Below are 57,497 nucleotides of genomic sequence, written 5' to 3'. Positions count from 1 at the left end.
GCCTCTATACTTGGTAGCTATAACTTAGCCTATAGAATCATGCTTTTTCCCCTTCAGAGCCTGACATTTGTAGCTACTCGATCGTTATATCCAATTTTGAGTAAAAAGCAAGATAATGAAAAAGAAATAGCGGAAATATACTTGAACTGTGTTTTTGTTATATTGCTTATTACAGCTCCGCTTATGTCAGGTCTTGCATTCTACAGTGAGCCATTTATTCGGCTATTATTCGGAAAAGAGTGGTATGTTACTGGTGAAGTTCTTAAGTGGCTTGCCCCTACAGCAATTATTCAAGCAGTGCTAAGTACGTCTGGTGCAGTATTTATGGCCAAAGGACGGACCGATGTTTTGTTAAAACTCGGTATTATTGGTATGATTCTACAAGTAGGGTCTTTCTTGATTGGTGTTCAGTATTCAATAAAAGTTTTTGCCATCTGCTATTTGTTAGCGAATGTGTTGAATTTTTTTCCGGTTATGTTTACGCTAATGAGGTTACTTGGTCAGAATCTATTCATTCTTTTCAAAAAAATAACTGCAATTTTTGTGGCAACTTTTTTGATGCTATCATATTTATATTTCATAAATTTATTTTATTCAATGGAACATATTCGAAGTTTTTTTTCATTACTAATTGTATCGTCATCAGGTTCATTTATATACTTCCTTGCTATGTTGTTGGTATCAAAAAACTTTAGAACAGTCGTGCTTTCGAAGTTATGGAAACACTAAATTGTTTACTAATTAACATATAATTAGTTCGATATTGATTATAGTGTGCTACACAAATAGCTTTGTATGAAAGTATCTACATGTCTTTCACTTCTTTACATGACGAATTCCATTATTACTGGTGTGGCTTTTAAAGTATGATATATAGCGATATTCATTTTTTAATCTAAATCAGTTATACACATTGTCAATTTATTCCGTTAAGATAAAGCCCTAAGGCTTTTAGCAGCATTCGGCCTAGTAGAACATGTTTTATTTGCCAACAGGAGTATGTAATGTCCAAGCAACAGATCGGCGTTGTCGGTATGGCAGTTATGGGGCGCAATCTTGCACTCAACATAGAAAGCCGTGGTTATACCGTCTCTGTTTTCAACCGCTCCCGCGAAAAGACCGAAGAAGTGATTGCAGAGAACCCTGGCAAAAAGCTGGTCCCGCATTATACCGTTAAAGAATTTGTCGAATCCCTTGAAACTCCACGCCGTATCCTGTTAATGGTGAAGGCGGGCGCAGGCACAGACAGCGCTATCGATTCCCTTAAACCATATCTGGATAAAGGTGACATCATCATTGATGGCGGTAACACCTTCTTCCAGGACACTATTCGTCGTAATCGTGAACTCTCTGCCGATGGCTTTAACTTTATTGGTACCGGTGTGTCTGGGGGAGAAGAGGGCGCACTGAAGGGCCCGTCTATCATGCCTGGCGGTCAGAAAGAGGCTTATGAGCTCGTAGCCCCAATCCTTGAGCAGATCGCTGCTCGCGCTGAAGACGGTGAACCATGTGTTGCCTATATCGGTGCCGATGGTGCTGGCCATTATGTCAAAATGGTTCACAACGGTATCGAATACGGCGACATGCAGCTGATTGCAGAAGCCTATGCGCTACTGAAAGGCGGCCTTGCGCTTTCTAATGAAGAACTGGCGACAACCTTTACCGAATGGAACAAAGGTGAGCTCAGCAGCTACCTGATCGACATCACCAAAGACATCTTCACCAAAAAAGATGAAGAAGGTAAATACCTTGTCGATGTAATTCTTGATGAAGCAGCCAACAAAGGTACCGGTAAATGGACTAGCCAGAGCTCTCTGGACTTGGGCGAACCGCTGTCCTTGATTACCGAGTCCGTATTCGCTCGTTATATCTCCTCTCTTAAAGATCAGCGAGTTGCCGCCGCTAAAGTGCTGACTGGTCCGCAGGCTCAACCAGCTGGCGACAAAACTCAGTTTATTGAGAAAGTACGCCGTGCACTCTATCTGGGTAAACTGGTATCTTACGCGCAGGGCTTCTCCCAGCTTCAGGCTGCCTCTGACGAATACAACTGGGAGCTGAACTACGGTGAGATTGCCAAAATCTTCCGCGCCGGTTGCATCATTCGTGCTCAGTTCCTGCAGAAGATCACTGATGCTTACGAGCAGAATGCTGGCATTGCTAACCTGCTGCTTGCACCGTACTTCAAACAGATTGCTGATGAGTATCAGCAGGCGCTGCGTGATGTCGTTGCATACGCTGTGCAGAACGGTATCCCTGTACCCACTTTCTCTGCTGCTATTGCATACTACGATAGCTATCGCTCTGCAGTTCTGCCAGCCAACCTGATTCAGGCTCAGCGTGATTATTTCGGTGCTCATACTTATAAGCGTACCGATAAAGAAGGCGTATTCCACACCGAGTGGATGGAATAATTTCGTCCTGGTTCAATCCTGGGGTATTATTCCCAGGATTTTTAATTCTTATTCTATGAAAATCACTCCCCCTTGGATTTTTCAAGGGTTCAGTAATTGTACTACTCGGTTATCCTCTTTCATAAATGTATTTCTTAATGTAGCATCCTGAATAAAGATAGCGTATTGAATTTAATATGCTGGGTTTTTATAACTATTAATTTGAAGTCTATATTTAACACTAAAGGTAGATTAAATATGAAGATCCTTGTCACTGGCGGCGCGGGTTTTATTGGTTCTGCAGTTGTGCGTCATATTATTGAAAATACCCAGAACGAAGTACGCGTGATGGATTGCCTGACTTATGCGGGGAATCTTGAATCTCTGTCGACGGTTGCCGATAGCGAACGTTACTCCTTTACTCAAACTGATATCACTGATGCTAAATCCGTCTCAGAGCAGTTCAGCGATTTCCGCCCAGATATCGTGATGCACCTGGCGGCAGAAAGCCATGTCGACCGCTCAATTGACGGTCCGGCAGCATTTATTCAGACCAACCTGATCGGCACCTTTACTCTGCTGGAGGCGGCGCGTCAGTATTACCAGTCGCTAAATGACACACAGAAGCAAAACTTCCGCTTCCACCATATCTCTACTGATGAAGTTTATGGTGACCTGCACGGCACTGATGACCTGTTTACGGAAGAAACGCCTTACGCACCAAGCAGTCCGTACTCGGCCTCCAAAGCCGGTAGCGATCATCTGGTCCGGGCCTGGAACCGCACCTACGGTCTGCCGGTGGTTGTCACTAACTGCTCGAATAACTATGGCCCGTATCACTTCCCGGAAAAACTGATCCCGCTGACCATTCTCAATGCGCTGGCGGGCAAACCGCTGCCGGTGTATGGCAACGGAGAACAGATCCGTGACTGGCTCTATGTGGAAGATCATGCCCGCGCACTCTATAAAGTCGCAACGGAGGGTGAGAGCGGTGAGACTTATAATATTGGCGGCCATAACGAACGTAAGAATATTGATGTGGTACGTACCATCTGTGCCATCCTCGATAAAGTGGTGGAGCAGAAGCCGGGCAATATCAGCCACTTTGCCGATCTCATTACCTTTGTGAAAGATCGTCCGGGCCATGACCTGCGTTACGCTATCGATGCGGCAAAAATTCAGCGCGATCTCGGCTGGGTGCCGGAAGAAACGTTCGAAAGCGGTATTGAGAAAACGGTCAACTGGTATCTGAACAATCAGACCTGGTGGCAGCGCGTGCTGGACGGCTCCTATGCCGGTGAACGTCTTGGTCTGAATAACTAATTAAGGAAGCTGACAAATGAAAGGTATTGTTCTGGCCGGTGGTTCCGGTACGCGTTTGTATCCCATTACTCAGGGCGTGTCTAAGCAGCTGCTGCCGATTTACGACAAGCCGATGATTTATTATCCGGTCTCGGTGCTGATGCTGGCCGGTATCAGGGACATCCTGATTATCACCACACCGGAAGATATGCCGGCCTTTCAGCGTCTTCTGGGGGATGGTTCGCAGTTTGGCGTCAATTTCTCTTATGCCATCCAGCCGTCGCCGGACGGCCTGGCGCAGGCCTTTATCATCGGTGAAGAGTTCATCGGGAATGATGCCTGTGCGCTGGTGCTGGGCGACAATATTTATTTCGGTCAGAGCTTTGGTAAGAAATTGGATACGGCGGCCAGCAAAACGTCGGGTGCCACCGTCTTTGGCTACCAGGTTCTGGATCCGGAGCGTTTTGGTGTGGTTGAGTTTGATGAAAACTTCAGGGCATTGTCGATTGAAGAGAAGCCGCTGAAGCCAAAATCAGACTGGGCGGTGACCGGTTTGTACTTCTATGACAATGATGTGGTAGAGATGGCGAAAGCGGTAAAACCGTCAGAGCGCGGTGAGCTGGAAATCACCACCCTGAACCAGATGTATCTGGATCGCGGCGATCTGCAGGTTGAACTGCTGGGCCGCGGTTTTGCCTGGCTGGACACCGGTACGCACGACAGCCTGATTGAGGCCTCGCAGTTCATTCACACCATTGAAAAGCGTCAGGGGATGAAGGTCGCCTGCCTGGAAGAGATTGCTTATCGTAATGACTGGCTGAGCGCGGAAGGGGTAGCTGCACAGGCCGAGCGGCTGAAGAAAACGGAATACGGCGCTTATCTGAAACGCCTGCTCAACGAGCGTTAATCGCCTGCCGATAAAATACAGGGTATTCAATAATGAAAATTTTACTTATTGGCAAAAATGGTCAGGTGGGCTGGGAGCTGCAGCGTTCGCTTTCGACACTGGGTGAAGTGGTTGCCGTGGACTATTTTGATAAAGAGTTGTGCGGTGATTTGACCAACCTTGCGGGTATTGCACAAACTGTCCGTCAGGTAAAACCGGATGTGGTTGTCAATGCCGCAGCGCACACGGCGGTGGATAAAGCAGAAAGCGAACGTGAACTGTCCGACCTGCTGAATGACCGGGGCGTGGCGGTGCTGGCAGAAGAGTCGGCGAAGCTGGGCGCCCTGATGGTGCACTACTCCACCGACTACGTCTTCGATGGAGAAGGCGAGCATTATCGTTCCGAGGACGAGGCCACCGGGCCGCTGAACGTTTATGGCGAAACCAAGCGCGCCGGGGAAATCGCACTGGAGCAGGGTAACCCGCGCCATCTGATTTTCCGTACCAGCTGGGTGTACGCGACGCGCGGGGCAAACTTTGCCAAAACCATGCTGCGCCTGGCGGGTGAAAAAGAGACGCTGTCGATCATTAACGACCAGCACGGCGCGCCAACCGGCGCCGAGCTTCTGGCCGACTGTACCGCCATTGCCATCCGTGAAGAGTTACGCAATAAAGCGGTTGCCGGAACCTACCATCTGGTGGCCAGCGGTGAAACCAGCTGGTGTGACTATGCGCGCTTTGTGTTTGATGTGGCACGAGCTAACGGCGTGCAGCTGGCTATCAAAGAGGTTAACGGGATCCCGACAACGGCTTATCCAACGCCGGCAAAACGTCCGCTGAATTCCCGCCTGTCGAATGAAAAATTCCAGCGCGTATTTGGTGTCACACTCCCGGACTGGCGTCAGGGTGTTGAGCGCGTGGTTGTTGAAGTTTCGGGCAAGTAAGGGCATACAAAATGAATATTATTAAAACTGACATTCCTGAAGTACTGATTTTTGAACCTCGCGTGTTCGGTGATGCGCGCGGGTTCTTCTTTGAAAGCTTCAGCAGTAAAGTATTTGATGAGGCGTTGGGTCGCAAGGTTGAGTTTGTACAGGATAACCACTCGCAGTCGCAGAAAGGCGTGCTGCGCGGGCTGCACTATCAGCTGGCACCGCATGCGCAGGGCAAGCTGGTGCGCTGCATTGAGGGCGAAGTATTCGATGTTGCCGTCGACGTGCGCCGCTCATCACCCACTTTTGGTCAGTGGGTGGGCGTGGTGCTGAGCGCGGAAAACAAGCGTCAGCTGTGGATCCCGGAAGGCTTTGCGCACGGATTTATGGCGCTGAGCGAGACGGTGCAGTTTGTCTATAAAGCGACCAACTACTACGCGCCGCAGTCCGAGCGCAGTATTCTTTGGAATGATCCGGAAATTGGCATTGAGTGGCCCGATCTACAGGGTTGTGCTCTTTCATTATCAGAAAAGGATCTGCAGGCGCATACTTTGGCTACGGCTGAAGTGTATAACTAATTATTTCTCATGCAATAATTAATGTTCTCTTTTAAATGGCCCTGACCAGGGCCATTTTTAAAGATAATACTCTGGTCGTCTTCGTTCTTCTCATTGCTGCACCTTTCTTGACACGTAACTCGTCAGAGAGTAAAACCGCGAGCAGTGTCTATGAATTGTGGCCATTCGCTGCAGTCCCGTTAACTGATTAAAGTGTGATCGAATGAAAATTACTATTTCTGGTACCGGTTATGTTGGTTTATCGAACGGCATCCTGATTGCGCAAAACCACGAAGTGGTGGCGCTTGATATCGTTCAGTCCAAAGTAGATATGATTAACCAGAAGATTTCTCCGATTGTCGACAAAGAGATCCAGGAATATCTGGCCGAAAAACCGTTGAATTTTCGTGCGACAACTGACAAGCAGGACGCTTATCGTAATGCTGACTACGTCATTATCGCTACGCCGACTGACTATGACCCAAAAACGAACTATTTCAATACTTCTACTGTTGAAGCCGTCATTCGCGATGTTACAGAGATCAACCCTGGCGCGGTAATGATTGTGAAATCGACGGTTCCTGTTGGTTTTATCCGTGATATCAAAGAGCGTCTGGGCATCGACAATGTCATCTTCTCTCCGGAGTTTCTGCGCGAAGGCCGTGCGCTGTATGACAACCTTCATCCTTCTCGTATCGTCATCGGTGAACGTTCGGAGCGGGCAGAGCGTTTTGCCAATCTGCTGAAAGAAGGGGCGATTAAACAGGACATCCCAACGCTGTTTACTGATTCGACCGAAGCAGAAGCGATTAAACTGTTTGCTAACACCTATCTTGCTCTTCGCGTTGCCTATTTCAATGAACTGGACAGCTATGCTGAGAGCCAGGGCCTTAACAGCAAGCAGATCATTGAAGGTGTGTGCCTGGATCCGCGCATTGGGAACCACTACAACAATCCGTCGTTTGGCTATGGCGGCTACTGCTTGCCTAAAGACACTAAGCAGTTGCTGGCAAACTACGAGTCGGTACCGAACAACATCATTGGCGCTATTGTTGATGCTAACCGTACCCGCAAAGACTTTATTGCAGACTCTATTCTTGCCCGTAAGCCGAAGGTGGTTGGCGTTTATCGTCTGATAATGAAGAGTGGGTCAGACAACTTCCGCGCGTCCTCTATCCAGGGCATTATGAAGCGTATTAAAGCCAAAGGTATTCCGGTTATTATTTACGAACCGGTCATGCAGGAAGATGAGTTCTTTAACTCTCGAGTAGTTCGCGATCTTGAAGCTTTCAAGCAGGAAGCTGACGTCATTGTATCTAACCGCATGGCGGAAGAACTTGCTGACGTCGCTGATAAGGTATATACCCGCGACTTGTTTGGCAACGACTAGCGTTTTGCTGACCATGACTGGCGGTACCAGCCGCCGGTCTGTTTTAACCATCTTCTTTTAGACCCTTCTTATCTCTCCCTGTACTGTCCCTACCACCAATAAAATTGTGATGTAGCCCGTAATCTAGCATTCCATCCATTGCACCGTCAGAACAGGTCGGATATGTTGTATCTACCTTGTGAAGAGCTACCGTCACTGTGATGTAGATGCTGGAGATAAGCGCCGGAAGGTAAAACAAAGCCTGCAATGCAGGCTTTTGTTATTTTTATGGCCAGGGAAACTGATATACTCTTGGCTGGATTTCCGATTTGTTATAAAAAGAGTCCGTACTGAAAATATAATAGTGCAGTTACCTTTCTTAAATTTTTCCTCTTCTGTCAGTATACTAATCCTGCAATTACCATTTGCGTTTATTGAACGACAACTTAGTTCTTTTTCTATCCTTTAAATAAGAAATTAAAAAATAAACAGAAACAGCGAGCAGTATGGCAGCAGTAACTAAGAAAAATAGGTTTTCCATAAGATCTACCAAGGCGAAAGTAACGGTAATAAATGATTAGGTTGAAATTAAAAGACTGATGGAAACCATCTTTATCGTAATAACATAGCTTCTTTCCAGGAAAATTCCTATACGGTAATTATGTTTTTTTATGAAGAATAAAAAACTACGCATATAAAAAAGCTTAGCGTTAGCTTCTGATTTTTGGCAAAGACTACGCTTTTAGCTTGTTAGAGGCATTTTCAGACAGTTATAAATGGGGAAATCTCGATCCCTTTCATCAAGAGTCTAAGAGCTCGGAAGTGAAAAAGTCACTAAAATTAGCCACAGAGAATAGCTGCTAAGCGGAAGAGAGAGAACGATACCCGGAAGGGAGAACCGCAGCCACGCAGCTGCGGTTCAGAAAATGATTGTGCGATTATGCCTTGTAGTATTCTTTATACCAGTCGACGAAATTCTTCACGCCTTCATTGACGGTCGTCTGCGGTTTGAAGCCAACAAGATCGTACAGCGGTTTGGTATCCGCGCTGGTTTCAAGTACGTCGCCCGGCTGGATAGGCATCATGTTTTTCTCGGCCTCCATTCCCAGCGCCTCTTCCAGGGCGGTGATGTAATCCATCAGTTCAACCGGAGAGCTGTTGCCGATATTGTACACGCGGTACGGAGCGGAGCTGTTTGCCGGCGAGCCATTCTCGACGGTCCACTCCGGGTTCGGCTGCGGGATCACATCCTGGACGCGCACAATAGCTTCCACAATATCGTCAACGTAGGTGAAATCACGTTTCATCTTGCCATAGTTGTACACATCAATACTTTTACCTTCCAGCATGGCTTTAGTGAATTTGAACAACGCCATATCCGGGCGACCCCATGGACCGTATACGGTGAAGAACCGCAGCCCGGTAGTCGGTATGCCGTAAAGGTGGGAATAGGTATGCGCCATCAGCTCATTCGCTTTCTTAGTGGCAGCATAGAGTGAAACCGGATGGTCAACCGAGTCGTCGGTTGAGAACGGCATTTTACGATTCAAACCGTAGACGGAACTGGACGATGCATATAGCAGGTGTTCGACCTTATGGTGTCGGCAACCTTCCAGAATGTTCAGATAGCCGATCAGGTTAGAGTCGGCATAGGCATGAGGGTTCTCCAGCGAGTAGCGAACGCCGGCCTGAGCGGCCAGGTGGATCACGCGGTTAAACTTCTCTTCTGCGAACAGTCGTGCAATGCCTTCCCGATCGGCAAGGTCGACTTTGTGAAAACTGAAAAGGGAGGATTGCAGTAAATCCAGACGCGCCTGCTTAAGATTGACGTCGTAGTAATCATTCATGTTGTCGATACCAACAACCTGATGACCCGCCTCAAGAAGGCGCTTGCAGGTATGGAAACCGATAAATCCTGCGGCTCCAGTGACTAAAAACTTCATGTTCATCCTCCGGGTTTGTTGTTTCCCGCTATATATAATCGCCGATTTTACACCGGGTTGCCTTGGGGGTCATCTGCTTTCCCGTTTCCGGATCTTCATGAAGCAGTCAGAGAAGGGGAGTGCTTAAGAAGCGGCAGATCGCATCTGCGCTATATTCCCTATATTATTTTTTGCAAATAAAAATCATTATCATTTAAATGTAAGTTAGCATCATAATAATACCTATAGTTTCTTATACCAATAATTGATGTTCTGCCGATAAAGTACTCAATGCGAGATCGAGCGTGTCCTATGGACTATATTGTTACTGATTATATGTTTTCCGAGTATTTCGCCGCTGAATGCTCGTTATTTCTATGTTAATTGAACGGTTTTTATTTTTTTTAGTTACATATCAGTTGGTTATGGTTTTTCTTTGAAATTATGTAAATAATGTATCCTTGTTGTTTGCTTTTTACATGAATTGATTCGCCATGCTTTTTGATTTTTATTCTTAGTTACCAGCGTTATAATGCGCGGATAATCTATGCATCACAGCATTGTTGTTTTGCAGGGTAATGCTTCCTCAGAACATTTGGTGACCTGTGTTACAAACCCTGAAATGGATATTCTTTCTCGGGGGGCAGAATATGAGGAATGGGGTGGATCGTTGCGCCAGTTTAGCTACCCTTGATGCTTTAGCGACGCATACAGCAGCTTTACTGACGCGTTGAGCCAGCGTTCAGCGAACGTACCTTTGATGTCGGTGATCCCGGGTTCTTGCTAAATGAGAAAGTCCTGATGGATAGCCGGTAGCAAAAGGGAGAAAGTGGCGCCTGCGCATCTGCCGCCTGATGCGCGACTTACGGCCTGAAAACAGAGATATGGCTACCGAGGTATATCTCTGTTTTTGGTTATTCATCGCGGGTCTCTCGGGGCTGTTTGCCTGTGGCGGTAAGACTCAGCGGAAAGGTCAGTTCCTGGGAAATGGCAATTGTTTGCTGTTACCTGCTGTCCGAGAGTCCCGAAATGATGATGACAGTGTACAGAAGTGTTACGCGTTTTGGTTGCGATAGCCAATGGCGGTAGCGTGCCTAAAATTTATGATACATGCTTAATTAGCATATAACTATTTGAAAAACGAGATAAAGTATGAAGATCCTTGTTACCGGTGGCGCGGGTTTTATCGGTTCCGCCGTTGTTCGTCATATTATTGAAAATACCCAGGATGACGTTCGCGTCGTGGACTGCCTGACGTACGCAGGTAATCTCGAGTCTCTGGCATCCGTTGCCCAAAATGAACGCTATTCGTTTTCACGCACGGATATTACCGACGCACAGGGGATCGCCGGGCAGTTCAGTGAGTTTCAGCCCGATATCGTGATGCATCTGGCGGCTGAAAGCCATGTTGACCGCTCTATCGACGGTCCGGCCGCCTTTATCCAGACGAACCTGATCGGCACGTTCACGCTGCTTGAAGCGGCACGTCACTACTATCAGTCGCTGAACGATGCGCAGAAACAAGGCTTCCGCTTCCATCATATCTCCACTGATGAAGTCTACGGCGACCTCGATGGCACCGATGACCTGTTCACTGAAGAAACGCCGTATGCGCCAAGCAGCCCATATTCGGCCTCCAAAGCCGGGAGCGATCATTTAGTCCGCGCCTGGAACCGCACCTACGGTCTGCCGGTGGTGGTGACTAACTGCTCGAACAATTACGGCCCGTATCACTTCCCGGAAAAACTGATCCCGCTGACCATTCTCAACGCGCTGGCGGGCAAACCGCTTCCGGTTTACGGCAACGGCGAACAGATCCGCGACTGGCTGTACGTCGAAGACCACGCGAGGGCGCTGTATAAAGTGGCCACCGAAGGCCATAGCGGCGAAACCTACAACATCGGCGGTCATAACGAACGTAAAAATATCGACGTGGTGAGAACCATCTGCGCCATTCTCGATAAAGTGGTGGAGCAGAAGCCGGGCAACATCAGCCACTTTGCCGACCTGATCACCTTTGTTAAAGACCGTCCGGGCCATGATCTCCGTTACGCCATTGATGCGGCTAAAATTCAGCGCGACCTCGGCTGGGTGCCGGAAGAAACGTTCGAAAGCGGGATTGAGAAAACGGTGCACTGGTACCTGAACAATCAGACCTGGTGGCAGCGCGTGCTGGACGGCTCCTATGCCGGTGAACGTCTTGGTCTGAATAACTAATTAAGGTGGATTGCAGGATGAAAGGTATTGTTCTCGCTGGCGGCTCCGGCACCCGTTTGTATCCGATTACCCAGGGCGTATCTAAACAGCTGCTGCCGATTTACGACAAGCCGATGATTTACTATCCGATCTCGGTGCTGATGCTGGCCGGTATCAGGGACATCCTGATTATCACCACGCCGGAAGATATGCCGGCCTTTCAGCGTCTTCTGGGGGATGGTTCGCAGTTTGGGGTGAATTTCAGCTACGCCATTCAGCCGTCGCCGGATGGCCTGGCGCAGGCCTTTATCATTGGTGAAGAGTTCATCGGGAATGATGCCTGTGCGCTGGTGCTGGGCGACAATATCTACTTCGGGCAAAGCTTCGGTAAAAAACTGGATGCGGCGGCCAGCAAAACGTCGGGCGCCACCGTTTTTGGCTATCAGGTGCTCGATCCGGAGCGTTTTGGCGTGGTGGAGTTTGATGAAAACTTCAGGGCGCTGTCGATTGAAGAGAAGCCGCTGAAGCCGAAATCAGACTGGGCGGTGACCGGTTTGTACTTCTATGACAATGACGTGGTAGAGATGGCGAAAGCGGTAAAACCGTCAGAGCGCGGTGAGCTGGAAATCACCACCCTGAACCAGATGTATCTGGATCGCGGCGATCTGCAGGTTGAACTGCTTGGGCGCGGTTTTGCGTGGCTGGACACCGGTACCCACGACAGCCTGATTGAGGCCTCGCAGTTCATTCATACCATTGAGAAGCGTCAGGGGATGAAAGTGGCCTGTCTGGAAGAGATCGCCTTCCGTAACAAATGGTTGTCTGCCGAAGGGGTTGCGGCGCAGGCCGAGCGGCTGAAGAAAACGGAATACGGCGCGTATCTGAAACGCCTGCTCAACGAGCGTTAATCGCCTGCCGATAAAATACAGGGTATTCAATAATGAAAATTTTACTTATTGGCAAAAATGGTCAGGTGGGCTGGGAGCTGCAGCGTTCGCTGTCGACGCTGGGTGAAGTGGTTGCCGTGGACTATTTTGATAAAGAGTTGTGCGGTGATTTGACCAACCTTGCGGGTATTGCACAAACTGTCCGTCAGGTAAAACCGGATGTGGTTGTCAATGCCGCAGCGCACACGGCGGTGGATAAAGCAGAAAGCGAACGTGAACTGTCCGACCTGCTGAATGACCGGGGCGTGGCGGTGCTGGCAGAAGAGTCGGCGAAGCTGGGCGCCCTGATGGTGCACTACTCCACCGACTACGTCTTCGATGGAGAAGGCGAGCATTATCGTTCCGAGGACGAGGCCACCGGGCCGCTGAACGTTTATGGCGAAACCAAGCGCGCCGGGGAAATCGCACTGGAGCAGGGTAACCCGCGCCATCTGATTTTCCGTACCAGCTGGGTGTACGCGACGCGCGGGGCAAACTTTGCCAAAACCATGCTGCGCCTGGCGGGTGAAAAAGAGACGCTGTCGATCATTAACGACCAGCACGGCGCGCCAACCGGCGCCGAGCTTCTGGCCGACTGTACCGCCATTGCCATCCGTGAAGAGTTACGCAATAAAGCGGTTGCCGGAACCTACCATCTGGTGGCCAGCGGTGAAACCAGCTGGTGTGACTATGCGCGCTTTGTGTTTGATGTGGCTCGCGAAAACGGAGTTCAGCTGGCTATCAAAGAGGTTAACGGTATTCCGACGACCGCCTGGCCTACGCCGGCTAAACGCCCGCTGAACTCCCGCCTGTCCAATGAGAAATTCCAGCGCGTATTTGGCGTAACGCTCCCGGACTGGCGCCAGGGTGTCGAGCGCGTGGTTGTTGAAGTATCAGGTAAGTAAAGCAAGCGAGCATACAAAATGAATATTATTAAAACTGACATTCCTGAAGTACTGATTTTTGAACCTCGCGTGTTCGGTGATGCGCGCGGGTTCTTCTTTGAAAGCTTCAGCAGTAAAGTATTTGATGAAGCGGTGGGTCGCAAGGTTGAGTTTGTACAGGATAACCACTCGCAGTCGCAGAAAGGCGTGCTGCGCGGGCTGCACTATCAGTTGGCGCCGCATGCACAGGGCAAGCTGGTGCGCTGCGTTGAAGGCGAAGTGTTCGATGTTGCCGTTGACATACGCCGTTCATCGCCGACGTTTGGTCAGTGGGTGGGCGTGGTGCTGAGCGCGGAAAACAAGCGTCAGCTGTGGATCCCGGAAGGCTTTGCGCACGGATTTATGGCGCTGAGCGAGAGAGTGCAGTTTGTCTATAAAGCGACCAATTACTACACGCCTCAGTCTGAACGCAGTATTCTCTGGAATGACCCAACGATAAACATTCAATGGCCAAACCAGGATGTATTGATTTCCGATAAAGATAAAGTCGGTGCATTGTTCCTTGATGCTGAGGTCTATGAATGAGTTTTGTCGTTAATCAAACCCGGGAGCTATTTAAGTCACTCATTTCTAATCGACGGTTAATTTACACATTAACTCGTCGTGAAGTGATTAGCCGGTACCGCGGTTCAGTATTAGGGTTGCTGTGGTCATTTTTCACACCTGTCCTTATGCTTGTGGTATACACATTTGTATTTAGTGTCGTATTCCAGGCAAAATGGAGTGAGGGGAGCACGTCGCGTACGGCATTTGCATTGGTTCTGTTTTCAGGGTTAATTATATTCAACTTGTTTTCTGAATGTATTAATCGGGCGCCGACTATAATACTTGCAAATGCGAATTATGTGAAAAAGGTAATATTTCCATTGGAGATATTATCTTGGGTGAATTTATTTGCTGCATTATTCCATTTTTCAATTAGTTGTCTGGTATGGCTTATCTTCTATATTGTAGAAGTAGGCATGCCTCATATCACCATCCTTTTGCTACCGGTTATCCTCCTGCCATTAGTTTTGATGATTATGGGGCTGAGCTGGTTTTTAGGTTCTTTAGGTGTATATTTACGTGATGTTAGCCAGATAGTTGGTATAGTCACAATGGTGCTAATGTTCTTATCGCCAATCTTTTTCCCGACATCTGCACTTCCCGAATCAGTAAGGCCACTGTTATTACTTAATCCACTGGCTCAATTTATTGAACAAGCCAGAGATGTAATGTATTGGGGGCGGGTTCCAGAAATTAGACCGTATTTAGTTGGGTTAATTGTTAATGCAGCGATTGCATGGGCTGGATTCCTTTGGTTCCAGAAAACACGGAAAGGGTTTGCAGATGTCATCTGATAATATTATTGAGATAACAGGTTTAAGTAAGTGTTATCAAATTTATGACTCACCAAAAGATCGTTTGATGCAGATGTTCTTTCGATCTCGTAAACAGCTTTACCGTGAATTTTGGGCTTTAAAAAATGTTAGTTTTTCCCTTAAAAAAGGCGAAACGGTTGGCATTATCGGCCGAAATGGCTCGGGCAAATCTACTTTGCTGCAAATGATTTGCGGAACACTAACACCCACAGATGGTACGGTGAAGGTTAATGGCCGTATTGCTGCATTGTTAGAGCTTGGTGCGGGGTTTAACCCTGAGTTTACTGGTCATGAAAATATTTTTATGGCTGCGTCTCTATATGGCTTGACAAATGAACAAATCAGACAAAGGTACGAGAAGATTCTGGCTTTTGCTGACATCGGCGATTATATCGATCAGCCAGTAAAAACCTATTCAAGTGGGATGTATGTCCGTCTGGCTTTTGCGGTTATCGCCCATGTTGATGCTGATATACTGGTTATTGATGAAGCCCTTGCTGTTGGTGATGCGGTTTTCACCCAGAAATGCATGCGATTCATCAGAAAGTTTAAAGAGAATGGCACTTTACTGTTTGTCAGTCATGATACCCAATCAGTAATAAATTTATGCGATAAAGCAATCTGGATCCATAAAGGTGAAATGATTGCTTCGGGCAAAGCTAAGACTATTACAGAAAAGTATCTACAGTATACCTTACAAGAGGTGTACGGTGATGAAACCAAACTTGATGATATTAAAAATAATAAACAAGATGATGTTTCTACTGAACAATCACAACTTGCCATTGCTGAAAATGCGACTGCTAATGATACTTTCGACTATAACTCTCAATACGGTATTGATAACAATCTATCAGATGCTAATGGTTGGAAAACCGGTGCAGGTGAAATTATCGATGTGTCATTCAGTGATGTGGCTACCGGGAGCACCCACCACCTGTACAAAGGTGGTGAAAAAGTCAAACTATGCATTACTGCGATTATAAATGAGCAATTCGACTCACCGATATTAGGTTTTCTGGTTAAAGATCGTTTGGGCCAGGTGTTATTCGGAGAGAACACATTGCCATTCACCAATAAAAATGCATTTTCTGTAGGTGCGGGTGAGAAAATGACCGCTGAATATGTGTTTACATTGCCGATGCTGCCCAATGGGGAATATTCGATGATGGTCTCATTGGCTAATGGTGATATAAACAGCCATGTTCAGCACCACTGGCTACATGATGCTTTGATAATCAATGTCTCTTCAAGTGATGTGCGTTGGGGACTGGTCGGTATTAAGTTTGATGATGTGAAACTGGAAAAAGAATGAAAAATTTAATTGAGCTCTATGATGAGCATAACGGAAAATCATCAGATAAGTGGGATATTTATCTCCATACTTACCACCAGTACCTTTTCAGTTCCAGAATGTCTGTCAAGAATTTTCTAGAAATTGGTGTACAAAATGGTGGTTCACTAGAAATATGGCGCAAGTATTTCCCAGTCGCCGAGAATATTATTGGTTGTGATATTAATCCTGATTGTGAAAAATTAAAATATAATGACGATGCGATTAAGATTGTTATTGGGAACTCGTCAACTGAAGATGTAAAAAAACGGATTCAGCATATTGCACAATCATTTGATTTGATTATCGACGATGGTTCTCATGATTCATCCGACATTATTAAATCATTCTTGCTTTACTTCCCTCTGGTTAATGAAGAGGGCATTTATATTGTTGAAGATTTACATTGTAGCTACTGGGAAAGCTTTGAAGGGGGACTCTATGACCCATTTTCTTCAATGGCATTTCTTAAAAAATTAGCCGATGTGCAAAACCATGAGCATTGGGGGATTGAGTTAAGTGCTAACGAATTCTTACAACCTTTCTATGAACACTATGAATGTGAACATTTAGGCCCCATTGACTATAGCGAAATTCATTCAGTTACTTTTATAAACTCCCTATGCATCATTCAAAAGGGTAAAGCAAAGTCAAATCTTCTCGGTGTTCGACATATTGTTGGTGACGAAGAGATAGTTGTCCAAGGTAATAAGGCCCACAATGGTACTTATATGCCTGCAATGCTGCAGACTCATAATTTTTGGAGTTCATTACAGCTCCATCCAGAAATGGAATGGCAGAAATTAGTTGTTGCAGAACAGAATATGACTAAAGAGATTCTTGCTCAACAGAAAAGACTGAAAGAACTTCAAAGCCATATAGGTAAACAAGAACAGCATATTCAAGAAGTTAATACCGCGCTTGAAGAAAAAGAACATCTCATCCAACGCCTGAGTTTTGATAATCAGGCGTTGCGGGAATCGACCAGCTGGCGTATAACCAAACCAATACGCTTAGCCATGCTTAACCTCCGCCGGGCCAAAAAAGCGGCCAAAACCATAACGCATGTGACGAAAACTCACGGTGTTGCTTATACCTACAAAAAAGGGATGGCGGTATTTAAGCGTGAAGGTATTTCTGGCGCAATACAGCGAATCAGGCATGTCGCGGCATTCCAGAGTATGCAAGCAGTACGCGTTCAGAAGGAATTACCTGCAATTAGTCTCGATGCCACTAAGATATTGAGCCTGCGAGTATTGATCATCGCGGAGCTATCAATACCTCAGTGTCGTAAGTATCGTGTGGACCAGAAAGTTGAATTATTTAAAAATCTCAATATACCTGTAACAGTGCTTAACTGGCATGACTGGCAGGCATGCATTGATGCGCTACAAAGCCATTCCTTAATTATTTTTTATCGCGTACCAGCATTTGATAGCGTTCATAGTATTTTTGATGAGTGCGATAGACTTAATCTCCCGACGTATTGGGAAGTCGATGACCTTATCTTTGATGCTGAAGTGATGAGGAATAGTCGTACCTTAAATGAGCTGGATAAAGATGTCTTCCAGGGTTTACTGGATGGTGCCCATTTATACAAATCGGCATTGTCACGTTGTAAATTTGCTATCGCATCAACGCCTCATCTTGCAGAAGAAATGGTCGCTGCCGGTGTAAAACATGCGTTTGTTGTTGAAAATGCGCTTGATCCAGAAACCGTGGTGACAGCTTCTTTGTTACCAGAAACACGAAAAAGTAGTGAAGACAATATCATCCGAATTGTCTATGGTTCTGGAACCAGCACGCATAACGTTGATTTCCTTGAAGCTTCTGACGCGATCCTGGCGATTCTTAAAAAGCATAAAAATGTTCATTTCCGCTTGATTGGAACTTTAGAGTTACCAAAAGAATACAATGTTGTGCAGGCGCAGATAGAAAGAATAGAATTTTGTCCGTATACGGATTACCTGAAAATTCTTAATGAATGTGATATCAGTATCGCACCGTTGGAAAACTATGTATTTAATGATTCAAAAAGTAATATTAAATATATTGAAGCCTCAATTTTAGGTGTTCCATGTATTTGTTCACCGCGACCTAATTTTTCAAATGTGATTAATCATGGCGAAAATGGGTTCTTGTGTGATAGTACGGAACAATGGGTTTCAGTGATTGAGGAATTAGTGGATTCTGCCGAGTTACGTCATGCTGTTGGTCTGCAGGGTAAGCAGACTGTACTGGCACGCTACTCCCAGGAATTTATCGCCAAAAATCAGGTTATGCCGCTGGTTGATGATTTTAATCATCCTGTGGAAACTGCTAAAAAGCAGATTTTATCCGTAAACTGTTATTACGGGCCACGTTCTTTTGGCGGCGCCACTGTTGTTGCTGAAGCACTAAATAAGCGCTTAAATACAACTGAACAGTTTGATATTCATGTGTTCACGGCGTTAAATCAAGATTATGGTCAGCTAAATAAACTGCGCCGCTATGAGTTTGATGGGCAAGACTGCTACGGTATGGTTATTCCGGACGTACTGCCATCGAAAAAGCAGATCGTGAACAATGACATCGATGCGGAATTTACACATGTTCTCGATCTGGTTAAGCCGGACTTAGTACATTTTCACTCGATTCAGGGACTCGGCGTTACTATGCTTGACATTTGTCATCAGCGTAATATCCCTATTGTTGTTACCGCCCATGATTACTGGTGGCTATATGAACATCAATTCATTCTGAGTTTTGATGAAAAACATAAGTTCAGAGGCTTGAGTAAAAAATTAGACAGCGGTCATCATCTTGATAATAACGATGACTATTATCAAATGAAGAAAAGAAGTTCATTGAAACTTGCCGATGTAATACTTGCTCCAAGTCTTTTCACCTCAGAGGTGTATAAAAGCGAAGGCTATGACAATGTTCGTCTGAATAAGAATGGCGTCGCTGCTCCTTCATCAGAACGAGTTCGTTATCCACATCAACCGTTGAAGTTTGGTTACGTGGGTGGAAACACGAATATTAAAGGTTTCCATCTGATCAGGAAGGTATTTTCTAGCATTCCGGCGAGTCAGGCATGCTTAGTCATAGTTGATAATACTCTCAATCTTGGTTTCCCATCGTTTAGTCCGGACGATCTTGATGGTATCAATTCTGTCGAGGTAGTGCCGGCATTTACTCAAGCTGAAATTGATGATTTTTATGCCGGTATTGATGTTTTACTTTATCCAACACAATCCAAGGAGAGTTTTGGTTTGACCGTTCGCGAGGCCCTTATCCGTGATGTATGGGTCATTACCAGTGATGCTGGTGGGGCGGCAGAGGATATCATTGTTGGCGAGAATGGGTTAGTGATTCCATTCAATAATGAAAGTAAAGATTTATCTAAGGCTGTGTCAGAAACGATTGAGTATTTTGCGAAGAGAGATTCTTCGAGCCCCCTTACTCTCCCTCATTCTCACATTCGAAATTTTGATGAGCAATATGAAGAGTTGTCTTCAATTTATTTGGATGTTTTAAAGTAAAGGGCCTTTGGCCCTTTTATGGATATTACTTGTGAGTAATGAAATTCTTGCAATTACGATAACATTTAATCCTGAAATTGAACGTTTAGAGACACAGATTAGACAATTAGATAGCAGCGGTGTTGATATTTTGATTGTTGATAATGGGTCAGACAATAGCGCTGAGATTTCAGCGCTATTACAGCAAGAAACAGCAACTGTGAACCTCCGTTTAATTGGTAGCAATGTTGGGATTGCGACTGCTCAGAACCATGGGATTCAGTATGCCAGGGCACAAGGCTACAGGTATGTTCTCTTGATGGATCAAGATAGTATACCTTCCGATAATATGGTCGATATACTTTATCAGGCACTTCGGCTGCACGATGATGCTGCTGCTGTTGGTCCTGTATTTATTGATAGCAATGGCGCCAAACACTCTCGCTTTATTCGCGTAGAGGGACTTCGGGTGAATAAAAACCTTGAGGCCGATAGCTCCGGATGTGTCGATGTTGACCATTTAATTGCTTCCGGGTCATTAATACCAGTCGAAGTTTTTGAAAAAATTGGTGGCATGGATGACTCGCTGTTTATTGACTATGTTGATGTTGAGTGGTCACTACGTGCACGCCATCAGGGGTTACGCTGCTACGGCGTATTAAATGCTGGTATGACGCACTCATTAGGAGAGCGCCGGGTTGCAGTCTTCAATCGCAGTGTGGCTATCCATGCTCCTGTGCGTCATTACTATCAGGTGCGTAATGCAATATTGTTGTATAAAAGAAATTATATCCCGGTTAACTGGAAGTTTCTGGATGCCTATAAGTTAGTTGCTAAGTTAGCTGTTTTTATTCTCTCAGCTGAAAATAAAAGCTTGGAGATAAAAATGATTTCAAAGGGGTTTCTTGATGCTTTCAGGAATATCAGCGGGAAATATAAGTGATAACTGCAGTGGGTATAATGTTGTGGACAAAGAAGTATCTGTTAAAATCTCGATTGTTACTTATTATATCGATGGTGATATATTCTCGTTAGTAGATTCCTTTCTCATCGCAGCACAAAAAACACCCTATTTGAACTATAAATTTGCGATTATTGAAAACGGTTATAAAGAGAAAACAGAAATACATCGACAGGTTGAAAAGCAATATCCATTCTGTACTGTCACTATTACTGGTGAGAATTTAGGGTATGGTCGCGCTCATAATTTAACTATCGATTCAGACTTTGATTACCATCTGGTGTTAAATCCTGATATTGAGTTTGCACCTGATTCTTTACGTGTTGCATTCGAATTTATGGAGCAAAACACACATTGCGGATTGCTATCACCACAGTGTCATTGGAGAAATGGCGACCGTCAGTATCTGTGTAAAAGATATCCTGATGTATCTGTTCTGTTGATTCGCGCTTTTGCACCAAAATTTATTCAGGACATGTTCAGAAAGAAGCTAGAATATTATTGCATGAAGGATGAAATGCAGGCTGAAACCATTCTATGGAATCCGCCAATTGTCACTGGTTGTTTTATGCTTTTTAGAACTTCAGTGCTGACTGCTTTAGGGGGCTTTGATAAAGACTTCTTTTTATATTTTGAAGACACTGATTTAAGTCTAAGAGCCAGTAAAATGACGGATGTGGCCTATGTGCCTGAAGTTAGGATGCTGCATCATGGCGGAAACGTATCGAGAAAAGGAATTAAACATATTCTCTTCTTTACGTCATCAATGGTGAAGTTTTTCAGAAAACATGGGTGGAAGATTTTATAATTTTATTTCCCATGTATATTGCCAGTTTAATTTTCTGGTTAAATTAAAAAATATATTTAGATATATATAATTTTATTAATAATTAAGTAGAAATGTTATATTTATTTTAAAGGAAAATATAATGCTTTACCGTGGGTTAAGTGTTGCTTTAATTGTTCCATGTTATAACGAAGAAAAAACTATCTACCAGGTGGTCAGCGACTTTAAACAGCAAATGCCTGAAATTGACGCTTACGTTTTTGATAATTGCTCAACGGATAATACACAAAGTGAAGCGCTGCGGTCTGGAGCTCAGGTAATTAGTGTAAAGCAAAAAGGTAAGGGGAATGTTGTAAGACGAATGTTCGCTGATGTTGATGCGGATGTTTATGTCATGGTGGATGGTGATGCCACTTATGACGCGACTTCTGTCAATGAGTTAGTTGATGAATTAATTGATTCACGACTAGATATGGTTGTTGGTTGCAGAAAAGTTATTGCGGAAGAAAATATTAATGCCTATCGATTAGGACATGAGTTCGGCAATAAACTCTTAACCCAAAGCGTTACGCAGATCTTTGGCGGTCAATTCACTGATATGCTTTCAGGTTATCGGGCATTTACCCGCAGATATGTAAAATCTTTCCCTGCTTTATCAAAAGGTTTTGAAATTGAAACTGAACTGACAGTTCATGCACTTGAATTACGCATGCCGTATGGTGAAATCATCACTGCGTATGGTGAAAGGCCAGAAGGTTCGACCAGTAAACTTTCAACTTATAAAGATGGCTTTCGGATCTTAAAAACTATTTTCAGACTTTTTATGAGGGAAAAACCTCTCTTCTTCTTTAGCATTATTGCGGTGGTGCTGTTTATCACATCAATGACGCTTTCTTTCCCTGTGTTTGCCGAATATTTGGAGACCGGTTTAGTACCACGTCTGCCAACGGCTATACTCTCAGCATTGTTGATGCTGGCAATGTTCTTATCAATCGCCTGTGGCCTAATTCTGGACAATGTTAACATCGGCCGGCATGAAAGCAGGAGATTAGCATATCTGATGATCGCTAACATTGACAGGAAGTAAAATGACCTCGATTCAAAAGGAGTTCATTAAATTTGGCTTGGTGGGGATAGCTGGTTTTGTTGTTGATGCTGGCTTCTTATATATATTGAAGTCATCTTTGGGTCCTTATCTTGCACGGCTATGTTCCTTTTTCTGTGCTGTTTGTGCCACATGGATCTTAAATCGGACATTTACCTTTAATATTTCTGCCAGGCCGAAGAGTATTTTTAAAGAATTTATCAGCTATGTGATGAGTATGCTGGTTGGGGGAGGGGTAAACCTCGCTGTTTATTCTTTGGTTGTCGTAACTCTAGGTAAATCAGCAGGGTATCTGTTAATTGCTCTTGCATTAGGGAGTATTGCAGGAATGATCTTTAACTTTGCAATTACGAAATTATTAATATTTAAGGCAAGATAAGATGGGTTTGCGACAGAAGCTGTGTTTATCCGGTATATTTGCGCTATTGATGATTTGTTTATCATGGGTTTTAATCGTAAAACCTCCGTTTGGTTCTCCTGATGAGCTAAATCATACGGCGAGAGCTTATGGAATTTTGAACGGATACATGTTATTGAAGCCTGTTGGTGATGATGGCACTTCAGGTACTTATGTTGATCAATCCTTGTTTGATGCTGCAAAAATATATCGTGATGAAATCGCCGATTCTGGTGATGCAAGATCGTTTAAATCCGGTATCGATAAGATGAAGGAACTAAAATGGTCTGGGCATGATTCTGCTATTCAAATTCCTAATGTTACGTTTTATGCCCCTCTTGTTTATTTTCCACAATCGCTGGCCTATGCTATCGGCAAAGCCCTTGACATTAATTTCTATGATACATATATAATCAGCAATTACTTAACATTTGCTGTTTGTATAGCGTTGTTATTTATTGCATATTTTATCTATCCTATACCACCACTGGCTATGTTCTTTATTACTATGCCGATGATGGCCTATCAATTAATGTCACCAACGATCGACGGAATAAGTGTAGCATTAACGACTCTGGCACTTTCAATCCTCTTTAAGCTTGAGAAAAATCCTCAGACTGAAAAATATCTACCATTGTTGGTTTTGATGTCAGTGTGTATTTTTGCTTCGGCAGGTAGTCGTGCAAACTTGCTCCTGATGTCGTTCATTCCACTGTGGCTATATTACTCTAATAAAAAGAAATCAAATCTAGTATTATTTATATTACTGATAACTTCTACATTCGGTTGGACGATTTTTAATATCATCAGTGTCCATGATTCAGCTATGGGACGCCATCCGGGGTATTCTAATTTTGAGCTAATTATTTATTATATTAGCCATCCAGTTGAGCTTGTCTCAGTTATTTTTAACACGCTGACCAACTCTGGGTTGGTAACCGGTTATTATCACTCATTTATAGGCGTTCTTGGCTCTCTGGATGTTCCGATAAAAGATAATCAACGTAACATATTTACGATATCGATGTTGTTTATTTTTTTATCGTCTTTGATTCTTCGCGAGAACAATCGGGCGGGGAAATTTGAAGTTTTTATTATCCTGTTAGCGTTGTCTGGTGCACTACTCATCTTCCCGGCATTACTTGTGCAATGGACGTCATTCCCTGCGACGTATATTGATGGTGTTCAGGGCCGCTATTTTATTATTCCGGCAATTATCTTTGGCTATACGTTTTCTGTTAACGCAAAACATCAAAGTAAATACGTATTTTTAATTTTATTGCTGACAGTTTTTTCAACCTATACGATTCACTCTAGTATGACTCACCGTTACCTTAGCTCACAGGTTAAGTTGCCGCATACCCGTGAAATATCCAGCGTTGCTGAAATTAAAAATATTAAAGCAGATGAGGTTGTCCAGTATCATCTGGATGTGCCTGAAGGTTCGGTCAAGTCAATCTCGTTTTACATGGCAAATTATAATAACGCGAGTAAAGGTAATGCTTCGCTGAATGCATGCAGTGGTAACCAATGTGTTGAGACCAGCTTGAACATTAACAATATGGTGGATAACTCCTTTGTTGAATTTAAGTTTAATAAACCACTTAATATTGCAAACCATGATTTGCAATTACATTTTAAATTCGTGCCTGAAAACGGTAGCCAACCGTTAGTGATCTGGGAATTTAAGCGTAATTTAGATAGTGTGAAAGTGCCTAAGATGGTAATCGATTATTATTGACACGCTCTTAGAATGTTTAACTAAGATATGTAATTTACGCGTTTTTAAAATACGGTTGCTGCTTTTTTATTAAAGGATGTTGGGGTTGCCCCAACATCCTTTTTCCTTATTTATGCCGACTGCGCAAATTCTCTATCACCGCCGTCAAATCCAGCCCCTGATCCTGCAGCAGCACCAGCAGGTGATACATCAGATCCGACGCTTCGTTCTTCAGCTCAAACTGGTCATGCACCGTCGCGGCCAGCGCCGTTTCCACGCCTTCTTCCCCGACCTTCTGCGCAATGCGCTTGGTGCCGCTGGCATACAGCTTCGCGGTATAGGAGCTCTCCGGGTCGGCGTGCTTCCGCTCGGCCAGCAGCTGCTCCAGCTGATACAGAAACAGCCACTGATGTCCCGCTTCGCCGAAGCAGCTGGACGTGCCCTTATGGCAGGTTGGGCCAATCGGATTAACCAGCACCAGCAGGGTATCGTTGTCGCAATCCGGGGTAATGCTCACCACGTTGAGAAAATTGCCGGAGGTTTCGCCCTTGGTCCACAGACGCTGTTTGGTGCGCGACCAGAAGGTCACTTTCCCGCTCTCTTCGGTCTTCGCCAGCGCTTCCTGATTCATGTAGCCAAGCATCAGTACTTCGCCGGAAATAGCGTGCTGTACGATGACCGGCATCATGCCGTCGGTTTTTTGCCAGTCCAGCTGTTCAGTTAACATACCCTAATCTCCACGCCCTGTGCTGCCAGGTACGCTTTCAGTTCGCCAATATTAATAATCTGTTTGTGGAACACCGATGCGGCCAATGCGCCGTCGACGTTGGCGTCGCGGAAGGCTTCAAGGAAGTGTTCCATGGTGCCGGCGCCGCCGGAGGCGATCAGCGGCACGTGGCACACGGCGCGGACTTTACTCAGCTGCTCAAGATCGTAGCCGTTACGCACGCCGTCCTGGTTCATCATGTTCAGCACGATCTCTCCGGCCCCGCGCTTCTGCACTTCCTCTACCCAGTCGAGGGTTTCCCACTGGGTAACCCGGGTGCGGGCTTCGTCGCCGGTGTACTGATTAACGTGGTACTTGCCGCTATCGACGTCGAACCAGGTATCGATACCCACCACGATGCACTGCACGCCAAAGCGATCGGCGAGGCGGGTAATCAGCGTCGGATCGGCCAGGGCAGGGGAGTTAATCGAAATCTTGTCTGCGCCAAAAGAGAGGATCTGCGCCGCGTCTTCCAGCGATTTAATCCCGCCGGCGACGCAGAACGGAATATCGATAACTTCCGCCACCCGGGAAACCCAGCTTTTATCGACCACCCGACCGTCGCTGGAGGCGGTGATATCGTAGAAGACCAGCTCATCCGCGCCTTCGTCGGCGTAGCGCTTCGCCAGCGGGACGATATCGCCGATGATTTCATGATTACGGAACTGCACGCCTTTCACTACCTGGCCGTCGCGAACGTCGAGGCAGGGGATTATCCGTTTTGCCAGCATTGAATGGCCTCCGTTACGTTGAATTTATCTTCCAGCAGGGCGCGCCCGACAATGACGCCGCGAACGCCGGTTCCGCGCAGCGCGGCGATATCGTTAAGATCGCCGATGCCGCCGGAAGACTGGAACGCGACCTGCGGATAGCGAGCGCACACCTCTTTATATAAAGAGACGTTGGAACCGGCTAAGGTGCCGTCGCGGGAGATGTCGGTGCACAGCACGTGCTGCAGGCCAACCGGCAGATAGCTTTCCACCAGCTCCTCAAGGGTTACCCCAGAGTTTTCCTGCCAGCCGCTGACCGCCACCTGCTTATTACCTTCTGCATCGATACGTACGTCGAGCGCCAGCACCAGATGCTGCGGGCCGAAACGTTTGAACCAGCCCTTCACCGTCTCCGGCGATTTCACCGCCGTAGAGCCTACCACCACGCGCGCGACGCCGGCATCCAGCAGGGCCGCGACATCCTCTTCCGTACGCACGCCGCCGCCGACCTGCACCGGAACGTCAACGCCGGCAACCAGGGTTTTGAGCAGCGAAATCTGACGCTTTGCGGGATCTTTCGCGCCGGTGAGATCGACCAGATGCAGCACTTCCGCGCCCTGGGCGGCGTAGGACTGCAGGCGCGGCAGCGGATCGTTGCCGTAGTCGCGCTGCTGGCCGTAATCGCCCTGGTGGAGACGGACAACCGTACCGTCAATTAAATCTAAAGCCGGAATTATCATCACATCTCCAGGAAGTTTTTCAGCAGCTGGGCGCCGGCGCTGCCCGAGCGCTCCGGGTGAAACTGTACGCCAAAAAAGTTATCTTGCTGTACCGCAGCGGTGAACGGCTCGCCGTAGTTGCACTGCGCAATGGTGTGCGGATTGACCGGCATCGCGTAGCTGTGGACGAAATAGAAATAAGCCCCGTCCTCGATACCGCTGAACAGGCGATTCCCCGCTTTCGGGTACACGCGGTTCCAGCCCATATGCGGCAGCGGCAGCCCGTGGTCGGTCATCTTCGGCACGTCTTCGGCAATAATGCCCAGCAGATCGACGCCGTTGCTCTCTTCGCTGCGCCGGCCAAGCAGCTGCATGCCGAGGCAGATCCCCAGCACCGGCTGGGTGCAGGCCTTAACCAGCTCAATCAGCTCGCGGTCGCGCAGCTGGTCCATTGCCGCCTGGGCGGTGCCCACGCCGGGTAAAAAAAGCTTGTCGGCGCGCAGCACCACGTCCGGATCGCGGCTCACCGCCGGCTGATAGCCGTGGCGGAGAATCGCCGATTTCACCGAATTGAGGTTGGCGCATCCGGTATCGAGGATCACCACGTTCATTACAGCACCCCTTTCGAAGATGGCAGCGTGTCGCCCTGCACGCGGATCGCCTGACGCAGCGTGCGGCCAAAGGCTTTAAACAGGCTCTCGACGCGATGGTGGTCGTTCTTGCCCTTGGTTTTCAGGTGCAGAGTCACCGCCATAGTGTAGGAGAGCGAGCGGAAGAAGTGCTCCACCATCTCGGTGCTCAGGTCGCCGACGCGCTGATAGGCAAAATCGGCCTTATATTCGAGGTGCGGACGCCCGGAAATATCCAGCGCGCAGCGGGCCAGACACTCGTCCATCGGCAGCACAAAGCCAAAGCGGCTGATGCCGCGCTTATCGCCCAGCGCCAGCTTCAGCGCTTCGCCCAGCGCCAGGCCGGTATCTTCCACCGTGTGGTGATCGTCAATATAGAGGTCGCCGCCGACGTTAATCTCCAGGCGGAAGCCGCCGTGGGTGGCGATCTGATCGAGCATATGATCGAAGAAGCCGACGCCGGTGTGGATTTTGCTGCCGCCTTCGCGATCCAGCCAGACTTTTACATCGACCTGGGTCTCTTTGGTGATGCGCTCAACGTGGGCATAGCGGTCGCGGCGGGTAAGCTGCTCGCAAATGGTCGGCCAGTCGAGGGTCTCGCGGTCGTAGCGCAGGCCGATAATGCCCATATTTTCCGCCAGCTCGATGTCGGTGGCGCGATCGCCGATGACGTAGCTGTTGGCCCTATCCAGCACGCCCTCTTCCAGCCACGGCAGCACCAGCTGAGTTTTCGGCTTGCGGCAGTCGCAGCCTTCCGTCGGCAGGTGCGGACAAATCAGCACCTCTTCAAAGTTCACGCCCTGGGAAGCAAACACCTGCATCATCAGGTTGTGCGGGCCGTCAAACTCATCCTGCGGCAGGCTGTCGGTGCCCAGACCATCCTGATTGGTGATCATCACCAGCCGATAGCCTTCCTGCTGCAGCTTCAGCAGCGCAGGGATCACCTGTGGCTCAAAGGCCAGCTTTTCAAAGCGGTCTACCTGAAAATCAACCGGTGGCTCGGAAATCAGCGTACCGTCACGGTCAATAAAGAGAAACTTCTGGGTCATACATTCTCCGCAGTCAAAGCGTCAATCACGCGCTGGCTCTCTGCACGGGTACCGATAGTGATACGCAAACAGCCGCTTAATGAGGGTTGTTTATTCTGGTCTCGTAAGATAATGCCCTGATCCCACAAAGATTTAAATACCGCGCTGGAGGCTTTAATGCGCGCGAGGATGTAGTTGGTCTCGGAATCGAAAACCTGCTCAATGCAGGCGATGCCGCGCAGCTGGCCAATCAGGTACTCACGCTCGTCTACGATCTGGGCGACGCGGGCGCGCATGGCGGCAATACCCTCGGCGTTGAGAGCCTGGGCGGCGATATCGGCGACCGGCGTGGAGAGCGGGTAGGGGGCGATGACCTTCATCAGCAGGCTAATCACCTCGGCGTTAGCCAGCGTAAAGCCGCAGCGCAGTCCGGCGAGGGCAAAGGCCTTCGACAGCGTGCGCAGCACCACCAGGTGCGGGTAGTCGCTCAACCAGCCGGCCAGCGTCGCCTGCGGGCAGAACTCGATATAGGCTTCGTCGGCGATGACAATCGCCTTGCCGCGGGTCATCTCCAGCAGCGCGCGCATATCGTCGGGGTTAATCACCTGGCCGGTCGGGTTGTTGGGGCTGCAGACAAAGACCACCTTCACGCCGTCGAGATTGGCGGCGATGCCGGGGAGATCGAGCTGCCAGTCGCTCAGGCTCGGCACCGTCCGGCGATCCACGCCGAAGGTTTCGGTACTGACGCCGTACATGCCATAGGTTGGCGGGCAGTAGAGCACCGCGTCCTCTCCCGGCTCGCAGAAGGCGCGGATCACCAGCTCAATGCCTTCATCGGCGCCGCGGCTCACCAGAACCTGCTCGGGCTTAACCCCGGCATACTGCGCGTAGTTCGCAATCACCGCTTTCGGCTGGCCTTCCGGGTAGCGGTTCAGCGTTTGCTGAGTTAGCTGGAATTCAACGGCGGTCGGGAATTCGTTGGCGTTGAGCCAGACGTCGCCTTTACCGCCCAGGCGGCGAGCAGACTGGTATGGCGTCAGGTCACGGACGTTAGCGCGGGCTAAATCTTCGATGCTCATGCTTGCTCCTTAAGCGCTGCAACGCGCAGCGTAACGGCATTTTTGTGGGCGGTCAGGCGCTCGGCGGCGGCGAGAATTTCAATCGTTGACGCCAGGGCGGAAAAGCCTTCGCGCGACAGCTCCTGCACCGTCATGCGCTTCTGGAAATCCGCCAGGCCGAGGCTGGAACAGGTGGCGGTATAGCCGTAGGTCGGCAGCACGTGGTTGGTGCCGGAGGCGTAATCGCCCGCCGACTCGGGCGACCAGTCGCCGAGGAACACCGACCCGGCGCTGGTGATGCTGTCGACCAGCTCGCGCGCCCTGCGGGTTTGAATAATCAGGTGCTCCGGGCCGTACTGGTTGGAGATCTCCACGCACTGCGCGAGGTCGCGCGCCACGATGATGCGGCTGGCTGAGAGCGCCTCGCGAGCGGTTTCCGCCCGCGGCAGCTCCGCCAGCTGGCGCTCAACGGCCTGCGCTACGCGGCGGCCCATTTCGGCATCCGGGGTCAGCAGAATAACCTGCGAATCCGGGCCGTGCTCGGCCTGTGACAGCAGGTCTGACGCCACGAAGTCCGGCGTCGCGCCGCTGTCGGCAATCACCAACACTTCGGACGGGCCGGCGGGCATATCGATCGCCGCGCCGTCGAGACGCTGGCTGACCTGACGTTTAGCCTCGGTCACGAAGGCGTTACCCGGGCCAAAGATTTTGTCCACTTTGGCAATCGATTCGCTGCCAAAAGCCAGCGCCGCAATCGCCTGCGCGCCGCCGGCGTTAAAGACGTTACGCACGCCGCACAGCTGGGCGGCATAGAGAATTTCATCGGCGATGGGCGGCGGCGAGCACAGAACCACCTGCTGACAGCCGGCGATGCGCGCCGGCGTCGCCAGCATTAATACGGTAGAGAACAGCGGGGCGGAGCCGCCGGGAATATAGAGGCCGACGGAGGCAATGGGTCGGGTGACCTGCTGGCAGCGCACGCCCGGCAGCGTTTCAACGTCCACGCCCGGAAGCTGCTGGGCGTTGTGGAAGGTTTCGATATTGCGTACCGCAACCGCCATAGCCTGCTTGAGCTCGTCGCTCAGGCGCTCGCCGGCGGCGGCAATCTCCTCGTCGCTGACCTTCAGCGCCTTGACGTCGGTCTTATCAAACTTTGCGCTGTACTCGCGCAGCGCCGCGTCACCGTTTTGTTTGACGTTATCAAGGATCTCAGCAACGGTACGCGTGATGCTGTCGGAAGCGGAAATCGCCGGGCGCATTAATAATTGTTGCTGTTGTTCGGCGCTACAGCTATTCCAGTCGATGATTGTGTTGAAGCTCATGATAGTTTCCCCTGTTTACTCTTTGAGACAGGCCCGGTGGGGCCCGTGCTGGCTGGATTACTCCATCATCTTCTCAATCGGCAGAACCAGGATCGAGCTGGCGCCGAGCGCTTTCAGTTTTTCCATGGTTTCCCAGAACAGGGTTTCGCTGCTGACCATGTGCATCGCTACGCGCTGCTTATCGCCCGCCAGCGGCAGGATCGTCGGACGCTCGGCGCCCGGCAGCAGAGCCACCACTTCTTCCAGACGCTCGGTCGGCGCGTGCATCATGATGTATTTCGATTCCCGGGCCTGGATCACGCCCTGAATACGGGTCAGCAGGCGGTCAATCAGCTGCTGTTTGGCATCGGCGATTTCGCCGTCGCGCTGAATCAGGCAGGCTTTGGAGCGGAACATCACTTCCACTTCGCGCAGACCGTTGGCTTCGAGGGTCGCGCCGGTAGACACCAGGTCGCAGATGGCGTCGGCGAGGCCCGCGCGCGGGGCGACTTCAACGGAGCCGTTCAGCAGGCAGGACTTAAACGAAATTCCTTTCTGATCGAGGTAGCGCTTCAGCAGGTGCGGGTAGGAGGTGGCGATGCGTTTGCCATCCAGCGCCGACGGGCCGTCCCAGCGCTCATCCGCCGGCGTGGCCAGCGACAGGCGGCAGCCGCCGAAATCAAGACGACGCAGGGTGAAGTAGCGCGGGTCTTCGCCCTGAGCGCGGCGGCTCAGCAGCTCTTCTTCCAGCACGTTTTCGCCGATAATCCCCAGATCGACCACGCCGTCCATAATCAGGCCCGGGATATCGTCATCACGCACGCGCAAAATATCGATAGGCATATTTTCTGCCAGCGCAATCAGGCGCTGAGTGTGCAGATTCACTTTGATGCCACAGCGGCTCAATAATTCGCGTGAATCTTCGCTCAGGCGGCCTGATTTTTGAATAGCTATGCGTAAACGGCTGTTGTCTAACATTCTTGTTTTCCTCTTATACCTGTCTGAATCTGTCCGAATTTAATTCAAAAAAAAGCCCCCGGAAGTAAATCTTCCGGGGGCTCTCTTTGCGTTCATGCACCTCTGGAAGATCCAAATGTCTTCCAGCACACATCGCCTGAAAGACTAGTCAGGATGATGGTGATGATGGTGGTTTTTAGATTGAACGCAGTTCATAAAATTCTCTTTGAATGACTATGCATTTGATGCCTTTTAACCTAAACCAGTTCAGCGGCATAAAGCAAGGGCTTTTTACTATCATTAATTCATTTCATATTGACCGAAGAAATTGTCAGCTGCCGCCGGCTGGCGTAGCCTTAAGTCAGCACAGCGAAAGAGTCAGGAGCCAGGATATGAAAAAGGTCGCGATTGTCGGATTAGGATGGTTGGGTATGCCCCTTGCGCTGTCGTTGATGGCGCGTGGGTGGGAGGTGACCGGCAGTAAGACGACGCAGGATGGCGTGGAGGCGGCACGGATGTGCGGAATTGACGGCTATCCGCTGCGTCTTGAGCCCCAGCTGGTTTGCGACACGGAAGATCTGGATGCATTGATGAACGTCGATGCGCTGGTGATCACCTTACCGGCTCGCCGCACCGGGCCGGGGGAGGATTTCTATCTGCAGGCGGTACAGGAAATTGTGGATACCGCTTTAGCCCACCACGTGCCGCGGATAATTTTTACCAGCTCAACCTCGGTGTATGGCAACGCCAGCGGCACCTTAAAAGAGGGGGCCCCCCGCAATCCGCAAACCGCCAGCGGCAGGGTGCTTAAAGAGCTGGAGGACTGGCTGCATAACCTTCCGGGGACCTCGGTCGATATTTTACGCCTCGCCGGGCTGGTGGGGCCCTCGCGCCATCCGGGACGTTTCTTTGCCGGTAAGTCGGCGCCGGACGGCCAGCAAGGGGTCAATCTGGTCCATCTGCAGGATGTTATCGCCGCGATTGAGCTGCTGCTGCAGGCCCCGAAGGGCGGACACATCTATAATATATGTGCGCCAAAGCATCCCGCTCGCGGCGTCTTCTATCCGCAGATGGCCCGCGAACTTGGCCTTCCGCCGCCGGTGTTTGCCGATAATCCGGACGGCGGTAGCGGCAAGATTATCGACGGCAACCGTATCTGCTATGAGCTGGGGTTTGAGTATCAGTACCCGGACCCGCTGGTCATGCCGATGGAATAATCAGTCAGCGGGAAATCGCGAACCGTAAGGGGGCGGCGATGAAACCACTGCTGGATGTCCTCGTTATTCTGGATGCGCTGGAAAAAGAGGGGAGCTTTGCCGCAGCGTCGGCAAAGCTTTATAAAACGCCCTCCGCGCTGAGCTACACCATTCACAAGCTGGAAAGCGACCTTAATATTCAGCTTCTTGACCGCAGCGGACACCGCGCGCGCTTTACGCCCACCGGGCAGCTGCTTCTGGAAAAGGGGCGCGAAGTGCTGCACACCGCCCGCGAGCTGGAAAAACAGGCGATTAAGCTGCACCAGGGCTGGGAAAATGCGCTGGTCATTGCCGTGGACGCCACCTTTCCCTTCTCTTTACTGGCGCCGCTGGTGGGCCAGTTTTACCAGCAGCACAATCTGGCGCAGCTGCGCTTTTGCCGCGAGACGCTTACCGACCGCTGGGAGGCGTTGGTTGAAGGGCGGGCGGATATCGTGCTGGGGGCGTTAAGCGACCCGCCGGCTCTTGACGGCTACGGTTTCAGCCCGCTGGGCGAGCTGGAGCATGTTTTTGTCGTCGCGCCGCAGCATCCGCTGGCGCAGATGCCGGAACCGCTGAGCTGGCGGGTGATGAAGCGCCAGCGGGCCATTATCTGCGGCGGCGGCTGGCCATCCGCCGACGATCGGGAGCATCTGGCCGCGTTTGATTTTCCCGGCCAGCTGGCGCTGGTTTCCGCCGGTCTCGGCTGGGGCTATCTGCCGCGATACCTGGCGCAGCCCCAGCTGGACCGCGGCGAGCTGATAATGAAAGAGGTCGCCGCCCATCAGCCGATTCACCGGGCGTGGATTGGCTGGCAGGAGGAAGCTTCCGGCCTCGCCAGCGGATGGTGGCAGAATGCAGTTTTAGCAAATAATGCTATTGGCAGGATATACAATACTAAAATCGTATAAATATTAGTCTGTTAAATAATTCCTACAATTATTTGGCTCTTCAACGGCTTGTCATCCGGCCAGTAAATGTTGCAAAATACGCGGCCTGAAAAACAGAAACTAGCCGACGCTTTTTAAAGCGTCGGTTATTTTTTTGCTTTAAAGACACATCATTCAATACCAAGAGGCCGGGCTTCGTACCGGATAGATATTTACTAAAAACCGACAGTTGTTGTCGCTGAGGAATACACAGAAATGGGGCAATTTTTTGCTTACGCGATGGCTTTCGCCGTAAAAGGGGATGACCACAATGTCGCATAACGCTACTCCAAAAACCTCTCGCGTGGAATTACGTAAAACCCTTACGTTGATTCCGGTTGTCATGATGGGCCTGGCCTATATGCAGCCGATGACGCTGTTCGATACGTTTGGTATCGTCTCTGGATTGACTGACGGTCACGTTGCGACGGCCTACGCCTTCGCGCTGATCGCAATTCTTTTCACGGCGCTGAGCTACGGTAAACTGGTTCGTCGTTTTCCGTCTGCAGGCTCCGCCTACACCTACGCTCAGAAATCTATCAGCCCGGCCGTTGGCTTTATGGTTGGTTGGTCATCGCTGCTCGACTATCTGTTTATGCCGATGATCAACATCCTGCTGGCGAAGATTTACTTTGAAGCGCTGATGCCTTCCGTTCCGTCGTGGATCTTCGTGGTTGCGCTGGTCGGTTTTATGACCGTATCCAACCTGCGCAGCATCAAGGCCGTGGCGAACTTCAATACCCTGATTGTGGTTCTGCAGATGGGTATCGTGGCGGTTATCGTCGGCCTGATTATCTACGGCATCATGCACGGTGAAGGCGCCGGTACGCTGACCAGCACCCGTCCGTTCTGGTCCGAAGGGGCCCACGTGGTGCCGATGATTACCGGTGCGACCATCCTGTGCTTCTCGTTCCTCGGCTTTGACGGTATCTCTTCTCTGTCTGAAGAGACCAAAGACGCAGAGCGCGTGATCCCGAAGGCTATCTTCCTGACCGCGCTGATCGGCGGGATGATCTTCATCGGTGCATCTTACTTCCTGCAGCTGTACTTCCCGGATATCTCGCGCTTTAAAGATCCGGACGCGTCGCAGCCTGAAATCATGCTGTACGTAGCGGGCAAAACCTTCCAGTGGGGCGTGCTGATCTTCTCCAGCGTGACCGTTCTGGCTTCCGGCATGGCCGCACATGCGGGCGTTTCCCGTCTGATGTACGTGATGGGCCGCGACGGCGTATTCCCGACCAGCTTCTTCGGCTACGTTCACCCGAAATGGCGTACCCCGGCGTTTAACGTCCTGCTGGTGGGCGCGATTGCGCTGCTGGCGATTAAATTCGACCTGGTGACCGCGACGGCGCTGATTAACTTCGGGGCGCTGGTGGCCTTCACCTTCGTTAACCTGTCGGTGATTTCACAGTTCTGGATCCGTGAGAAGCGTAACAAGACCCTGAAAGACCACATCAACTACCTGGTGCTGCCAACCTGTGGCGCGCTGACCGTAGGCGCACTGTGGGTCAACCTGGAACAGAGTTCTATGGTTCTGGGCCTGATTTGGGGCACCATCGGCCTGGTTTATCTGGCCTGCGTGACCCGTCGTTTCCGCAACCCTGTTCCGCAGTACGAAGACATTGCCTGATCGGACGACAGGATAAAAAAAGCCGGGGGGAGACCTCCGGCTTTTTTGTTTCCGTTACTTCTGCACTTCCTGGCGCATCACTCTGAGTAGCGTATCCAGCAGCCCGGGAAAACGCGCCTCCAGATCCTCCCGGCGCAGCGAAATCATATTCTCCCGCCCCTGCGGGCGCTGCCATATCACGCCGCTATCGCGCAGAACGCGCCAGTGGTGGGTCATGGTGGACTTCGCGACGTCTTCATGGCGCAGGGCGTTGCAGCTCTGCTCGCTGCCGTCGGCGAGGATGCGAATAATCTCCAGCCGCATCGGATTCCCAAGGGCAAAAAGAACATTTTCAAGGCGGATTTGTTCACGTTCGGGGTGATTGGCGATCATAATATTCCTGTGTCGGCGGTTGCTCTGTTCCGCGGAACAGCAGCCCGTATCGGCGGTTGGCCGGTAATATACCCAAACTCAATCGCTAAAGCCACGCGCGCTGCCGCAGCTTCACCAATAGTAACGATAGCAAAAATAGTTCGAATATACTCGTACAGTTGTACTATGATGGATGCCGTTGAATGAACCGCGGCCGTTTCGCCGCTCACTGACAGTCAAAATGACTAAGGACGCATCATGCCCCGACCCATCCCCCTCGAACGTTATCGCAACATCGGTATCTCCGCGCATATCGATGCCGGTAAAACCACCACCACTGAGCGCATTCTGTTTTATACCGGAATGAGCCATAAGCTGGGTGAAGTACACGATGGCGCGGCAACAACCGACTGGATGGCGCAGGAGCAAGAGCGCGGGATCACCATAACCTCCGCCGCGGTCAGCTGTTTCTGGCCCGGTATGGACCGCAGCTTTGAGCCGCACCGGATTAATATCATCGACACCCCAGGGCACGTCGATTTTACGATTGAAGTCGAACGCTCCATGCGGGTGCTGGATGGCGCGGTAATGGTCTACGACTCCGTGGGCGGCGTGCAGCCGCAGTCGGAAACCGTATGGCGGCAGGCGAATAAGTACCAGGTCCCGCGGCTGGCCTTCGTCAATAAAATGGACCGCCCGGGGGCCGATTTCTTCCGCGTGGTGCAGATGATGATCGACCGCCTGAAGGCCAATCCGGTGCCGGTGGTCATTCCCGTCGGCGCCGAAGAGCATTTCGTCGGGGTCGTGGACTTAATCAAAATGCGCGCCATTTTGTGGGACGATGCGACCCAGGGGATGACCTTCAGCTATGCTCCGGTGCCGGATGAGCTGCTGGCAACCGCCCGGCAGTGGCGGGAGAAAATGGTTTCAGCGGCGGCGGAGGCCAGCGATGAGCTGATGGACAAATATCTGGAAACGGGCGATCTGAGCGAGGCTGAGATCGTAGCCGGGCTGCGTAAGCGCACCGTTGCCGGAGAGATCCAGCCGGTGCTGTGCGGCAGCGCCTTTAAGAATAAAGGCGTCCAGCGGATGCTCGACGCGGTCGTCGAACTGATGCCATCCCCGCTGGATATCCCGGCGATTCAGGGCGTTGATGAGAAAGGCCAGCCGGCAGAGCGCCATCCTGATGACGATGAACCGCTCTCAGCGCTGGCGTTCAAGCTGATGACCGACCCCTACGTGGGCCAGCTGACCTTTATCCGCGTCTATTCCGGCACCCTGAAGAAAGGGGATGCGGTGTATAACCCGGTTAAAGGTAAAAAAGAGCGTATCGGCCGTATCGTGTTGATGCACGCCAACGATCGCCACGAGGTGGACGAGCTGCATGCCGGCGATATCGCCGCCTGCGTCGGTCTAAAAGACGTCACCACCGGCGACACGCTGTGCGATCCGAACGCGATCGTTACCCTGGAACGGATGGAGTTTCCGGAGCCGGTGATTTCGCTGGCTATCGAGCCGAAAACCAAAGCGGATCAGGAGAAAATGGGCATTGCGCTGCAGCGCCTGGCGGCGGAAGATCCGTCGTTCCGCCTGCACACCGACGAGGAGTCGGGCCAGACGATTATTTCCGGGATGGGCGAGCTGCATCTGGAAATTATCGTTGACCGGATGCGACGCGAATTTGGCGTTGAGGCGAATATCGGCCGCCCGCAGGTAACCTACCGCGAGACGATCCGCAAAACGGTGAAAGAGGTGGAAGGCAAATTCGTCCGCCAGTCCGGGGGCAAAGGGCAGTATGGCCACGTGGTGCTGACTCTCGAACCGCTGGAGCCCGGCAGCGGCTTCGTATTTGAAGATGCCACCAAAGGCGGGGTGGTGCCGCGCGAGTACATTCCTTCGGTGGAAAAGGGCCTGCGTGAAGCGATGGGCACCGGCGTGCTGGCAGGATATCCGGTGGTGGACGTCAAAGCGACCCTGACTTTTGGTTCGTACCACGACGTCGACTCCTCGGAAATGGCCTTCCGCATGGCGGCCATTTTCGGCTTCAAGGAGGGCGCGCGCAGGGCCGACCCGGTGATCCTCGAACCGGTGATGCATGTGGAAGCGGAAACGCCGGAAGAGTATGCCGGCAACATTATGGGCGATCTCTCCTCCCGCCGCGGCATGGTGCAGGGGATGGAAGAGCGCTTCGGCAGCCAGATTATTCGCGCCGACGTGCCGCTGGCCGAGATGTTCGGCTATTCCACGACGCTACGCTCGATGTCCCAGGGGCGGGCGACCTACAGCATGGAGTTCCATCATTACGCGGAGGCCCCGCGTAACGTGGCGGAGGCGATTATCGCCAGCCGCGCGAAAGGGTAAATAACCGTTCCCGGCCTGCGTTGCGCAGTCCGGGAATTTATTTATTCTAAACAATATCCTGCGCGTACTGCCACAGCGCTTTCACCAGCATCAGCTTCTCGTTATTGTCAGCATACTGCTGCTGCAAGGTCTGCAGCTCATCGGCATAAGCCTGCAAAAACTCCGGCGTAAACACCTCTCGACGATGCTCTAACCAGCGCTGCTGCTCGGCTTCATCAAGGCTGCCCGGGAAGTTTCGCGCGCGATAGTTAAACAGCAGGCGCTCGATACGCGGGTCGGCGAAGGTAATGTCCAGCGCCGGCAGGTTGCGCGGCTCGGTCTCCAGCACAATCTTCATCGCCGCGCGGTCGGCATCGCTGAAGAAGCCGTTATAGAGCTGAGTATCGACGTTGTCGGAAGGAACGAACGGCTCCGCCTCGGCAAAGATCGCCACCACTTTTTCCCGCACCTGCGGCTGGCCGCGCAGCAGCTGCAGGTTATCCCGACAGCGCTGACGGTTGATGCCCAGACGCTCCGCGTCTTCCGGGCGCAGCGTATTGGCCTTGGCCAGCACCGGGCATTTGTTGAGGTGGACCAGTTTGACCGGTACCGCCGGCAGGTCGCCGAGGTCGGCTTTGGCGGTATACAGCCGCTCGCGCAGCGCGTCGGCGTCCAGCTCCAGCAGGGGCGACATATCGCCGGCAAGGTCAACCATAATCACCGCATTGCGATTATCCGGATGCCAGGCCAGCGGAGCCACCCAGCTGGTGTTGCCGCGTGCGGCGCCGAACATTCCGGAAACGTGTACCAGCGGCGTCATCTGCGGCACGTCAATCAGCGTCGCCAGCTTGCGCTTATTGCGGAAGGTGTAAAGGTAGTCGAACAGGCGAGGCTGTCGGGCTTTGACCAGTTTCGCCATGGCGATAGTGGCATACACGTCGGCCATCGCATCGTGGGCGTTACTGTGCTCGATACCGTTGGCCACGGTCAGATGCTCAAGGCGAAAGCTGGGCAGGCCGTCGTCGTTTTCCGGCCAGTTGATGCCTTCCGGGCGCAGCGCGTAGCAGGCGCGCATCACGTCGAGCAGATCCCAGCGCGAGTTATCGTGCTGCCAGCTCCAGGCGTAGGGATCGTAAAAGTTGCGATAGAAAATATTGCGGCTGACTTCGTCATCGAAACGCACGTTGTTGTAACCCACAATGCAGGTCTTTGGCACCGTGAACAGATCGTGAATGCGGCGGGCAAAAGCGGCTTCATTGTCGCCCTTGGCGATCGCTTCCTGCGGCGTTATCCCGGTAATCATCACCGCCTGGGGCTGCGGCAGATAGTCGTCAGCCGGCTTGCAGTAGAATACCTCGGGCTCGCCGATAACGTTAAGATCCGCATCGGTGCGGATAGCGGCAAACTGCGCCGGCCGGTCAAGGGACGGGCGGGTGCCAAAGGTCTCGTAGTCGTGGAACAAAAATCCGGGCTGGTTGGCGCTATCTTGCATAGTCTGTCTATTTTCCGTGGTGGTTGGCGTCCATACGCTAAATCGTTCGGGGTGAGCCACAAAGCCAGCGCACGTGCAGCTTGAAGTATGACGGGCTATGGTAAACGATTTGTCCGGCCATCAGAAGGGCATCGGCCGCGCAGCGCGTTTATCGTGTCATATTTTCTTGCAATTAAACCATGATATGAAAGGAGAATTTCCGTAAAAAGGACGGCGGATCTGTAAATCTTGAGGATATGCCGTTGAAAGGCCGTTTTTTTATTGCTGTAACTTTGCTCGCTTCGAGCGTTTCTTGCGCCTTTGCCGCGAATGATTTTCCCGTCACCGTGACGCCGCCTTCCATTCAGGCAGGCTCCTGGGTGCTGATGGACTACACCACCGGTCAGATCCTGACCGCCGGTAACGAACATCAGCAGCGTAACCCCGCCAGCCTGACGAAATTAATGACCGGCTATGTGGTCGATCGCGCCATCGACAGCCATCGCATTACCTTTGACGATATGGTCACCGTTGGCAAAGATGCCTGGGCGAAGGGCAACCCGGTATTCGATGGTTCATCGCTGATGTTCCTCAAGCCCGGCGATCGGCTTAGCGTCCGTGATTTAAGCCGCGGGCTTATCGTCGACTCCGGTAACGACGCCTGCGTGGCGCTGGCCGACTACGTTGCCGGCGGCCAGCCGCAGTTCGTTGCCCTGATGAATGAATACGTACAAAAGCTGCACCTGCAGGACACCCATTTTGAAACCGTACACGGGCTGGATGCGCCGGGGCAGCATAGTTCGGCCTACGATCTGGCGGTCCTGTCGCGGGCGATTATTCACGGCGATCCTGACGTGTACCACATGTACAGTCAGAAAAGCCTGACGTGGAACGGTATTACCCAGCAGAACCGCAACGGTCTGCTGTGGGATAAAACCATGAACGTCGATGGCCTGAAAACCGGCCACACCTCCGGCGCCGGTTTTAACCTGATTGCCTCCGCCGTCGACGGCCAGCGTCGCCTGATCGCGGTGGTGATGGGGGCCGAGAGTCCGAAAGGGCGCGAGCAGCAGGCGGCCAAACTGCTGCACTGGGGCCAGCAAAACTTCGATACCGTCCAGGTCCTGCAAAAAGGTAAAAAAGTGGGCAGCGAGCCTATCTGGTATGGCGATAAGGACCAGATCCAGCTCGGCACCGACCAGGACTTCTGGTTAGCGCTGCCGAAGTCTGAGGTTTCGCGTATTAAGGCCAAATATGTGCTGGATAAGAAAGAGCTGGAGGCGCCGATCGCCGCCAATCAGCGGGTCGGGGAGATTTCGCTCTACGACGGCGATAAGGTCGTGGCCCACTGGCCGCTGGTGACGCTGGAAAGCGTTGGCGAAGGCGGCCTTTTCTCGCGCATGAGTGATTATCTGCACCACAAGCTCTGACCTTCGTGCCGCTCTCTCCCGGAGCGGCATCTTTTCCCGCAGCGCTCTGTTGTGGCGCTGGTTGGCGATTCGTTTAGTTTCAGTCAATTACCTTACCTGCTCACCTTTAAGGAAATACGCCGGCGCCCGTGCGCCTGAAATGGAGCTGGGAAGATGAAATTTTTCGCGCGTAGTGCGCTTTCTCTGGGACTTCTTGCCGTTTTTAGTCCCGCAAGCTTAGCCTCTGGCCTGGTTCTGGCCGATAACGACTTCCGCAATGATTTAGCCTGGTTATCCGATCGTGGAGCCCTCTCGTTGAGTTTATCGACCTGGCCCCTGAGCGAGGAGGAGATCGGCCGCGCGCTGGCCAACGCTCATCCGGCAACATCCGCAGAGAGGGCGGTGCTGGGCCGGGTGAATCAACGGCTGAGGTCGCTAAAAGCCGACGTGCGCGTCACCGGCTATAGCTCAACCGACAAACCGGGAACGCCGCAGGGCTTTGCCGGGTCTTATCCTGCCGACCAGTCGCTCTCCATCGCGCTCAATAACAGCGGCGAATGGTGGGATCTGCACCTGCAGGGCAACGTTGAAGGAGACAAGCGCATCGGCAATAGCTCCAACGTTAACGCCAACGGTGCTTACGGGGCGCTGAAGCTGTGGAACCAGTGGCTGGCGTTTGGCCAAATTCCGCAGTGGTGGGGGCCCGGCTATGAGGGGAGCCTGATTCGTTCCGACGCCGCGCGGCCGATGACCGGTTTTCTGCTGCAGCGCGCCGAACAGCGGGCTCCGGAGAACGCCTGGCTAAGCTGGATTGGCCCCTGGCAGTACCAGCTTTCCGCCAGCCAGATGAGCCAGTACGCGGCGGTACCGCATACTAAAATTTTTGGCGGCCGCCTGACGGTATCCCCCTTTACCTCGCTGGAGCTGGGCGCTTCGCGCATTATGCAGTGGGGCGGCGAGGGGCGGCCTTCCTCCTTTGGCAGCTTCTGGGAGGGGCTCACCGGGCGCGATAACACCGGCGATTCGGCGGACGATCCGGGCAATCAGCTGGCGGGCTTTGATTTTAAACTGAAGCTGGCGCCGACGACGGGCTGGCCGGTGAGCGTCTACGGGCAGATGATCGGCGAGGATGAAGCCGGGTACCTGCCGTCCGCCCACCTTTACCTCGGCGGCGTCGAAGGGCATCACCAGTGGAACAGCAGCGCGATTAACTGGTACCTGGAGGCGCACGATACCCGCTCGAATATGGGGCGCACCAACTACATCTATAACCACTTTATCTATAAAGATGGCTACTACCAGCAGGGTTATCCGTTAGGCGACGCGATGGGCGGCGACGGGCGTCTGTACGCCGGTAAGGTCGAACTGGTGACGGAGGAGAATCAGCGCTGGAGCGCGCGGCTGGTTTACGCCGAGGTGAACCCGAAAAATCAGCGGATTAATAAAGCCTTCCCGCACGCCGATACCTTGAAGGGCGTGCAGTTAGGCTGGAGCGGCGACGTGATGCCCACCGTGCGCCTCAGCACCTCCCTGTGGTATACCGACGCTAACCACAGCGACAGCGACGATCTGGGCGCCAGTGTCGGGATTGAGCTACCTTTTAGCCTGTAACCGCCGGCGGCGTTTTTCGCCGCCACGTCGTGCCTCTTCCCAGCGCAAAGCAGGCCAGCGGCAGAGGCAGGGTGACGATCAGCAGCATCCACAGCAGGGTATAGACCGCGTCAACGCCGTCGTTTTGCAGGTTGGTATAGAGTTTTACCGGGATCCCCTGGGGGAAATAGGCAAAGATCATCACAATGCCGAACTCGCCGACGGCGCGTACCCAGGCCAGCGCCACCGCGGAGGCCAGCCCCGGCAGCGCCATCGGCAGGGCGAGAAAGCGAAAGCGATTCCAGCCCGTCGCCCCCAGCGTTTGTCCGGCTTCAAGGATCGCTTTCGGCACCGTGGCGAAGGCGGAGCGGGCGACCACGATAAAGTAGGGCAGCGCGCCGTAGACCTGCGCCAGGACAAAGGCGGCGGGATTGTTCACCAGCGTGACGCCCATTCGCGTCAGCCATTGTCCGGCCAGCCCGTAGGGGCCATAGGCCGAGACCAGTAAAATCCCCATCGCCAGCGGCGGCGTCAGCAGCGGGATCATCAGCAGCAGCTCCGCCAGCAGACGCCGACGACCGCTGGCCTGCGACAGCCACCAGGCGGTCGGCAGGCCTATCGCCACGATCGTCGCCAGCGCCAGCCCCCCCAGCCCCATCGACACGAGGATCGCATCGTCGTCCCGCCAGGCCAGCCGCAGATGCTGCCACGGCGTGACGCTGATTAGGGTAATAAAGGGGACGCTGAGCAGCAGCAGAGCCGGCAGCGCGAGCCAGCCGGCAATGCGCCCGGCGCGTTTTACCTGGCGTATAGGTTTTCCCCTTTTGCCGCGGCGTAGCCGTACTGTTTAAACAGCTGCTGCCCCTGAGCGCTCTCCATGAACCGGATGAATTTTTTCCCTTGTTCCACGCCGTTCGGCGCGTTTTTCAGCACCGCGGCGTAGAAGACCAGCGGCTGAGTGTGCAGCGTCTGGTCTTTACCGGCGCTGTCCTTAATGGTGAAGCTGACGGTGTCATACCACTGTTTCGCCATTGCCGGGTTGCTGAGGTTAATCTCATCGGGCAGCGCGACGTAGGGCAGGTGGGCGGAGAGGACTTCGCTTTCGTAGCCCGCCGCGGCGTCAACCTGGCCGCTCTCCAGACGGCTTAGCAGGCCGCCCTCCTGGTGGGTCTGCGCCGGGTTTTGCAGCTCGCCGAGGATTTTTTCACTGATGCCAGGCTGGCGGTAATACTTCTCGGCCAGCAGCAGGGTAAAGACGATATTCTGGCCCTTAGGATCGACGTACGGGTCGGTGCGGCCAAAGCGGACGTCTTTCTGCGTCAGCAGCTTCAGCCACGAGGCATCCTGGTTTTTATTCGCGGCGGCAAACTGCGCGGCATATTTCCCTTTGGGGCTCCAGGCGACCACCATGCTGGTGCTGGCGACCGGGACAGCATCGTCAATCAAGCCGGCGTCTTTCAGGATTTGCATCGGGCCCGGGGTAATGGAGACGAAAACATCGGCGGTCAGCTTGTGGCTTGCCAGCAGGCGCGCCATGCCGTAAGCGCCCTGGCCTTGACCCTGATAATCGCCGTTTTGCGCTTTGGCAAACGCCGGGCCTAGCCCCTGATCCATCACTTTACCCATCGAGCCGGCATAGGTGACGCGAATATCCTGCGCCATAGCCGCAGGGGCGAACTGCAGTGCCAGCATTGCTGCCAGCGCAAACTTCATTTTTCCTTGCATCGGTAATTCCACTCGTTATGTTTTTATTTACATAACGATTATCAATAATCAGCGCGGCGAAAACAATTTATGCGCAGGCGGCATTGAGGTGCGGTTGAAGTATCGGTTCTGCGTGTCGGCTTCCTGAATGATTTTTCAGCACCGGCCAATGGCGACTCTGTGAATCCGCGCACATACTGTTTTTTGGCTGCCTGCTACATTGCATGTATATTTATACAGTGTTTCTTATCAATAGCGGAGGCAATATGAACTACAGCGTTAAGTCCCTTGGTGCGCGTAAAATCGCCGGTTTTCATATGGTTGGGCCTTGGGAACAGACCGTTAAGCAGGGTTTTGAACAGCTGATGGCATGGGTCAGCAGTCGCCAGATCCCGGCCCGGGAGTGGGTCGCCGTCTATTACGACAACCCGCAGCAGGTGCCGGCAGAAAAGCTGCGCTGCGACACCGTGGTAACGGTGGACGACGACTTCGTCATTCCAGCCAATAGCGAAGGCGCGATCCTGACCGAGATCGCCGGCGGAGAGTACGCTTTCGCCAGCGCGCGGGTGCTGAACCATGATTTCTCCACGCCCTGGCTGCAGTTCTTTGAAAGCCTGCTGCAAAGCAAAGAGTACCAGCTGGCGCCAAAACCCTGTTTTGAGCTCTATCTTAACGACGGCAATCACGACGGCTACTGGGATATCGAAATGTACGTGGCGGTTGAGCGTATCGGCAGGTAGGCGCTTATCCCCGGAGTGAACAAGGTTTCTTACATTAGCGTGATGCTTGCGGTGAAAAAGCAGTTACAATTGGCCTTTTCTTCTTAGCGGAGAGGGTCGTGCGCGCTGATAAATCACTTAAGCCTTTAGAAATTCGTCTGTATCGCCATTACCGAATCGTGCACGGCATACGCATCGCGCTGGCTTTTGTTCTCACCTTTTTACTGGTACGGCTGCTGAACGTACCGGAAGGCACCTGGCCGCTGATTACTCTGGTGGTGGTGATGGGGCCGATATCGTTCTGGGGCAACGTGGTGCCGCGCGCGTTTGAGCGGATCGGCGGCACCATCCTCGGCTCCGCGCTGGGGCTGGTGGCGCTCAAGCTGGAGCTAATCTCCTTACCCGTTATGGTGCTGTGGTGCGCGGCGGCGATGTTCCTCTGCGGCTGGCTGGCCTTAGGGAAAAAACCGTACCAGGCGCTGCTGATCGGTATTACGCTGGCGGTGGTGGTAGGGGCTCCGCCGGGAGACATGAACACCGCGCTGTGGCGAAGCGGCGATGTTATCTTCGGTTCCCTGCTGGCGATGCTGTTTACCGGCATCTGGCCGCAGCGGGCGTTTCTGCACTGGCGTATCCAGATGGCAAATTACGTCACTGCCCTTAATCGCCTGTATCAGGCCGGGATCTCGCCAAACCTGGTCGAGCGTCCGCGGCTGGAAAAACACCTGCAAAAGGTCCTGAACGACGTGGTGAAAATGCGCGGCCTGATTACGCCGGCAAGCAAAGAAACCCATATCCAGAAGGCCATTTTCGAGGCGATTCAGACCGTCAGCCGTAACCTGGTCTGTATGCTTGAGCTGCAGGTCAACGCTTACTGGGGCTCGCGACCGGGGCACTTTGTGATGCTAAATTCCCTTACGCTGCGCGAAACTCAGCAGATGACCCAGCAAACGCTGCTGACCATCGCCCACGCCCTGTATGAAGGCAACCCGCAGCCGATCCGCGCCAATACTGAAAAGCTTAATGAAATCGTCGCCGAACTGCGTCAGCTTATCAAAGAGCATCCGGGCGAAAACCTCTCGGAAACGCCGATACACGGCTACGTCTGGCTGACGATAGAGCTGGCGCGCCAGCTTGAGCTGCTGTCGAATTTGATCTGTCGGGCGTTGCGTAAATAAAAGCCAGATGCGCGAGAACGACCACAGGTTGCTTCGATTCAGCAGCATTTAGGGGTATGATAACCCTAAAGGAAAAAACATTGTCATCAGCGGCTGCTAACAGTTATGTTAGCCCTATATTGCAGTCGCTTTAGCGAATCCGAATCTCAAATATTAGGGGTATAAAAATGGAAACAACTAAGCCTTCTTTCCAGGACGTACTGGAGTTTGTTCGTCTCTATCGTCGTAAGAACAAACTGCAGCGTGAAATTCAGGACGTTGAGAAAAAGATCCGTGATAACCAGAAGCGCGTACTGCTGCTGGACAACCTCAGCGACTACATCAAACCGGGCATGAGCGTTGAAGCTATCCAGGGCATCATTGCCAGCATGAAGAGCGATTACGAAGATCGCGTTGATGATTACATCATCAAAAATGCTGAACTCTCTAAAGAACGTCGCGATATCTCCAAAAAGCTGAAAGTGATCGGCGAAGCGAAGGTCGAAGAGTAATCTCCCCCGACCCTGCCCGGCGGCGGTTCTCGCCGTCGGGAGTTCTCCCCGGCATTCCCTCTGAACGACTCCTTTCTTCCGTATGGCGAACCGCCGTATAACGCAGGCTGCTGGCCTGAACGTAGAAAAATACCGCGCAACGGTCCGCTCCCTTTTAGCGCTACGAGGAACATCATGGACACACTTTCGGCCCTCATTGCCGACATTCCGCAGCCGGATCGGGCGGCGATGGCCCAGGCGAAGCAGCATCTTGACGGTTTATTAAAACCCCCCGGCAGCCTGGGCCGCCTGGAGGCGCTGGCCGTGCAGCTGGCTGGAATGCCGGGGCTGAATGGTCAGCTGCGGCTGGCAGAAAAAGCGATCGTGGTGATGTGCGCCGATCACGGCGTCTGGCATGAGGGCGTGACTATCTCACCCCAGGCGATTACCGCGATTCAGGCGATAAATATGACCCGGCAAAATACCGGCGTTTGCGTCCTGGCGGCGCAGGCGGGGGCAAAAGTCCGGGTCGTCGACGCCGGGATCGATGCGGAGCCGATCCCAGGCCTTGTCGACTTAAAAGTGGCGCGAGGCAGCGGCAATATTGCGCAAACGGCGGCGATGAGTCGCGAACAGGCGACGACGCTGCTGCTGGCGAGCATCAGCTATACCCGCGAGCTGGCGTCTCAGGGCGTGACGCTGTTCGGCGTTGGCGAACTGGGAATGGCGAACACCACGCCGGCGGCGGCGGTGGTGAGCGTGCTCACCGGGCGCGATGCGCAGGATACCGTCGGCATCGGGGCAAACCTGCCGCTGTCGCGGCTGGCGCATAAGGCGGAGGTGGTGCGTCGGGCCATTGCCGTCAACCAACCGCAGGCGGAGGATGGCCTGGAGGTGCTGGCGAAGGTTGGCGGTTTCGATCTGGTTGGCATGACCGGCGTCATGCTGGGGGCCGCATCCTGCGGGCTGCCGGTGGTGCTGGACGGCTTTCTCTCCTGTGCATCGGCGCTGGCGGCCTGCCGTATTGCGCCGGCCGTTCATCCCTATCTGATCCCCTCCCATCTGTCGGCGGAAAAGGGCGCGCGCATTGCGTTTGAGCATCTGCAGCTTGAGCCGTATCTGGATATGGGGATGCGTTTGGGTGAGGGGAGCGGCGCGGCGCTGGCTATGCACCTGGTAGAGGCCGCCTGTACGGTGTTTAACGAGATGGGGACCCTGGCGGAGAGCAATATCGTCCTGCCGGAGAGCCGTTAACCGCCAATCAGGGCGCCGTCAGGCGCCCTGTTGCTATCCGGCCTACAGCGCTTTTTGCCACACGCTCTGCGGCAGCAGATAGACCTTGGCCTCGGCCTTCATGCCATCGGTCACGATATGGTGGATGCCGCTGGTCATCACCGCCAGCGTAACGTCAAACGCGTTCAGGCTATCGCCAAAACCGGCGGTCAGGTTGAGCATCGAACCGTTGGCCATCAGGTAAACGGTTTTACCATTCATTTGATAGGCGTTGATATACGGCATCACCTCTTCATGGCTGAACTGGTGCAGGTAGCCGCAGTCAATCTCTTCCGCAACGTGGCCGACGTTAAGGATAAATACCCCGTCTTTCGCTTTATCCAGCGCGCTGCTGTTAACCACCTTTTTAGCGCCGGTTGCCGTGGCGACGACGTCAGCCGAGGCAATGGCGTCCTGCAGTTCGACGACATGCCAGCCGTCGTAAGCCGCCTGCAGGCGACGGGCAGGGTCGACTTCGGCGACCATCACCTGGCCCCCGAAGGCTTTTGCGGCGGCGGCAACGCCCTGGCCCACCAGGCCATAGCCGATCACCAGCACCTTTTTCTCATGCAGCGTGAGATGGGTGGTCTGGAAGAAGGTGTGCCAGGCGGTCAGACCGACCATGTGGCGGTTATGCAGGCCCTCTTTAACCGGCAGATCGTCCCAGTTAAAAATCGGATAGCCCGGGCGAATATCGCCCAGCCGGCTGACGCCGGAGCCGGTTGCTTCCAGCCCGGCCACGATATTGCCAAATTCGCCGCGCTGGTGGAGCAGGGTGGTGATATCGGCCCCCATTTCACACAGATGCGTCGGCCCCCAGGCGATGGCCTTTTCCCACGACTGCTGCCAGTCGACATCGCTCATATCGCGCCAGGCGCTGGCTTCTGCTCCGCGCGCGACCAGCCAGCTGACGACCTCGTCCTGTACGGTGGTCGGGTTACAGGTTGTTAAAAATACCTGCGCGCCCTTTTCCAGAATGCCCTGCACCAGCGGGATCATTTTCATATCCAGATGCATACAGCAGGCTAGTCGAACCTGGCTCAGGTCGGGAAGTGCGGCAACCTGGCGCAGAGTGCGCGGCATGTTCTGGCTGGCCCATGCCACTTCTTTCTCTAAATTAATATTATTATTCAACGTATTATGCCTTCAATCCGTAGAGTGGGTGAAATCCTGAACGAGGATGATTCTAGCGTAGTAAGGTGAAATCACATAGCCGGGGTCAATGGCTGCCGGTCAGAGGACGCGAGGGGGATAGGCATGAAAAAAACGTGGTTGTTAAAATATGGTTAAAAAAAGAAAATAAAATATAAGAAATTTATATGACCTGAGCGAGCAGTGAGATGTTAAGCGTTTTACCTTCCGCGGTGTTTTCGCGGATCCGCATTTTTATCGGCCGCCTGAAGCCTCATGCGCTGCCGGTTGCCAGAAAGCATATTCTCCTCGGCTCCATCGGCGCGGGGACGGGGCTGGCGGTCACCAGTATGTTCAGCCACTGGCTGCTGGGCGAAGTCAATCTGTGGTTTATCGCCCCGATGGGCGCCTCGGCGGTGCTGCTGTTTGGCGTACCCAGCAGCCCGCTGGCGCAGCCGTGGTCGATTGTCGGCGGCAACGTGCTGTCGGCGCTGATCGGCGTTACCGTTGGCGTGCTGGTGCCTGACCTTGCGCTGGCCTGCGGTCTGGCGGCCGGACTGGCGATTGCGGGCATGTATTTTCTGCGCTGCCTGCATCCGCCGGGCGGCGCCGTTGCCCTGACGGCCATTCTCGGCGGGGCCGGCGTACACAGCGAGGGCTATTACTTTGTGCTGACGCCGGTGCTGCTGAACTCCGCCATGCTGGCCCTGCTGGCGATCGTTTTCAATAACCTTGTTGGACGCCGCTATCCGCATCCGCTGGCGGCGGAAGAGGTGAAAAGCAAAGTGGTTCCGCTGGGGCTTTCGGTGACCCGGGAGGATATTCACGCCGCGCTGCTGGATGGTCAGTTCCTGGATATTGACGAAGATGACGTTCAGGAGCTGCTGGAAAATATCGAACAAAAAGCGCGCCGGCGCATGGCCGCTGCGCCGAGGGCGTAACGCCGCCGTCTGCGTGGGGCGGCGGTGAGCGGCTAAAGCTCGCCGGTCAGATACTGCGCCACGCCGCGGCCAAAACTCCAGTCGCCTTTTTGATTGCTCAGCACCGAAACCATCAAATCATCGGGACTCAGCCCGCAGTGTTCCTGCAGTTCGGCGAGCAGCGTCGCGTAAAACAGCTGTTTTTGTTCTTCGCTGCGTGGGCTGGTGTACACCCTGACCACCACCATCTTTTTACTTCGCGTCAGGCCTAAACCGGTGTCCTCAATCACCATATGGTGAGGCTTGTTTTCATGAACAATCTGGTAGCGATCGCGTTCCGGCACCTTAAAGGCGTGCAGTACGGCGCGGTGGGCGGCATCGAGCAGCGTTTTTATTTCATCTTCACTGCGACCTTCAATCACATCAAATGTCAGTAGCGGCATAGCAGGCCATCCTTATTATCCTGTGTACGATGAGTGGGCAAAACCGATGCTATCCAATGTGACAACGGGCAAAAACCGCTATATTTGAATTCATTGTTTTTACAGGTGAACAATCGAGATGAGCGATCCGCGCCCCGACGTTTTCTGGACCCATTTGTACTGGCTTACGGTGCTGGAAGAGCAGAAAAGCTATACCCGCGCGGCGGAAAAGCTGGCGGTGAGTAAATCGGCAGTCAGCCAGAAAATCAGCGAGCTGGAGCGGGTAACCGGCAAGACGCTGGTGCACCGGACCACCCGCAGCGTGACGCTGAGCGAAGACGGGCTTAGGCTGGTGGCGGAGCTGAATGCGCCCTTCGGCCAGCTCCGCGATATCTTTAACGGCAGCCGCGATGACGAGGGGCCGCTGCGCGGCACGCTGCGGGTTACGGCCCCGGTCGCCTTTTCCCGCCAGCAGCTGGTCCCGGCGATTACCCCTTTTCTGCACCAGCATCCGCAGCTGCAGCTGCAGCTGCAGCTGGAGGTCACCGACAGGCTGGTATCCCTCGCCAGCGAGGGATTCGATCTGGCGATTCGTCACTGTCGTCGCGAGGCGCTGCCGGATACCCATGTCGCGTGGACGCTGTGTCAGACCGCCACGCTGGTTGTTGCCTCGCCAGAGTATATCCGCCGCTTTGGCGTCCCGGACTCCCCCGATGCGCTACGCCACCACCAGTGCCTGACCTACCCGCGCGGTTCGCAAAGCCCGCAGTGGGCGTTTGAGTCTGAGGACGATCGCGCCGGGCGCGTGAGCGTCCCGGTGCGCGGCCCCTTTGCCACGAACAATAGCGAATCGCTGCGCGATGCGGTGCTGTCGGGGCTGGGGATTGCGCTATTGCCCGATTTTAGCGCCCGGGAGGCGATAGGGCGCGGAGAGGTGCAGGAGCTGCTGCCCGGCTGGCGGCCGGTGGACGTTTTTGCCGGCAGTCTGTATGTGATCCGCCCCTACGCGCCGCGCGTATCGCGGGCGGTAGAGACCTTCAGCCGCTATCTGAAAAGTAGCTTCAGCTGAGATTTTGCAGCTCGGTCGCCAGCGCCTGGCGGAAGCGGGGAAGCAGATCTTTTTCGCCCGGCAGGCGCTGCGCGAGAGTGATGGTTTTATCCGCGCGGTAAATCCGGCCGCTGCCCAGCTGTGACTCAAAATCATTGGCCGCCCGGTGTGCGGCGATCGGATCGATATCGATCAGGATCACCGCGTGCGCGAGAACGACATGACCGCGGCCCTCCGCCATCGGCCGCCAGTACTGCGCGGTACCGGCAATTTTACGCGCCTGCTCCCCATGGCCGCAGGCAAGGTTATAGCGTCCGTCGCAAAACGAGCCGCTCACCGCCTGAAAATGGGCATCGACGCCAAAGGTCGCCAGAGCGCGCTGCAGCAGACCGCACAACAACAGATAGATCGGTTCAGCGGCCTCGCCCAGCGGCTGATAGACCGGCCAGGCAAGGCTGAGATTAACAATCCCCGGCCCCTGCGGCACGAGACCACCGCCGGAGCGACGCAGCCACACCGGCCAGCCGCGCCCGGCAAAGCGTTCGCTAACGGCGGAGAGCTGGCTGAATTTTCGGTAGCTGCCGGGGACGACGAATCCCTGCGGGGCCTGCCACAGCTGGGCCAGCGCTTCGCCGCTACGGGCCCGCTCGAACAGCGGCAGCTCGGCAAGCGTCGGGTCGGCGTAGTAGTGCAGCGGCAGCTGTTGATGAATGAAGCGCTGCGGCCAGCAGGCCGCTCTGTTGTCCTGAATCATGGAGTCTCCTTATGGACGACGGTCTCCCGTCGTCCCGGGCGCTGTCAGACGTGCTGAGGCTTTTTCATCAACATGGCCGTGATGGCCGAGAGCAGGCAGCCGGCGGTCAGATAGATAGCAACGCTATGCCAGGAGCCTCCGGAGAAGGTGACCAGCGCGGCGGCGATGAAGGGCGTAAAGCCGCCTCCGACGACGCTGGCGACCTGGTAACCGACGCCGGCTCCGCTGTAGCGGTAGCTGGCGCCGAACATTTCGGTGAACATCGGCTGCTGTACGCAAACCACCATATCGTGGGCGATATTCGCCAGCATCAGCGCGAAGAACAGGATCCAGAAATAGGACTGGCTTTCGAGGGCCATAAAGAACGGGAAGCCGCTTAGCGTACCGATCAGCGCGCCGGTAATATAGATGCGCCGACGGCCAAAGCGATCCGCCAGCCAGGCGAAGCAGGGAATGGTCAGGCAGCTGATCCCGCCAACAAGCAGGCCGATGTTAAGGAACAGCTCGCGCGGCAGGCCGAGATTTTGCGTGGAGTAATTGAGGGCGAAGGCGGTCACGATATACATCGTCAGCAGCTCGCACAGGCGCAGAGCGATAATCAGCAAAAAGGCGCCGGGATGACGGAATAACGCTTCGACTACCGGCAGACGCTTTTTCGCCGGCAGGGGCAGATTTTTCTGCTGCTGACGTTCAAACTCAGCCGATTCGCTCATGCCGTTGCGGATCCACAGCGCCGCCAGCACCAGCACGACGCTGAACAGGAAGGGAAGACGCCAGCCCCAGCTCAAAAATTGTTCATTGCTGGTATTGGCGCTGATTAGCGAGACCAGGCCGGTTGAGAGCAGCAGGCCGACGCCATAGCCAATCTGGACCCCGCTGCTGTAGAAGGCCTTTTTATTCTTCGGCGCGCTTTCGACGGCAAGCAGCGCCGCTCCGCCCCATTCGCCGCCGACGGCAAAACCCTGGATCGCGCGCAGAATCACCAGCAGCACCGGCGCCCACCAGCCGATTTGATTGAACGAGGGCAGCAGGCCAATGCAGGCGGTGGCGATCCCCATCATCCAGACGGTCATCATCAGCATCCGCTTGCGCCCGAGGCGGTCGCCAAAATGGCCGAAGATAATGCCGCCCAGAGGACGAAAAAGAAAACCGACGCCAAAGGTGGCAAAGGCTGCCAGGGTGCCCATTGCCGGGCCGATCTGCGGGAAAAACTCCTTGTTGAAGACCAGCGCGGCGGTGATGCCGTAAAGCAAAAAGTCGTACCAGTCGACCACCGCGCCGGCGAAGCTGCCCCACGCCGCTCTTCGCGCGCGATGAAGTGAGTGGGCTTCCCCGACGGGGCGAGGGGATGTAAGCGTTGAGTCCATACCTGTCCTGTCAATCTGTTCTGATGTTACGTTATCGTTATTGGAATGAGACGCACTCTTAGCGGCGCCATCAAAGAGACTACCGCGCCGCCGGACGAGAGAAAAGATTTTTACCCATCGTCATGCATTAACGGCAAAAAATGTGCATTCTACGGTCAGTCATAAGCCGGCGATCGGAAGGTTCTGAAATTCGGCGTTCTTTTTTAATTGAACAGCTCACAACCTTCCGATGACATCTTTTAAGAATTGCCGTAAATGGTTTACAATTAACATATCTCCAATGTCGGAAATGGTGAGTTAAATGCGTTTACTTTTCGCAGCTTTATTTTGTTTCATGATTTTACCAAATGCATTTGCAGAAAAACTGCCCGCACCTACGGGCAAGCCCGTTTTAACCATTTCCGGTCTTATTGGAAATACAAATGAAGGAGATACCGCCGTGTTTGATCTCGCGGCATTAGAGAAGCTGGGCATGCAGACCGTGGAAACGACCACCCCGTGGTACTCAGGGAAAGTGCGCTTTGACGGAATTTCCCTTAGCAAGCTCATGGACTTAGTCGCAGCAAAGGGTCAGTCGGCGAGGGTCATCGCCCTGAATGACTATACGACGATTGTGCCCATTGATGATTTCCATAAATTCCCCGTTATTTTGGCTTTAAAAATGAACGGTGAATATATGCGGGTCCGCGATAAGGGCCCTCTGTTTATTGTTTATCCCTACGACAGCAGCCCTGATTTACAAAATCAGATCTATTATTCTCGCTCGGCGTGGCAGGTTTCGAAAATTATTATTGAGTAATAGCCTGTCCCGCCAGGCGTAATTGTTGGATAGAGTTTGGACACCGGCAGGGCTTAGGGACCAGGGCGTATACGGCGTACGCGGGGGTTTTGAGCTCTGCCCAGGAGCAAACTGATAAATAAAATAGCCTAATGGGATAGGCTCTAAGGGTTTGATCTTGAATCGAATACTCACTGCCATTATTTTGTCGCTTTTCGTTATCACCGGATACATTACCTATCTGGTGCATGAGCGACAGAGCGAGCTGCAAAAGTTGACCCGTTACACGGATTCGTGGTCAATCGCGCAGATAGTCTCTGAGTATATGCGGCTGGAAGCGCATCTAGGCTCCTATGCCCTGGGCGTCGAAGGCGTCGATCGCGATGATGTCCGGCTGCGTCTGGAGATCATGATGGGCCAGATCAAACCGCTGCAGCAGGGGGAGCCAAGTGAGTTTATTCGTAAGGATGCGGGGCGTCGGGCGACTATTGAGAGCCTGATCGCTATTCTGTATCAGCTTGATGAGCAGCTGGATACCATCACCCCGCAGCGGATAAAGCCGATTTTGCATAAGATGGGCGAACTCGACGGCCCCATGACCGGGCTGGCGTCAATGTCGCTGGCGCAGGATATTAATATCGTTAACCTGACCCACGATAAAATACAGAACCTCTATTTTATCTATTCGATAATTTCCATTCTGCTGATCACCATGTGTATTTCTTTAGGGCTGTTAATGCTGCGGCAAAATAACAACCTGCGCCGCGCCCACGTCCGCATGAAGCTGCTGGCGAACGATCTGCAGGCATCAAAAGAGAAGCTCCAGGTGCAAAACCGGCGTTTGCAATACGATGCGTACCATGACTCCTTGACCGGCATGCCGAACCGGCTCTCCTTCTGGCAAAAATTGCAGGAGATCGTCAATCAGGTTCGGCCGTACAACGGTTCCGCGGTGGTTATGCTGTTCGATCTGGACAATTTTAAGGACGTTAACGATACGCTGGGCCATGATTCCGGGGATAAGCTGCTGCAGGATCTTGCCAGCCGTCTCTCCTTTTTCCGCAAAACCTCCGAAACCCTCTACCGGCTCGGAGGGGATGAGTTTGCGCTGGTCTCCTGTGATTTAAGCGAAGAGCAGGCTCTGGCGCGGGCGATGGTTATCCGTGAAAAGATCAGCCAGCCGTATCAGGTTTATGATTCGTTGATTAATATTGACGCGTGCATCGGGATTGTTATTTCTGACCGGGAAACCCGTACCGATTATTTATACAAATGCGCCGATCTTGCGCTTTATGAAGCGAAAAAAGAGGGGTCGGGTACCGTCCAAATTTTCCGCCCCGGGATGCTGCAGCGTCTGCAGGAGAATAAGTCTTTTGAGGACGATCTGCTGCAGGCGCTCGATAACGGTGAATTCCGCGTTTACTACCAGCCGATTGCCGATACGATGAGCGGCGAGATTTATGGCTATGAAGCGCTGGTGCGCTGGTTCCATCCGGTGCGCGGCATGGTGCCGCCGACAATATTTATTCCCGTCGCCGAAAAAATTGGCATGATTAACCCGCTCGGAGAGTGGGTGCTTAAAACCGCGTGTGAGGAAGCGGCGAGCTGGTCGTCACCGCTTAAAGTTTCGGTGAACGTATCGCCCGTTCAGCTGATCAACAGTTCGTTGACCGATACCGTTATCGCGGTACTGAAGCACACGGGGCTGGACCCGCATCGGCTTGACCTCGAAATTACGGAATCAGATGTGTTTAATGAAAACACGCGCTCTTTAGAAATCCTCAGCCAGCTGCGCGAGCTGGGGATTCAAATTTCTATTGATGATTTCGGTACCGGATATTCCTCATTATCGCGCCTGAGCTATTTCCCGTTTGATAAGATTAAAATCGATCGCTCATTTGTCATTAATATTCCAGCGCAGAAAGATGATTTGGATATTGTCCGGCTGATTATCAGTATGGGTAAAAGCTTACATATGCGCATCGTGGCGGAAGGCGTCGAGACGGATGAGCAGTTAAAATCTCTCCAGCAATTAGGTTGCGATTTGGTACAGGGCTACCTGATTGGCAAACCCGGCCCGCTGAATACCGCCGGTAATAAATAGTTGAGATGCTTTATTTATCGCGGATCTGTTAATACAGATCCGCCTTGCCGTATATTCAATAAATATAATCCTTGTTGGGTATAAATAGGGGTAGGGTGAAATTTCTTAAAAAATAATACCCTCAGAGATTAAAAGGGGTATATCATATGCAATATATTTTCCCCGTTCCCGACCGTGCTCAATGGTACGGAAAGAGAGGCCGAATCATGCAGCGTATCGTTATTCCGACCCACTACGTGCATACCCGCACAACCCCGTTATGGACCAAAGAAACGGCACCGGCGTCAATCTGGCAGCGGCATCTTGATGCCGGAACGCGGCAGGGCGTTTACCCTCGTCTGGCGGTCATGCAGGGCGCTATACGCTATTATGGTTATACGGATGAAACCGCGCCTGAACCTGTTGAAACGATGACGATAGAGGCCGGCCAGTTCGGCGTCTTCCCGGCGGAAAAATGGCACCGTATTGAAGCGTTGACGGAAGATACCGTCTTTAACGTGGATTTCTACGTCGATCCTAAAATTCTGATAGAGGGATAAAGCTGAACTTATGAACAGTGAAAATAAAGGTTATTCATTAGCTGTTATTAATGGCAACAATGATGAAAAACAAGCAAAAGTCTATCTTAAACCCATGGCGCTTTATGTTCCCGATATTGCGGTTCAGGCCATAGCAGAACTTATTGGTTCACTGTCGGTGGATAACCAGCAGGGTAAAGGCTTTGTTCTGTCGGTGACGAATAATAATAACGGCGTATCGGTAGATAAAGAGTTTGCAACCCTCGTCGAATTACAGGACCCGCTCATTGCCGCCGATGCGGTAAAAGACCTGGTTAATATCGTCCGCGGCTATGAATCGGATGAAGAGACCAACGTCTGCGGCTGGTAGCCTCGGCATCGATATATCAGGCAGGCCT

At 52.3% G+C, this 57,497-nt stretch carries 55 protein-coding genes and 1 other annotated feature (1 of these 56 only partly in view); of the genes, 36 read left to right on the top strand and 19 right to left on the bottom strand.

The genetic code is table 11. The annotated features are described in order from the left end of the window. The 7 genes from NWP14_RS13245 to ugd all read left to right on the top strand — a co-directional run. On the top strand, positions 1-729 hold the 3' portion of the coding sequence (locus tag NWP14_RS13245) for a lipopolysaccharide biosynthesis protein (RefSeq protein ID WP_375215471.1). 705 nt of this gene lie to the left of the window's left edge; 729 of the gene's 1,434 nt are visible here — the last part of the coding sequence; its start codon lies beyond the left edge, outside the window; it ends in the stop codon at positions 727-729. Between the two features lie 275 nt (positions 730-1,004). Next, on the top strand, positions 1,005-2,411 hold the full coding sequence (gndA, locus tag NWP14_RS13240; RefSeq protein WP_375215470.1) for an NADP-dependent phosphogluconate dehydrogenase: 1,407 nt from the start codon (positions 1,005-1,007) through the stop codon (positions 2,409-2,411). A gap of 237 nt (positions 2,412-2,648) precedes the next feature. Continuing rightward, positions 2,649-3,713, top strand: coding sequence for a dTDP-glucose 4,6-dehydratase (rfbB, locus tag NWP14_RS13235; RefSeq protein ID WP_375215469.1), 1,065 nt, complete (start codon positions 2,649-2,651; stop codon positions 3,711-3,713). A 16-nt stretch (positions 3,714-3,729) separates the two neighbouring features. Then, on the top strand, positions 3,730-4,599 hold the full coding sequence (gene rfbA, locus NWP14_RS13230) for a glucose-1-phosphate thymidylyltransferase RfbA (protein WP_375215468.1): 870 nt from the start codon (positions 3,730-3,732) through the stop codon (positions 4,597-4,599). 32 nt (positions 4,600-4,631) lie between these two features. Continuing rightward, positions 4,632-5,522, top strand: a complete 891-nt coding sequence (gene rfbD, locus NWP14_RS13225; RefSeq protein WP_375215467.1) for a dTDP-4-dehydrorhamnose reductase — start codon at positions 4,632-4,634, stop codon at positions 5,520-5,522. A gap of 11 nt (positions 5,523-5,533) precedes the next feature. Beyond that, positions 5,534-6,088, top strand: coding sequence for a dTDP-4-dehydrorhamnose 3,5-epimerase (rfbC, locus tag NWP14_RS13220; RefSeq protein ID WP_375215466.1), 555 nt, complete (start codon positions 5,534-5,536; stop codon positions 6,086-6,088). A gap of 202 nt (positions 6,089-6,290) precedes the next feature. Next, positions 6,291-7,457, top strand: coding sequence for a UDP-glucose 6-dehydrogenase (ugd, locus tag NWP14_RS13215; protein ID WP_375215465.1), 1,167 nt, complete (start codon positions 6,291-6,293; stop codon positions 7,455-7,457). Between the two features lie 397 nt (positions 7,458-7,854). Here the strand turns inward: ugd and NWP14_RS13210 are convergent, their stop codons facing one another. Then, positions 7,855-7,977 carry a small membrane protein gene (locus NWP14_RS13210; protein ID WP_346431067.1) on the bottom strand — a complete coding sequence of 41 codons (123 nt, stop codon included), beginning with the start codon at positions 7,975-7,977 and terminating at the stop codon, positions 7,855-7,857. A 397-nt stretch (positions 7,978-8,374) separates the two neighbouring features. Continuing rightward, positions 8,375-9,379 carry an NAD-dependent epimerase gene (locus tag NWP14_RS13205; RefSeq protein ID WP_375215464.1) on the bottom strand — a complete coding sequence of 335 codons (1,005 nt, stop codon included), beginning with the start codon at positions 9,377-9,379 and terminating at the stop codon, positions 8,375-8,377. A gap of 1,131 nt (positions 9,380-10,510) precedes the next feature. Here NWP14_RS13205 and rfbB (NWP14_RS13200) point away from each other — a divergent pair. From rfbB (NWP14_RS13200) to NWP14_RS13145, 12 genes are all read left to right on the top strand, one after another. Next, positions 10,511-11,575 carry a dTDP-glucose 4,6-dehydratase gene (gene rfbB, locus NWP14_RS13200; RefSeq protein WP_375215463.1) on the top strand — a complete coding sequence of 355 codons (1,065 nt, stop codon included), beginning with the start codon at positions 10,511-10,513 and terminating at the stop codon, positions 11,573-11,575. Between the two features lie 17 nt (positions 11,576-11,592). After that, complete coding sequence (rfbA, locus tag NWP14_RS13195; protein ID WP_375215462.1) at positions 11,593-12,462, top strand: glucose-1-phosphate thymidylyltransferase RfbA; 870 nt, start codon at positions 11,593-11,595, stop codon at positions 12,460-12,462. A 32-nt stretch (positions 12,463-12,494) separates the two neighbouring features. Further along, positions 12,495-13,385, top strand: a complete 891-nt coding sequence (gene rfbD, locus NWP14_RS13190) for a dTDP-4-dehydrorhamnose reductase (protein WP_095100918.1) — start codon at positions 12,495-12,497, stop codon at positions 13,383-13,385. A gap of 18 nt (positions 13,386-13,403) precedes the next feature. Continuing rightward, positions 13,404-13,949 (top strand): dTDP-4-dehydrorhamnose 3,5-epimerase, encoded by a 546-nt coding sequence (gene rfbC / locus NWP14_RS13185; RefSeq protein ID WP_375215461.1) that lies wholly within the window; start codon positions 13,404-13,406, stop codon positions 13,947-13,949. Continuing rightward, the gene (locus tag NWP14_RS13180) at positions 13,946-14,764 is read left to right on the top strand and encodes an ABC transporter permease (protein ID WP_095100920.1); all 819 of its coding nucleotides are present in this window, start codon (positions 13,946-13,948) and stop codon (positions 14,762-14,764) included. The genes rfbC (NWP14_RS13185) and NWP14_RS13180 overlap by 4 nt, the downstream gene beginning before the upstream one ends. Next, entirely contained in the window at positions 14,754-16,100 is a 1,347-nt protein-coding gene (locus tag NWP14_RS13175) for an ABC transporter ATP-binding protein (protein WP_375215460.1), read from the top strand. The genes NWP14_RS13180 and NWP14_RS13175 overlap by 11 nt, the downstream gene beginning before the upstream one ends. Further along, entirely contained in the window at positions 16,097-19,642 is a 3,546-nt protein-coding gene (locus tag NWP14_RS13170) for a glycosyltransferase (RefSeq protein ID WP_375215459.1), read from the top strand. The genes NWP14_RS13175 and NWP14_RS13170 overlap by 4 nt, the downstream gene beginning before the upstream one ends. Positions 19,643-19,673: 31 nt before the next feature. Then, positions 19,674-20,564: a glycosyltransferase family 2 protein gene (locus NWP14_RS13165; protein ID WP_375215458.1), complete on the top strand. Its 891-nt coding sequence runs from the start codon at positions 19,674-19,676 to the stop codon at positions 20,562-20,564. Further along, positions 20,530-21,390 (top strand): glycosyltransferase, encoded by an 861-nt coding sequence (locus tag NWP14_RS13160; protein WP_095100923.1) that lies wholly within the window; start codon positions 20,530-20,532, stop codon positions 21,388-21,390. The genes NWP14_RS13165 and NWP14_RS13160 overlap by 35 nt, the downstream gene beginning before the upstream one ends. Before the next feature lie 121 nt (positions 21,391-21,511). After that, positions 21,512-22,456, top strand: a complete 945-nt coding sequence (locus NWP14_RS13155; protein ID WP_375215457.1) for a glycosyltransferase — start codon at positions 21,512-21,514, stop codon at positions 22,454-22,456. A gap of 1 nt (position 22,457) precedes the next feature. Next, positions 22,458-22,853 carry a GtrA family protein gene (locus tag NWP14_RS13150; protein ID WP_375215456.1) on the top strand — a complete coding sequence of 132 codons (396 nt, stop codon included), beginning with the start codon at positions 22,458-22,460 and terminating at the stop codon, positions 22,851-22,853. Position 22,854: 1 nt separating this feature from the next. Beyond that, on the top strand, positions 22,855-24,612 hold the full coding sequence (locus NWP14_RS13145; protein ID WP_375215455.1) for a DUF2142 domain-containing protein: 1,758 nt from the start codon (positions 22,855-22,857) through the stop codon (positions 24,610-24,612). A 106-nt stretch (positions 24,613-24,718) separates the two neighbouring features. On the opposite strand, the gene hisIE is transcribed toward NWP14_RS13145, so the two are convergent. The 9 genes from hisIE to hisL form a co-directional block, all read right to left on the bottom strand. Beyond that, the gene (gene hisIE, locus NWP14_RS13140) at positions 24,719-25,318 is read right to left on the bottom strand and encodes a bifunctional phosphoribosyl-AMP cyclohydrolase/phosphoribosyl-ATP diphosphatase HisIE (protein WP_346431073.1); all 600 of its coding nucleotides are present in this window, start codon (positions 25,316-25,318) and stop codon (positions 24,719-24,721) included. Next, positions 25,312-26,088, bottom strand: coding sequence for an imidazole glycerol phosphate synthase subunit HisF (gene hisF / locus NWP14_RS13135; protein WP_375215454.1), 777 nt, complete (start codon positions 26,086-26,088; stop codon positions 25,312-25,314). Before hisF ends, hisIE begins: the two co-directional genes overlap by 7 nt. Beyond that, positions 26,070-26,807, bottom strand: a complete 738-nt coding sequence (gene hisA, locus NWP14_RS13130) for a 1-(5-phosphoribosyl)-5-[(5-phosphoribosylamino)methylideneamino]imidazole-4-carboxamide isomerase (protein ID WP_375215453.1) — start codon at positions 26,805-26,807, stop codon at positions 26,070-26,072. Before hisA ends, hisF begins: the two co-directional genes overlap by 19 nt. Beyond that, positions 26,807-27,397, bottom strand: a complete 591-nt coding sequence (gene hisH, locus NWP14_RS13125; protein WP_045859512.1) for an imidazole glycerol phosphate synthase subunit HisH — start codon at positions 27,395-27,397, stop codon at positions 26,807-26,809. The genes hisA and hisH overlap by 1 nt, the downstream gene beginning before the upstream one ends. Next, positions 27,397-28,464: a bifunctional histidinol-phosphatase/imidazoleglycerol-phosphate dehydratase HisB gene (gene hisB / locus NWP14_RS13120; RefSeq protein ID WP_331834649.1), complete on the bottom strand. Its 1,068-nt coding sequence runs from the start codon at positions 28,462-28,464 to the stop codon at positions 27,397-27,399. Before hisB ends, hisH begins: the two co-directional genes overlap by 1 nt. Continuing rightward, positions 28,461-29,522, bottom strand: coding sequence for a histidinol-phosphate transaminase (hisC, locus tag NWP14_RS13115; protein WP_095100929.1), 1,062 nt, complete (start codon positions 29,520-29,522; stop codon positions 28,461-28,463). Before hisC ends, hisB begins: the two co-directional genes overlap by 4 nt. Beyond that, complete coding sequence (gene hisD / locus NWP14_RS13110; RefSeq protein ID WP_375215452.1) at positions 29,519-30,823, bottom strand: histidinol dehydrogenase; 1,305 nt, start codon at positions 30,821-30,823, stop codon at positions 29,519-29,521. The genes hisC and hisD overlap by 4 nt, the downstream gene beginning before the upstream one ends. 57 nt (positions 30,824-30,880) lie before the next feature. Continuing rightward, on the bottom strand, positions 30,881-31,780 hold the full coding sequence (hisG, locus tag NWP14_RS13105; protein WP_095100931.1) for an ATP phosphoribosyltransferase: 900 nt from the start codon (positions 31,778-31,780) through the stop codon (positions 30,881-30,883). Between the two features lie 46 nt (positions 31,781-31,826). After that, positions 31,827-31,949 (bottom strand) — a sequence feature (His leader region). Then, the gene (hisL, locus tag NWP14_RS13100) at positions 31,925-31,975 is read right to left on the bottom strand and encodes a his operon leader peptide (RefSeq protein ID WP_115193915.1); all 51 of its coding nucleotides are present in this window, start codon (positions 31,973-31,975) and stop codon (positions 31,925-31,927) included. (Overlaps the previous feature by 25 nt.) Positions 31,976-32,151: 176 nt before the next feature. Between hisL and NWP14_RS13095 the strand changes: the two genes are divergently transcribed. The 4 genes from NWP14_RS13095 (at position 32,152) to NWP14_RS13080 (ending at position 35,553) form a co-directional block, all read left to right on the top strand. After that, positions 32,152-32,976: an SDR family oxidoreductase gene (locus NWP14_RS13095; RefSeq protein WP_331834646.1), complete on the top strand. Its 825-nt coding sequence runs from the start codon at positions 32,152-32,154 to the stop codon at positions 32,974-32,976. Positions 32,977-33,014: 38 nt separating this feature from the next. Continuing rightward, positions 33,015-33,905, top strand: coding sequence for a LysR family transcriptional regulator (locus NWP14_RS13090; protein ID WP_375215451.1), 891 nt, complete (start codon positions 33,015-33,017; stop codon positions 33,903-33,905). A gap of 234 nt (positions 33,906-34,139) precedes the next feature. After that, the gene (gene yoeI / locus NWP14_RS13085) at positions 34,140-34,205 is read left to right on the top strand and encodes a membrane protein YoeI (protein WP_115193916.1); all 66 of its coding nucleotides are present in this window, start codon (positions 34,140-34,142) and stop codon (positions 34,203-34,205) included. After that, on the top strand, positions 34,195-35,553 hold the full coding sequence (locus NWP14_RS13080) for an APC family permease (protein WP_331834644.1): 1,359 nt from the start codon (positions 34,195-34,197) through the stop codon (positions 35,551-35,553). The genes yoeI and NWP14_RS13080 overlap by 11 nt, the downstream gene beginning before the upstream one ends. Before the next feature lie 54 nt (positions 35,554-35,607). On the opposite strand, the gene NWP14_RS13075 is transcribed toward NWP14_RS13080, so the two are convergent. Then, a complete protein-coding gene (locus NWP14_RS13075) occupies positions 35,608-35,925 on the bottom strand; it encodes a helix-turn-helix transcriptional regulator (RefSeq protein WP_095100939.1) in 318 nt (105 codons plus the stop codon). A 237-nt stretch (positions 35,926-36,162) separates the two neighbouring features. On the opposite strand from NWP14_RS13075, the gene fusA reads away from it, so the two are divergent. Continuing rightward, positions 36,163-38,265: an elongation factor G gene (gene fusA / locus NWP14_RS13070; RefSeq protein WP_375215450.1), complete on the top strand. Its 2,103-nt coding sequence runs from the start codon at positions 36,163-36,165 to the stop codon at positions 38,263-38,265. Positions 38,266-38,311: 46 nt separating this feature from the next. Here fusA and sbcB read toward each other — a convergent pair whose 3' ends face one another. Further along, positions 38,312-39,736: an exodeoxyribonuclease I gene (gene sbcB, locus NWP14_RS13065; protein WP_375215449.1), complete on the bottom strand. Its 1,425-nt coding sequence runs from the start codon at positions 39,734-39,736 to the stop codon at positions 38,312-38,314. Positions 39,737-39,978: 242 nt separating this feature from the next. Here sbcB and dacD point away from each other — a divergent pair, with 242 nt between their 5' ends. Together dacD and NWP14_RS13055 are read left to right on the top strand one after the other, a co-directional pair. Then, entirely contained in the window at positions 39,979-41,145 is a 1,167-nt protein-coding gene (dacD, locus tag NWP14_RS13060) for a serine-type D-Ala-D-Ala carboxypeptidase DacD (RefSeq protein WP_375215448.1), read from the top strand. A gap of 153 nt (positions 41,146-41,298) precedes the next feature. Next, positions 41,299-42,735 carry a capsule assembly Wzi family protein gene (locus NWP14_RS13055; RefSeq protein WP_375215447.1) on the top strand — a complete coding sequence of 479 codons (1,437 nt, stop codon included), beginning with the start codon at positions 41,299-41,301 and terminating at the stop codon, positions 42,733-42,735. Here NWP14_RS13055 and NWP14_RS13050 read toward each other — a convergent pair. Then, positions 42,725-43,498: a molybdate ABC transporter permease subunit gene (locus tag NWP14_RS13050; RefSeq protein WP_375215605.1), complete on the bottom strand. Its 774-nt coding sequence runs from the start codon at positions 43,496-43,498 to the stop codon at positions 42,725-42,727. The two genes, NWP14_RS13055 and NWP14_RS13050, sit on opposite strands and share 11 nt — an antisense overlap. 14 nt (positions 43,499-43,512) lie before the next feature. Beyond that, a complete protein-coding gene (locus NWP14_RS13045) occupies positions 43,513-44,427 on the bottom strand; it encodes an extracellular solute-binding protein (RefSeq protein ID WP_095100951.1) in 915 nt (304 codons plus the stop codon). 257 nt (positions 44,428-44,684) lie between these two features. On the opposite strand from NWP14_RS13045, the gene sbmC reads away from it, so the two are divergent. The 4 genes from sbmC to cobT all read left to right on the top strand — a co-directional run bounded on the left by sbmC (position 44,685) and on the right by cobT (position 48,039). After that, entirely contained in the window at positions 44,685-45,158 is a 474-nt protein-coding gene (gene sbmC, locus NWP14_RS13040) for a DNA gyrase inhibitor SbmC (RefSeq protein ID WP_375215446.1), read from the top strand. Positions 45,159-45,256: 98 nt separating this feature from the next. Further along, on the top strand, positions 45,257-46,315 hold the full coding sequence (locus tag NWP14_RS13035) for an FUSC family protein (RefSeq protein WP_095100954.1): 1,059 nt from the start codon (positions 45,257-45,259) through the stop codon (positions 46,313-46,315). A gap of 167 nt (positions 46,316-46,482) precedes the next feature. Then, positions 46,483-46,806, top strand: coding sequence for a DUF496 family protein (locus tag NWP14_RS13030; RefSeq protein ID WP_041146350.1), 324 nt, complete (start codon positions 46,483-46,485; stop codon positions 46,804-46,806). A 174-nt stretch (positions 46,807-46,980) separates the two neighbouring features. Continuing rightward, the gene (gene cobT / locus NWP14_RS13025) at positions 46,981-48,039 is read left to right on the top strand and encodes a nicotinate-nucleotide--dimethylbenzimidazole phosphoribosyltransferase (protein WP_375215445.1); all 1,059 of its coding nucleotides are present in this window, start codon (positions 46,981-46,983) and stop codon (positions 48,037-48,039) included. A 42-nt stretch (positions 48,040-48,081) separates the two neighbouring features. On the opposite strand, the gene NWP14_RS13020 is transcribed toward cobT, so the two are convergent. Next, positions 48,082-49,191, bottom strand: a complete 1,110-nt coding sequence (locus tag NWP14_RS13020) for an adenosylhomocysteinase (protein WP_375215444.1) — start codon at positions 49,189-49,191, stop codon at positions 48,082-48,084. A gap of 206 nt (positions 49,192-49,397) precedes the next feature. Here NWP14_RS13020 and NWP14_RS13015 point away from each other — a divergent pair, with 206 nt between their 5' ends. After that, the gene (locus NWP14_RS13015) at positions 49,398-50,129 is read left to right on the top strand and encodes an HPP family protein (protein ID WP_331834637.1); all 732 of its coding nucleotides are present in this window, start codon (positions 49,398-49,400) and stop codon (positions 50,127-50,129) included. 32 nt (positions 50,130-50,161) lie between these two features. Here NWP14_RS13015 and NWP14_RS13010 read toward each other — a convergent pair whose 3' ends face one another. Further along, positions 50,162-50,551 (bottom strand): tautomerase family protein, encoded by a 390-nt coding sequence (locus NWP14_RS13010; RefSeq protein WP_375215443.1) that lies wholly within the window; start codon positions 50,549-50,551, stop codon positions 50,162-50,164. A 118-nt stretch (positions 50,552-50,669) separates the two neighbouring features. Here NWP14_RS13010 and NWP14_RS13005 point away from each other — a divergent pair, with 118 nt between their 5' ends. Then, positions 50,670-51,599: a LysR family transcriptional regulator gene (locus NWP14_RS13005; protein ID WP_375215442.1), complete on the top strand. Its 930-nt coding sequence runs from the start codon at positions 50,670-50,672 to the stop codon at positions 51,597-51,599. On the opposite strand, the gene NWP14_RS13000 is transcribed toward NWP14_RS13005, so the two are convergent. Then, positions 51,592-52,332: a lipoate--protein ligase family protein gene (locus NWP14_RS13000; RefSeq protein ID WP_375215441.1), complete on the bottom strand. Its 741-nt coding sequence runs from the start codon at positions 52,330-52,332 to the stop codon at positions 51,592-51,594. The genes NWP14_RS13005 and NWP14_RS13000 overlap by 8 nt on opposite strands. A 44-nt stretch (positions 52,333-52,376) precedes the next feature. Continuing rightward, positions 52,377-53,699, bottom strand: a complete 1,323-nt coding sequence (gene shiA, locus NWP14_RS12995) for a shikimate transporter (RefSeq protein WP_375215440.1) — start codon at positions 53,697-53,699, stop codon at positions 52,377-52,379. Positions 53,700-54,000: 301 nt separating this feature from the next. Here shiA and NWP14_RS12990 point away from each other — a divergent pair, with 301 nt between their 5' ends. The 4 genes from NWP14_RS12990 (at position 54,001) to NWP14_RS12975 (ending at position 57,469) form a co-directional block, all read left to right on the top strand. Further along, the gene (locus NWP14_RS12990; protein WP_095100968.1) at positions 54,001-54,498 is read left to right on the top strand and encodes a molybdopterin-dependent oxidoreductase; all 498 of its coding nucleotides are present in this window, start codon (positions 54,001-54,003) and stop codon (positions 54,496-54,498) included. A gap of 157 nt (positions 54,499-54,655) precedes the next feature. Next, positions 54,656-56,581 carry a bifunctional diguanylate cyclase/phosphodiesterase gene (locus NWP14_RS12985; RefSeq protein ID WP_095100970.1) on the top strand — a complete coding sequence of 642 codons (1,926 nt, stop codon included), beginning with the start codon at positions 54,656-54,658 and terminating at the stop codon, positions 56,579-56,581. A 206-nt stretch (positions 56,582-56,787) separates the two neighbouring features. After that, entirely contained in the window at positions 56,788-57,120 is a 333-nt protein-coding gene (locus tag NWP14_RS12980) for a DUF1971 domain-containing protein (protein WP_041146340.1), read from the top strand. 10 nt (positions 57,121-57,130) lie between these two features. After that, entirely contained in the window at positions 57,131-57,469 is a 339-nt protein-coding gene (locus NWP14_RS12975) for a DUF1869 domain-containing protein (protein ID WP_375215439.1), read from the top strand. Positions 57,470-57,497 lie beyond the last annotated feature (28 nt).

The sequence above is a fragment of the Klebsiella sp. C349492 genome (assembly GCF_042055345.1).
GTDB lineage: Bacteria > Pseudomonadota > Gammaproteobacteria > Enterobacterales > Enterobacteriaceae > Klebsiella > Klebsiella scottii.
Note: the sequence above shows the minus strand (reverse complement) of the source record. Positions and strands in the feature narration are given on the sequence as shown.

What these genes read in the sequence shown, in the direction of transcription:
- hisC (WP_095100929.1), bottom strand. Translation starts at nt 29,522, where the DNA reads ATGAGCATCGAAGATTTAGCCCGCGCTAACGTCCGTGACCTGACGCCA.
- hisIE (WP_346431073.1), bottom strand. Translation starts at nt 25,318, where the DNA reads ATGTTAACTGAACAGCTGGACTGGCAAAAAACCGACGGCATGATGCCG.
- NWP14_RS13150 (WP_375215456.1), top strand. Translation starts at nt 22,458, where the DNA reads ATGACCTCGATTCAAAAGGAGTTCATTAAATTTGGCTTGGTGGGGATA.
- NWP14_RS13180 (WP_095100920.1), top strand. Translation starts at nt 13,946, where the DNA reads ATGAGTTTTGTCGTTAATCAAACCCGGGAGCTATTTAAGTCACTCATT.
- hisB (WP_331834649.1), bottom strand. Translation starts at nt 28,464, where the DNA reads ATGACCCAGAAGTTTCTCTTTATTGACCGTGACGGTACGCTGATTTCC.
- NWP14_RS13090 (WP_375215451.1), top strand. Translation starts at nt 33,015, where the DNA reads ATGAAACCACTGCTGGATGTCCTCGTTATTCTGGATGCGCTGGAAAAA.
- NWP14_RS13015 (WP_331834637.1), top strand. Translation starts at nt 49,398, where the DNA reads ATGTTAAGCGTTTTACCTTCCGCGGTGTTTTCGCGGATCCGCATTTTT.
- fusA (WP_375215450.1), top strand. Translation starts at nt 36,163, where the DNA reads ATGCCCCGACCCATCCCCCTCGAACGTTATCGCAACATCGGTATCTCC.
- NWP14_RS13045 (WP_095100951.1), bottom strand. Translation starts at nt 44,427, where the DNA reads ATGAAGTTTGCGCTGGCAGCAATGCTGGCACTGCAGTTCGCCCCTGCG.
- NWP14_RS13210 (WP_346431067.1), bottom strand. Translation starts at nt 7,977, where the DNA reads ATGGAAAACCTATTTTTCTTAGTTACTGCTGCCATACTGCTCGCTGTT.
- NWP14_RS12975 (WP_375215439.1), top strand. Translation starts at nt 57,131, where the DNA reads ATGAACAGTGAAAATAAAGGTTATTCATTAGCTGTTATTAATGGCAAC.
- rfbA (WP_375215468.1), top strand. Translation starts at nt 3,730, where the DNA reads ATGAAAGGTATTGTTCTGGCCGGTGGTTCCGGTACGCGTTTGTATCCC.
- NWP14_RS13155 (WP_375215457.1), top strand. Translation starts at nt 21,512, where the DNA reads ATGCTTTACCGTGGGTTAAGTGTTGCTTTAATTGTTCCATGTTATAAC.
- NWP14_RS13205 (WP_375215464.1), bottom strand. Translation starts at nt 9,379, where the DNA reads ATGAAGTTTTTAGTCACTGGAGCCGCAGGATTTATCGGTTTCCATACC.
- NWP14_RS13005 (WP_375215442.1), top strand. Translation starts at nt 50,670, where the DNA reads ATGAGCGATCCGCGCCCCGACGTTTTCTGGACCCATTTGTACTGGCTT.
- hisH (WP_045859512.1), bottom strand. Translation starts at nt 27,397, where the DNA reads ATGAACGTGGTGATCCTCGATACCGGATGCGCCAACCTCAATTCGGTG.
- hisA (WP_375215453.1), bottom strand. Translation starts at nt 26,807, where the DNA reads ATGATAATTCCGGCTTTAGATTTAATTGACGGTACGGTTGTCCGTCTC.
- sbcB (WP_375215449.1), bottom strand. Translation starts at nt 39,736, where the DNA reads ATGCAAGATAGCGCCAACCAGCCCGGATTTTTGTTCCACGACTACGAG.
- NWP14_RS12980 (WP_041146340.1), top strand. Translation starts at nt 56,788, where the DNA reads ATGCAGCGTATCGTTATTCCGACCCACTACGTGCATACCCGCACAACC.
- shiA (WP_375215440.1), bottom strand. Translation starts at nt 53,699, where the DNA reads ATGGACTCAACGCTTACATCCCCTCGCCCCGTCGGGGAAGCCCACTCA.
- NWP14_RS13080 (WP_331834644.1), top strand. Translation starts at nt 34,195, where the DNA reads ATGTCGCATAACGCTACTCCAAAAACCTCTCGCGTGGAATTACGTAAA.
- NWP14_RS13010 (WP_375215443.1), bottom strand. Translation starts at nt 50,551, where the DNA reads ATGCCGCTACTGACATTTGATGTGATTGAAGGTCGCAGTGAAGATGAA.
- NWP14_RS13175 (WP_375215460.1), top strand. Translation starts at nt 14,754, where the DNA reads ATGTCATCTGATAATATTATTGAGATAACAGGTTTAAGTAAGTGTTAT.
- rfbB (WP_375215469.1), top strand. Translation starts at nt 2,649, where the DNA reads ATGAAGATCCTTGTCACTGGCGGCGCGGGTTTTATTGGTTCTGCAGTT.
- NWP14_RS13055 (WP_375215447.1), top strand. Translation starts at nt 41,299, where the DNA reads ATGAAATTTTTCGCGCGTAGTGCGCTTTCTCTGGGACTTCTTGCCGTT.
- sbmC (WP_375215446.1), top strand. Translation starts at nt 44,685, where the DNA reads ATGAACTACAGCGTTAAGTCCCTTGGTGCGCGTAAAATCGCCGGTTTT.
- hisF (WP_375215454.1), bottom strand. Translation starts at nt 26,088, where the DNA reads ATGCTGGCAAAACGGATAATCCCCTGCCTCGACGTTCGCGACGGCCAG.
- hisD (WP_375215452.1), bottom strand. Translation starts at nt 30,823, where the DNA reads ATGAGCTTCAACACAATCATCGACTGGAATAGCTGTAGCGCCGAACAA.
- gndA (WP_375215470.1), top strand. Translation starts at nt 1,005, where the DNA reads ATGTCCAAGCAACAGATCGGCGTTGTCGGTATGGCAGTTATGGGGCGC.
- NWP14_RS12990 (WP_095100968.1), top strand. Translation starts at nt 54,001, where the DNA reads ATGCGTTTACTTTTCGCAGCTTTATTTTGTTTCATGATTTTACCAAAT.
- rfbC (WP_375215466.1), top strand. Translation starts at nt 5,534, where the DNA reads ATGAATATTATTAAAACTGACATTCCTGAAGTACTGATTTTTGAACCT.
- rfbC (WP_375215461.1), top strand. Translation starts at nt 13,404, where the DNA reads ATGAATATTATTAAAACTGACATTCCTGAAGTACTGATTTTTGAACCT.
- NWP14_RS13145 (WP_375215455.1), top strand. Translation starts at nt 22,855, where the DNA reads ATGGGTTTGCGACAGAAGCTGTGTTTATCCGGTATATTTGCGCTATTG.
- NWP14_RS13170 (WP_375215459.1), top strand. Translation starts at nt 16,097, where the DNA reads ATGAAAAATTTAATTGAGCTCTATGATGAGCATAACGGAAAATCATCA.
- NWP14_RS13160 (WP_095100923.1), top strand. Translation starts at nt 20,530, where the DNA reads ATGCTTTCAGGAATATCAGCGGGAAATATAAGTGATAACTGCAGTGGG.
- NWP14_RS13075 (WP_095100939.1), bottom strand. Translation starts at nt 35,925, where the DNA reads ATGATCGCCAATCACCCCGAACGTGAACAAATCCGCCTTGAAAATGTT.
- rfbD (WP_095100918.1), top strand. Translation starts at nt 12,495, where the DNA reads ATGAAAATTTTACTTATTGGCAAAAATGGTCAGGTGGGCTGGGAGCTG.
- ugd (WP_375215465.1), top strand. Translation starts at nt 6,291, where the DNA reads ATGAAAATTACTATTTCTGGTACCGGTTATGTTGGTTTATCGAACGGC.
- cobT (WP_375215445.1), top strand. Translation starts at nt 46,981, where the DNA reads ATGGACACACTTTCGGCCCTCATTGCCGACATTCCGCAGCCGGATCGG.
- NWP14_RS13030 (WP_041146350.1), top strand. Translation starts at nt 46,483, where the DNA reads ATGGAAACAACTAAGCCTTCTTTCCAGGACGTACTGGAGTTTGTTCGT.
- hisG (WP_095100931.1), bottom strand. Translation starts at nt 31,780, where the DNA reads ATGTTAGACAACAGCCGTTTACGCATAGCTATTCAAAAATCAGGCCGC.
- rfbB (WP_375215463.1), top strand. Translation starts at nt 10,511, where the DNA reads ATGAAGATCCTTGTTACCGGTGGCGCGGGTTTTATCGGTTCCGCCGTT.
- NWP14_RS13095 (WP_331834646.1), top strand. Translation starts at nt 32,152, where the DNA reads ATGAAAAAGGTCGCGATTGTCGGATTAGGATGGTTGGGTATGCCCCTT.
- NWP14_RS13000 (WP_375215441.1), bottom strand. Translation starts at nt 52,332, where the DNA reads ATGATTCAGGACAACAGAGCGGCCTGCTGGCCGCAGCGCTTCATTCAT.
- rfbA (WP_375215462.1), top strand. Translation starts at nt 11,593, where the DNA reads ATGAAAGGTATTGTTCTCGCTGGCGGCTCCGGCACCCGTTTGTATCCG.
- rfbD (WP_375215467.1), top strand. Translation starts at nt 4,632, where the DNA reads ATGAAAATTTTACTTATTGGCAAAAATGGTCAGGTGGGCTGGGAGCTG.